At 50.0% G+C, this 57671-nt stretch carries 50 protein-coding genes (2 of these 50 running past the window's edge); 25 read left to right on the top strand and 25 right to left on the bottom strand.

Annotation, left to right across the window (positions count from 1 at the left end; genetic code table 11):
- Both N8M53_RS14660 and N8M53_RS14655 read right to left on the bottom strand, forming a co-directional pair.
- On the bottom strand, positions 1–322 hold the 5' end (the start) of the coding sequence (locus N8M53_RS14660) for a cysteine desulfurase-like protein (protein ID WP_269580102.1). The gene continues 926 nt to the left of window position 1, outside the view; only the first 322 of its 1248 coding nucleotides appear in the window; the start codon lies at positions 320–322; its stop codon lies off the left edge, out of view.
- A 2-nt stretch (positions 323–324) separates the two neighbouring features.
- A complete protein-coding gene (locus tag N8M53_RS14655) occupies positions 325–960 on the bottom strand; it encodes a 2OG-Fe dioxygenase family protein (protein ID WP_269580101.1) in 636 nt (211 codons plus the stop codon).
- 428 nt (positions 961–1388) lie between these two features.
- On the opposite strand from N8M53_RS14655, the gene N8M53_RS14650 reads away from it, so the two are divergent.
- A complete protein-coding gene (locus N8M53_RS14650; RefSeq protein ID WP_269580100.1) occupies positions 1389–1991 on the top strand; it encodes a DUF6151 family protein in 603 nt (200 codons plus the stop codon).
- A 176-nt stretch (positions 1992–2167) separates the two neighbouring features.
- Positions 2168–4906 carry an aconitate hydratase AcnA gene (gene acnA / locus N8M53_RS14645; RefSeq protein ID WP_269580099.1) on the top strand — a complete coding sequence of 913 codons (2739 nt, stop codon included), beginning with the start codon at positions 2168–2170 and terminating at the stop codon, positions 4904–4906.
- Between the two features lie 39 nt (positions 4907–4945).
- Here acnA and N8M53_RS14640 read toward each other — a convergent pair whose 3' ends face one another.
- Entirely contained in the window at positions 4946–5989 is a 1044-nt protein-coding gene (locus tag N8M53_RS14640; protein ID WP_269580098.1) for a glycosyltransferase family 9 protein, read from the bottom strand.
- 96 nt (positions 5990–6085) lie between these two features.
- On the opposite strand from N8M53_RS14640, the gene N8M53_RS14635 reads away from it, so the two are divergent.
- Together N8M53_RS14635 and N8M53_RS14630 are read left to right on the top strand one after the other, a co-directional pair.
- Positions 6086–6487, top strand: coding sequence for a diacylglycerol kinase (locus N8M53_RS14635; RefSeq protein ID WP_269580097.1), 402 nt, complete (start codon positions 6086–6088; stop codon positions 6485–6487).
- A 73-nt stretch (positions 6488–6560) separates the two neighbouring features.
- Positions 6561–8390, top strand: a complete 1830-nt coding sequence (locus N8M53_RS14630) for a DUF3413 domain-containing protein (protein WP_269580096.1) — start codon at positions 6561–6563, stop codon at positions 8388–8390.
- A gap of 78 nt (positions 8391–8468) precedes the next feature.
- Here the strand turns inward: N8M53_RS14630 and N8M53_RS14625 are convergent, their stop codons facing one another.
- The 3 genes from N8M53_RS14625 to N8M53_RS14615 are packed head-to-tail and all read right to left on the bottom strand — an operon-like array spanning position 8469 to position 10827.
- The gene (locus N8M53_RS14625) at positions 8469–9419 is read right to left on the bottom strand and encodes a biotin-dependent carboxyltransferase family protein (RefSeq protein ID WP_269580095.1); all 951 of its coding nucleotides are present in this window, start codon (positions 9417–9419) and stop codon (positions 8469–8471) included.
- Entirely contained in the window at positions 9404–10099 is a 696-nt protein-coding gene (gene pxpB / locus N8M53_RS14620) for a 5-oxoprolinase subunit PxpB (protein ID WP_077677173.1), read from the bottom strand. The genes N8M53_RS14625 and pxpB overlap by 16 nt, the downstream gene beginning before the upstream one ends.
- Complete coding sequence (locus N8M53_RS14615) at positions 10096–10827, bottom strand: 5-oxoprolinase subunit PxpA (protein ID WP_420066615.1); 732 nt, start codon at positions 10825–10827, stop codon at positions 10096–10098. Before N8M53_RS14615 ends, pxpB begins: the two co-directional genes overlap by 4 nt.
- Before the next feature lie 288 nt (positions 10828–11115).
- Here N8M53_RS14615 and trpS point away from each other — a divergent pair, with 288 nt between their 5' ends.
- Positions 11116–12153: a tryptophan--tRNA ligase gene (trpS, locus tag N8M53_RS14610; RefSeq protein ID WP_269580094.1), complete on the top strand. Its 1038-nt coding sequence runs from the start codon at positions 11116–11118 to the stop codon at positions 12151–12153.
- A 221-nt stretch (positions 12154–12374) separates the two neighbouring features.
- A complete protein-coding gene (locus N8M53_RS14605; protein ID WP_269580093.1) occupies positions 12375–14045 on the top strand; it encodes a methyl-accepting chemotaxis protein in 1671 nt (556 codons plus the stop codon).
- A 62-nt stretch (positions 14046–14107) separates the two neighbouring features.
- Here N8M53_RS14605 and N8M53_RS14600 read toward each other — a convergent pair whose 3' ends face one another.
- From N8M53_RS14600 to N8M53_RS14580, 5 genes are read right to left on the bottom strand one after another with little or no spacing between them, the layout of a single operon-like run.
- On the bottom strand, positions 14108–15412 hold the full coding sequence (locus tag N8M53_RS14600; RefSeq protein ID WP_269580092.1) for an MFS transporter: 1305 nt from the start codon (positions 15410–15412) through the stop codon (positions 14108–14110).
- A 35-nt stretch (positions 15413–15447) separates the two neighbouring features.
- On the bottom strand, positions 15448–16140 hold the full coding sequence (locus N8M53_RS14595) for a penicillin-insensitive murein endopeptidase (protein ID WP_269580091.1): 693 nt from the start codon (positions 16138–16140) through the stop codon (positions 15448–15450).
- The gene (locus tag N8M53_RS14590) at positions 16130–16684 is read right to left on the bottom strand and encodes a GNAT family N-acetyltransferase (RefSeq protein WP_269580536.1); all 555 of its coding nucleotides are present in this window, start codon (positions 16682–16684) and stop codon (positions 16130–16132) included. The genes N8M53_RS14595 and N8M53_RS14590 overlap by 11 nt, the downstream gene beginning before the upstream one ends.
- Positions 16685–16733: 49 nt before the next feature.
- The gene (locus N8M53_RS14585; protein WP_269580090.1) at positions 16734–17090 is read right to left on the bottom strand and encodes an NADH:ubiquinone oxidoreductase; all 357 of its coding nucleotides are present in this window, start codon (positions 17088–17090) and stop codon (positions 16734–16736) included.
- Between the two features lie 57 nt (positions 17091–17147).
- Entirely contained in the window at positions 17148–17534 is a 387-nt protein-coding gene (locus N8M53_RS14580; RefSeq protein ID WP_269580089.1) for a hypothetical protein, read from the bottom strand.
- A gap of 187 nt (positions 17535–17721) precedes the next feature.
- On the opposite strand from N8M53_RS14580, the gene N8M53_RS14575 reads away from it, so the two are divergent.
- From N8M53_RS14575 to N8M53_RS14565, 3 genes are all read left to right on the top strand, one after another.
- A complete protein-coding gene (locus N8M53_RS14575) occupies positions 17722–18807 on the top strand; it encodes an ABC transporter substrate-binding protein (protein WP_269580088.1) in 1086 nt (361 codons plus the stop codon).
- Complete coding sequence (locus N8M53_RS14570; RefSeq protein ID WP_269580087.1) at positions 18808–20643, top strand: diguanylate cyclase domain-containing protein; 1836 nt, start codon at positions 18808–18810, stop codon at positions 20641–20643.
- Between the two features lie 193 nt (positions 20644–20836).
- Positions 20837–21376 carry a histidine phosphatase family protein gene (locus N8M53_RS14565; RefSeq protein ID WP_269580086.1) on the top strand — a complete coding sequence of 180 codons (540 nt, stop codon included), beginning with the start codon at positions 20837–20839 and terminating at the stop codon, positions 21374–21376.
- 139 nt (positions 21377–21515) lie between these two features.
- Here N8M53_RS14565 and N8M53_RS14560 read toward each other — a convergent pair whose 3' ends face one another.
- A complete protein-coding gene (locus N8M53_RS14560) occupies positions 21516–22946 on the bottom strand; it encodes a 6-phospho-beta-glucosidase (protein ID WP_269580085.1) in 1431 nt (476 codons plus the stop codon).
- 223 nt (positions 22947–23169) lie between these two features.
- Here N8M53_RS14560 and N8M53_RS14555 point away from each other — a divergent pair, with 223 nt between their 5' ends.
- Together N8M53_RS14555 and N8M53_RS14550 are read left to right on the top strand one after the other, a co-directional pair.
- Positions 23170–24054: an aspartoacylase gene (locus tag N8M53_RS14555; protein ID WP_269580084.1), complete on the top strand. Its 885-nt coding sequence runs from the start codon at positions 23170–23172 to the stop codon at positions 24052–24054.
- A gap of 91 nt (positions 24055–24145) precedes the next feature.
- The gene (locus tag N8M53_RS14550; RefSeq protein ID WP_269580083.1) at positions 24146–25540 is read left to right on the top strand and encodes a diguanylate cyclase; all 1395 of its coding nucleotides are present in this window, start codon (positions 24146–24148) and stop codon (positions 25538–25540) included.
- A gap of 1 nt (position 25541) precedes the next feature.
- Here the strand turns inward: N8M53_RS14550 and N8M53_RS14545 are convergent, their stop codons facing one another.
- From N8M53_RS14545 to N8M53_RS14530, 4 genes are all read right to left on the bottom strand, one after another.
- Positions 25542–25889: a hypothetical protein gene (locus tag N8M53_RS14545; RefSeq protein ID WP_269580082.1), complete on the bottom strand. Its 348-nt coding sequence runs from the start codon at positions 25887–25889 to the stop codon at positions 25542–25544.
- 9 nt (positions 25890–25898) lie between these two features.
- Positions 25899–26156 (bottom strand): glutathione S-transferase N-terminal domain-containing protein, encoded by a 258-nt coding sequence (locus tag N8M53_RS14540; RefSeq protein WP_025744429.1) that lies wholly within the window; start codon positions 26154–26156, stop codon positions 25899–25901.
- 185 nt (positions 26157–26341) lie between these two features.
- Positions 26342–26860: a GNAT family N-acetyltransferase gene (locus tag N8M53_RS14535; protein ID WP_077606640.1), complete on the bottom strand. Its 519-nt coding sequence runs from the start codon at positions 26858–26860 to the stop codon at positions 26342–26344.
- A gap of 12 nt (positions 26861–26872) precedes the next feature.
- A complete protein-coding gene (locus N8M53_RS14530) occupies positions 26873–27274 on the bottom strand; it encodes a GFA family protein (RefSeq protein WP_269580081.1) in 402 nt (133 codons plus the stop codon).
- 365 nt (positions 27275–27639) lie between these two features.
- Between N8M53_RS14530 and N8M53_RS14525 the strand changes: the two genes are divergently transcribed.
- From N8M53_RS14525 to N8M53_RS14510, 4 genes are all read left to right on the top strand, one after another.
- Positions 27640–28317: a hypothetical protein gene (locus N8M53_RS14525; protein ID WP_269580080.1), complete on the top strand. Its 678-nt coding sequence runs from the start codon at positions 27640–27642 to the stop codon at positions 28315–28317.
- A 94-nt stretch (positions 28318–28411) separates the two neighbouring features.
- A complete protein-coding gene (locus N8M53_RS14520; RefSeq protein WP_269580079.1) occupies positions 28412–28744 on the top strand; it encodes a hypothetical protein in 333 nt (110 codons plus the stop codon).
- Between the two features lie 131 nt (positions 28745–28875).
- Entirely contained in the window at positions 28876–29343 is a 468-nt protein-coding gene (locus N8M53_RS14515; protein WP_269580078.1) for a CreA family protein, read from the top strand.
- 40 nt (positions 29344–29383) lie between these two features.
- The gene (locus tag N8M53_RS14510; RefSeq protein ID WP_269580077.1) at positions 29384–29938 is read left to right on the top strand and encodes a DUF1415 domain-containing protein; all 555 of its coding nucleotides are present in this window, start codon (positions 29384–29386) and stop codon (positions 29936–29938) included.
- On the opposite strand, the gene N8M53_RS14505 is transcribed toward N8M53_RS14510, so the two are convergent.
- The gene (locus N8M53_RS14505; RefSeq protein ID WP_269580076.1) at positions 29899–30594 is read right to left on the bottom strand and encodes a fumarylacetoacetate hydrolase family protein; all 696 of its coding nucleotides are present in this window, start codon (positions 30592–30594) and stop codon (positions 29899–29901) included. The genes N8M53_RS14510 and N8M53_RS14505 overlap by 40 nt on opposite strands.
- 154 nt (positions 30595–30748) lie before the next feature.
- On the opposite strand from N8M53_RS14505, the gene N8M53_RS14500 reads away from it, so the two are divergent.
- On the top strand, positions 30749–31441 hold the full coding sequence (locus N8M53_RS14500) for an HAD-IA family hydrolase (RefSeq protein ID WP_269580075.1): 693 nt from the start codon (positions 30749–30751) through the stop codon (positions 31439–31441).
- Here the strand turns inward: N8M53_RS14500 and N8M53_RS14495 are convergent.
- Entirely contained in the window at positions 31430–32116 is a 687-nt protein-coding gene (locus N8M53_RS14495; protein ID WP_269580074.1) for a GntR family transcriptional regulator, read from the bottom strand. The genes N8M53_RS14500 and N8M53_RS14495 overlap by 12 nt on opposite strands.
- Positions 32117–32259: 143 nt before the next feature.
- Here N8M53_RS14495 and N8M53_RS14490 point away from each other — a divergent pair, with 143 nt between their 5' ends.
- Positions 32260–35226, top strand: coding sequence for a ligand-binding sensor domain-containing diguanylate cyclase (locus tag N8M53_RS14490; protein WP_269580073.1), 2967 nt, complete (start codon positions 32260–32262; stop codon positions 35224–35226).
- Positions 35227–35312: 86 nt separating this feature from the next.
- Here the strand turns inward: N8M53_RS14490 and putP are convergent, their stop codons facing one another.
- The 4 genes from putP to N8M53_RS14470 form a co-directional block, all read right to left on the bottom strand.
- Positions 35313–36809, bottom strand: coding sequence for a sodium/proline symporter PutP (gene putP, locus N8M53_RS14485; protein ID WP_269580072.1), 1497 nt, complete (start codon positions 36807–36809; stop codon positions 35313–35315).
- Positions 36810–36856: 47 nt separating this feature from the next.
- Entirely contained in the window at positions 36857–37567 is a 711-nt protein-coding gene (locus N8M53_RS14480; protein ID WP_269580071.1) for an aldehyde dehydrogenase family protein, read from the bottom strand.
- 31 nt (positions 37568–37598) lie between these two features.
- Positions 37599–40712 (bottom strand): bifunctional proline dehydrogenase/L-glutamate gamma-semialdehyde dehydrogenase PutA, encoded by a 3114-nt coding sequence (putA, locus tag N8M53_RS14475; RefSeq protein WP_269580070.1) that lies wholly within the window; start codon positions 40710–40712, stop codon positions 37599–37601.
- 231 nt (positions 40713–40943) lie between these two features.
- On the bottom strand, positions 40944–41720 hold the full coding sequence (locus tag N8M53_RS14470; protein WP_269580069.1) for a helix-turn-helix transcriptional regulator: 777 nt from the start codon (positions 41718–41720) through the stop codon (positions 40944–40946).
- A 583-nt stretch (positions 41721–42303) separates the two neighbouring features.
- Between N8M53_RS14470 and N8M53_RS14465 the strand changes: the two genes are divergently transcribed.
- Both N8M53_RS14465 and N8M53_RS14460 read left to right on the top strand, forming a co-directional pair.
- Entirely contained in the window at positions 42304–44157 is a 1854-nt protein-coding gene (locus N8M53_RS14465) for an SUMF1/EgtB/PvdO family nonheme iron enzyme (protein WP_269580068.1), read from the top strand.
- 525 nt (positions 44158–44682) lie between these two features.
- Positions 44683–45381, top strand: a complete 699-nt coding sequence (locus N8M53_RS14460; RefSeq protein ID WP_269580067.1) for a helix-turn-helix transcriptional regulator — start codon at positions 44683–44685, stop codon at positions 45379–45381.
- A 98-nt stretch (positions 45382–45479) separates the two neighbouring features.
- On the opposite strand, the gene pdxH is transcribed toward N8M53_RS14460, so the two are convergent.
- Entirely contained in the window at positions 45480–46118 is a 639-nt protein-coding gene (gene pdxH / locus N8M53_RS14455) for a pyridoxamine 5'-phosphate oxidase (protein ID WP_269580066.1), read from the bottom strand.
- Positions 46119–46362: 244 nt separating this feature from the next.
- On the opposite strand from pdxH, the gene N8M53_RS14450 reads away from it, so the two are divergent.
- The 6 genes from N8M53_RS14450 to N8M53_RS14425 are packed head-to-tail and all read left to right on the top strand — an operon-like array spanning position 46363 to position 54443.
- A complete protein-coding gene (locus N8M53_RS14450) occupies positions 46363–47763 on the top strand; it encodes an HlyD family type I secretion periplasmic adaptor subunit (protein WP_269580065.1) in 1401 nt (466 codons plus the stop codon).
- A 16-nt stretch (positions 47764–47779) separates the two neighbouring features.
- Positions 47780–49108, top strand: a complete 1329-nt coding sequence (locus N8M53_RS14445; RefSeq protein WP_269580064.1) for a TolC family outer membrane protein — start codon at positions 47780–47782, stop codon at positions 49106–49108.
- Complete coding sequence (locus N8M53_RS14440) at positions 49105–49713, top strand: OmpA family protein (protein WP_269580063.1); 609 nt, start codon at positions 49105–49107, stop codon at positions 49711–49713. The genes N8M53_RS14445 and N8M53_RS14440 overlap by 4 nt, the downstream gene beginning before the upstream one ends.
- Positions 49714–49726: 13 nt before the next feature.
- A complete protein-coding gene (locus N8M53_RS14435) occupies positions 49727–50392 on the top strand; it encodes a transglutaminase-like cysteine peptidase (RefSeq protein WP_269580062.1) in 666 nt (221 codons plus the stop codon).
- A 6-nt stretch (positions 50393–50398) separates the two neighbouring features.
- Positions 50399–52333, top strand: coding sequence for an EAL domain-containing protein (locus tag N8M53_RS14430; RefSeq protein WP_269580061.1), 1935 nt, complete (start codon positions 50399–50401; stop codon positions 52331–52333).
- The gene (locus tag N8M53_RS14425) at positions 52326–54443 is read left to right on the top strand and encodes a type I secretion system permease/ATPase (RefSeq protein ID WP_269580060.1); all 2118 of its coding nucleotides are present in this window, start codon (positions 52326–52328) and stop codon (positions 54441–54443) included. Before N8M53_RS14430 ends, N8M53_RS14425 begins: the two co-directional genes overlap by 8 nt.
- A gap of 22 nt (positions 54444–54465) precedes the next feature.
- Here the strand turns inward: N8M53_RS14425 and N8M53_RS14420 are convergent, their stop codons facing one another.
- Positions 54466–56130 (bottom strand): DUF342 domain-containing protein, encoded by a 1665-nt coding sequence (locus N8M53_RS14420; RefSeq protein ID WP_269580059.1) that lies wholly within the window; start codon positions 56128–56130, stop codon positions 54466–54468.
- 363 nt (positions 56131–56493) lie between these two features.
- Positions 56494–57671, bottom strand: the 3' portion of a protein-coding gene (locus N8M53_RS14415; RefSeq protein WP_269580058.1) for a GNAT family N-acetyltransferase. 850 nt of this gene lie beyond the right edge of the window; 1178 of the gene's 2028 nt are visible here — the last part of the coding sequence; the start codon falls outside the window, past its right edge; it ends in the stop codon at positions 56494–56496.

The raw sequence follows: 57671 nt of genomic DNA, 5'->3' as shown, positions 1-57671 counted from the left end.
TGATTGCGCGGCTCAACGAGAAGGTCAAGGTGGTCATATTAGGTCCGAACACCATAGACTCTGGCGATGAGGCATTCACAAAGGTGGCCGCCACATCACGTGCTCTCTGCATAAGCTCGGTGGTATAACGACCAGAAAAAAACTGGCCACCTAGGTTAGCGTTGTAGTGGCCTAAATAATCCACCATGGCATCAAGCACTGCGCGGGGCACTTGCGCGCCGCCCGGACCATCGAAAAATGCGACGGGTTGACCGTTAATCAATTGAGCGAGCGCGGGAAAGTGTCCCCGAACAGCATGAGGTGAAAAGCCTGCCGGTGTCATCGTTACTTCCTTGTTGCTGTGAGTACAAATACATCCATGGTGCCCGATTTCTGGTTATCCACGGGCGTAATCGGCTCAGCGTAATGCCATAGTGTGCGGTCATCAAGTGCTGCCATTTGTCCCGGAGCCAGCGGCCAACTAAACAATGGTGCGCTGGTTTTGTGACGGAATACTTGGAAATCACCGCCATCAATATTATCGCGGCCAACGCTCACAATGGCGATATGATCGAACCCATCTTGGTGAACGCCCTCAGGGGCGACTTGCACCGACTGATTGTCCGCCTGAATACGAATTTGGTGGATCTCAATATCGTTATCGTCACTTAACTGATACATATCGCGGAAAGTACGACACATGGCATGAAAGCCGGGCTTTTGCACGGTTTCTGATTCAATATCTTCAAACGTCCTCGCCACGTCGCCTTGGAACTCGTTAATGTCCGAGGTTTGCATAAACGGTCGAGGGGGAAGTTTTTCTACGCCCCCATTGAAAACATGCACTACCGAGTAACGACGGAGCCGATAGCCGCCGTCAGCATGTGACGTCCCCGGCAGGTTATCAAACGAGGGTTGAAGTTGTTTAATATGATTATCGTCCAGTTGATTAAGCTGCATGAGTAGTGATGACGTGTTCATGGCTGTCTCCTTTTAACGCACCGAAGTACGAATTGATGCCAAGGCAATTGCTAGACATGAAATTAACAAATGCGTTACACACTATGTTTAACCAAATACCCTACTAATTCCAGCTTCAGCACTAGATTTATCGACTTAAAAACCAACCATCAGAATTTTTAACTAACAAAAATCCTTAAGCTATTGAAAGCCTCCACCCTTAAAGTTAACAATTATTAAACATAAGAATAAAACACCAAAATATGAATATTTAGTGATATTTTTACGCAGTCGTGATGCGTTTTTCTGTCACGAAAAGTTGCCATTTTTAATAAAACAGTGTGCGCCTATGACAATGGCACACATAGTCTATTGGTTTATCGCCAGCACCTATACGTGCAACTAACGCTATACTCATACCATTGACAGTCCACCTTGGGAGAAACAATATGGCACGCCTCGCCATTCAGTGTTCATGTGGAAAGATGACCGGAGAGATCATTGATGCACAGCAAAGCCAACGCTGTGTGTGCTTTTGCAGCGATTGTCAAGCCTACGCACAGACCCTGAATTATCATACTGAGCTTGAACCAGGCGGCGGCACAGAGCTGTTGCAGATTACCCCCGCGCAGTTGCGTATTTATCGCGGACGAGATCAACTGATGTGTTTACGATTGAGTGATCGTGGTTTATACCGCTGGTATACCAATTGTTGTCATACGCCTATCGCCAATACGATCCATCCCGATATTCCTTTTGTTGGCGTGGTGAGCGCTTGCTATCACATTGAAGGGGAAAATGAAGAAGAAATCGGCCCAGTTCGCTGGTATGTGCAAGGACAAGATGCACGCTCAACCCCAACAGCAAAACACGTTCACCCTCGTTTTCCTCTACGTTTGATGCTGCTCACCGCAGTAAAAGGGTTATGGGCACGGCTACTGGGTAAACATCGTCCGAATGTCTTTTTTGATCGTGAGGGGCGTCCGCGTGGCCTGATTCATCATGGGGGAAAGCCCAGTCCATCACCGAGAGGGAGACAGCCCCTTCCGTGACAAGATAAGGTTAGACCGATGGAAGTGATAGGTTATAGCGTCATAACAACGCTTTAACTTCATCACCAGCCCATTTACAATAGTGCTGTAAATTAAAGCAATCCCCCGAGCGAGGCGACAGCCTTCGAGGCAAGGTCGCCTCTCTTATTCACAATAACGGACAAGGGGAGGCATCCGTGAGCAACCCATCTCAACACCCAGATAGTTTCAACACCCGACGTACTCTACATGTCAATGGTGAAACCTACGACTACTACCGCCTAGACGCACTGTCCGACAGTTTCGAGATCAGTCGTTTACCCTACTGCTTAAAAGTGCTGCTGGAGAACTTGCTACGTAAAGAAGATGGCAAGAATGTCTCCGCGGACGACATTCGTACGCTTTGTCAATGGCAAGCCGATAAAGCTGGGCAAGATCAGGTCAATTTCACGCCTGCTCGTGTCGTGCTTCAAGACTTCACTGGCGTACCTGCGGTGGTTGATTTAGCAGCGATGCGTGCCGCCATGCGCGAGTTGAAAGGTGATCCAGCCAAAATCAATCCGCTTGGTGCGGTTGATCTTGTGATTGATCACTCGGTCATGGTGGATGACTACGGTAACCCTGACTCCTTGCAGAAAAACACTGAGATTGAGTTCGAGCGCAACAGCGAGCGTTACCAGTTTTTGCGCTGGGGCCAGCAAGCCTTTTCGAACTTCCGCGTCGTACCACCTGGCACGGGGATCGTCCACCAAGTGAACCTCGAGTATTTAGCACCCGGTGTATTGGTGGAAGAGCAAGGCGGTAACAAGTTAGCCATGCCGGATACGCTGGTAGGCACAGATTCACATACCACCATGATCAACGGCTTAGGTGTGCTTGGCTGGGGCGTGGGGGGTATCGAAGCGGAAGCGGCGATGCTCGGCCAACCTATCACCATGCTGATCCCAGAAGTGGTCGGCTTTGAGCTCAAAGGGGAGCTGCCTGCGTCCGCCACGGCAACGGATCTGGTACTCACCGTCACCCAAATGCTACGTGAGCGCGGTGTGGTGGGTAAATTTGTTGAGTTTTATGGCCCGGGTCTCGCCAAATTGCCGCTGGCTGACCGCGCGACCATTGCCAACATGGCTCCCGAATACGGTGCAACCTGTGGGATCTTCCCGATTGATAATGAAACACTCAACTATATGCGCCTAACAGGCCGCACTGATGAGCAGATCAATTTGGTTGAAACCTACGCCAAAGCACAAGGCTTGTGGCGTGATGACGACGCACCGGTTGCTGATTATAGTGACACGCTCCATCTCGACCTTGGCGACGTCGTACCAAGCCTTGCCGGCCCCAAACGCCCGCAGGATAGAATTGCATTAACCGACGCCAAAGCCCAGTTCGATCAGCTGCTGGAAAAAGAACAAGCGGCCTCCAATAATGTGATTGCAAGCTTTGCCAGCGAAGGGGGGCAAACCGCGGTCGATAACCCCAGTCTTCGTGAGCAAGGGAAAGTAGAAGTCGACTACAAGGGCGAGCGATTTACGCTTGAGCATGGTGCCGTTGTGATCGCCGCGATCACCTCTTGCACCAACACGTCGAACCCGGCTGTGCTTGTCGCCGCTGGGCTGGTGGCACAAAAAGCGCGCGAGCGAGGCTTAACAACTAAGCCTTGGGTGAAAACGTCTCTCGCACCTGGGTCACAGGTAGTGCCTGCGTACCTAGAAAATGTTGGCCTACTTGAGCCACTTGCCGAACTTGGCTTTAATATCGTCGGCTTTGGCTGTACCACCTGTATCGGTAACTCAGGGCCACTTCCTGAGCCTATTACTGAAGCCATTCGCTCTGCTGACCTGCTCGCGACCAGCGTACTCTCGGGTAACCGTAACTTTGAAGGCCGTATTCACCAAGATGTGAAAGCCAACTATTTGGCCTCGCCCCCACTTGTCGTCGCTTATGCACTGGCGGGTAATATGAATGTCGATGTCCTTAAAGAGCCATTAGGACAGGATGAAAACGGCAAGCCTGTTTATCTCAGAGACATTTGGCCAACACCACAAGAAGTCGCGCAAACTATTCAGTCAGCAATGACTGACGGGCTGTACCAAGACAAGTACGCCGATGTGTTTGCCGGTACGGACGCTTGGCGGAAACTGCCCGTGCCTGAAGATGAGATTTACTCATGGCCCGATTCCACCTACGTTAAAAAGCCAACATACTTTGACGGCATGACCATGGCACTGCCTGAGATGAAACCTATCAAGGGCGCACGCTGTGTGGTGAAAGTCGGTGATTCGATCACGACCGACCATATTTCACCTGCAGGGGCGATAAAACCAGATAGCCCTGCGGGCGAGTATTTGAAATCTAAAGGCGTTGAGCCAAAAGACTTCAACAGCTACGGCTCACGCCGAGGCAACCACGAGGTGATGGTACGCGGTACGTTTGCCAACGTGCGCTTAAAAAACCATATGGCACCAGGCACCGAAGGGGGTATGACTACCTACCTGCCCACTAATGAGCAAATGAGTATTTACGATGCTGCGCAACGTTACCAAGCGGACGGCACGCCATTAGTTGTGCTTGCGGGTAAAGAATACGGAACAGGGTCGAGCCGTGACTGGGCCGCCAAGGGTACCAACCTACTGGGTATCAAAGCCGTCATTGCTGAAAGCTTCGAGCGTATTCACCGCTCTAACTTAGTGGGCTTCGGCGTGTTGCCACTGCAATTTAAAGAGGGTGATTCCGTTGAATCACTTGGATTGGATGGCACAGAAGCGCTCGACTTTGAGGAGATCAGCGGCGAACCCTCTACTCTCAAGGTACGTGCGGTTCGGGATGATAAAACCATCGAGTTTGACGTCAACGTCCGCATCGATACTGCAGTTGAATGGGATTATTACCGCCATGGCGGCATTCTCCACTACGTCCTACGCCAACTGGCTAGCTAATAATGGCATCGATACTACAAAGGCCCCGCGGGGCCTTTTTTATTGCTTCGCCATCATGGTTTCAAACGCGTCGATCACCTGCTGTGTATCAATGGCAGCCATCACATGATCGCCTTTCACCCGCGTGCTCCATGCCAATTGCTCAACGGGCTTGCCATGTTGCTGTTCAGCAAAGGTTTCATAAACACTGACCACATCCGCGAGGTTGTTATAAGGGCCGGTCCGCTTCGGATTGCTATGCCCGTAAAGACCTAAGACGGGCGTGCCTTGCGTGGTTGCCATGTGCGCGGGGCCGGAATCGGGGGCCAGCACCGCATCGGCGCGTGCGAGTACCGCAGCTAATTGCTTAAGGCTGGTGTGTCCCACCAAGTTAACCAGTGGCGCGTTAGCAGCGGCAATAATGCGCGCGGCCAGCGTTTTTTCACGCGCCGCCGGTGAACCACAGAGTACCACCTGATAACCTTTACCGACCGCGTAGTCGGCAAATTCGGCATAACGCTCTGGTAGCCAATTACGCTCATCTTTACTCGCGGCAGGACTGATCACGACAGTGGGCTTGTCACCCAGTTGCGCTTTGGCAAAGGCATGATCGTCTTCAGAAAGTGGTAGTTGCCACTGCGGTGGCGTAACCGGCACGCCCAAATATTGAGTGAAGGCGAAAAAGCTATCTAACACATGGCAAGATTGAGTATCGGGGATCCGTTTATTGGTAAACAGCCACTGTCCCTCTTTCGCTCGGTGGCGGTGAAATCCCACGCGATAGCGCGCGCCGATCCCCACAGTCAAGAAGCTCGCGCGTAAAGCAAGCTGCATATGCACTAACGCATCAAACTGGCGTCCTTTCAGCTGCCGCCAAACTTGACGCATGCCTGCTAAGCCCGCTTTTTTGTCAAACACCACCAGCTCCACCCCATCAAGCCCGGCTAAAAGCTGTGCTTCGACTTTACCAACCACCCAAGTGATCTGCGTCTGCGGCCAATGGCGCTGCACGGCTTGAATCGCCGCAACCGCATGACAAACATCGCCAATCGCAGACAGGCGTAAAAAACACAGGGAGCGTGGGGCGTGAGTAAACAGAGGCATAACAAATTCCAATTAAGTTATCGCGCCGATTATGCAGTTGGCTCGGTTAAATGTAAAATGCCAGCCTATCGATCAAATTGTTACGAGAATGTATTTATGGGCGCTAATACATCCCCCTCAGAAAAGCCGCGAGGGCTGATACGTATCATTAAAGCTACTGGCTATTCTTGGGCTGGATTAAAAGCGGCATATCACCATGAAGCGGCGATCCGTCAAGAAGTTGTATTATTGGCAGCGGCGCTAGCCGTATTGCTCTGGCTACAATTGCCACTGACGGAATCCTTGATGATGTTCGGCGTTATTGTGTTGGTAATCATCGTCGAACTGCTTAACTCCGCCATTGAAGCTGTGGTCGACCGAGTGGGTGAAGAGCGCCATGAACTCAGCGGCAGAGCTAAAGACATCGGCTCTGCGGCGGTGTTTGTCAGTTTGCTTTTAGCGGGTGTGGTCTGGCTTACCATTTTATGGCATCACTTTGGTGTCCCACTTATTCGATAACACACGTCGTCATACAACCCGGCAACGCGTCCATTATGTTGCCGATTGATTAACTTAACTGTGATGAGAAACCATGTCTTTTAAATCGCGACTTCAAACACATAGCTGGTTTATTGCCATTAACGCCCTTGTGTTAATGGCAATAGCGAGCCGCTACTTTGCGTTTCTACCGAGTTTTCCCACTGAGCCACTTGGCATCACCTTTATCGTGGTCAGTATCTTTAGCCAGATGGCCTTACTTGCCGCTATTGTTGGCTTAGTAACACTTCCGCTGTTACTGCTGCCAACCAAGGTGCGCCAACCATTGCTCGCCTTGATAGCGTCGGTGGGTGTGATCACCCTTTTCATTGATACCATCGTGTTTGCCCAGTACCGATTCCATATCAATGCCATGGTGCTAGACCTGATCCTCGCCGGGCAGATTGTCAGCTTCCCGCTGATCACTTGGCTGATGGTGACAGGTGGCGTCATTGCCTGCCTCGCGGCGCAATGGGCACTTCTGGCTGCGTTGTCACGGACACGGTTTTCTTCCCAACACAAAGTCGGCAAAAAATTCGCGCTACTCACGTTTCTGACCTTGCTCGCCACCCACGGGATTCATATCTGGGCTGCGGCCTACGCGTACCAGCCCGTGACAACGGTGAAACGTTATTTGCCACTTTTCTATCCAGCCACCGCCAACAGCATGATGCGCAAAAACGGCTGGATTGATGAACAAGCTCTCGCGCGCCAAAAAGCCATGGATGTAGATCGCGAAGCCGACCTGAACTATCCCCTTTCGCCGCTGAGCACAACCGACGTTACACAGCCAGTGAACATCATGTTTTTGGTGGTTGACTCATGGCGCGCGGACACCTTCAATGCTGACAACACGCCCAATCTTTGGGCACTAGCTCAAAATGGTCGTACCTATTCACATCATCTTGCGACGGGGAACGCGACCCGCACCGGCATTTTTGGCCTGTTTTATGGCATGCCCGGCACCTATTGGCATAGCTTTCTTGCCAATCAGCAATCTCCGGTATTGATGGATCGTCTGCAGGCACTCGATTATCAACTGGGTATTTTTACCGCCGCGCAATTGGAAAAGCCGGAATTTAACCAAACCGTGTTTGCCAAGGTGTCCGATTTACGTAACGGTTCTGAGGGCGACTCTCCCGCCGAGCTAGACGCAGATCTGACCCAAGATTGGATCCGTTGGCACCAAAAGCGTGAGTCCAATCGTCCCACCTTCTCGTTTTTGTTTTACGATGCGCCACATGGCTATGATTTTCCTGCGGACTTTACCCCCAAGTATCAACCGATGTTGGACGAAATTAACTATCTCAAGCTAAATAACGAGACCGATCCGACACCGTTTTTCAATCGCTATAAGACCAGCGTACGCTACGTTGATAGCTTGGTGGCCAAGGTCATTGAGGAGCTAAAACAAAGCGGAGAGTTCGATAATACCTTGATTGTCGTTACCGGCGATCACGGCCAAGAAATGAATGACAACCAGCTAAATTTTTGGGGACACAACAGTAACTTTACTGACCCACAAATTCACGTGCCTTTCGCGATGATAGGCCCCGGCATCGATGTAAAACAGGTGGATACCGGCAAGCAGCTAACCAGCCACCAAGATGTTGCGCCCACCCTGATGAAGCATTATTTGGGCGTAACGTCCGATCCGGCCAGCTACGCGATTGGTCATGACTTGCTTGCACCCAAGCCCGGGCAAGATTGGGTGTTATCGTCAAACTACAGCGGCTATGCGTTGGTCACCGACGACACCATTTTAGAAGTGGGTGCGGGGGGGCAATATCAATACATGGATAACACTAACCGACCGATAGAAAACGCGTCACCTGACTTTGCGCAAATGGAAAAAGCCCTCGAGCAAATTAGCCGTTTCCGCTAGTCCGTCGCTTGCACGTTAAAGCCTATCCATTTATGAGCCTCTGTCTTCCAGAGGCTCATCTATCCATTTTTCTGCAAGTTAGATCCAGTCAAAAAACTGCACAAACGCCTGCCATTGCACTGATGCATCCGCCAGCCGCGCTGGATAAAAATGCACGGTCTGACCGGGTCGCGTTTGCGCCAACATGCTTAAGCTGGCACGGGTTAAGCAGCCAAGCTTAGGATAGCCACCGAGTGTTTGCCGATCGTTAAGTAGTACAATCGGCTGACCGTCAGGGGGCACTTGCACGGCCCCGAGCGCAATGCCTTCGGAAACAATACCCGGTTGCTTGCTCACGACGCTCGGTCCATTGAGCCGCACGCCCATACGATCACTGTGCTGATCGACCGTGTATTCGCCATCAAAAAATGCCGTTAGCGCCTCGGCGCTGAAGCTATCAAACTGATACCCCAGCACAAGCGCCAGTGGAGTCAGGGCATTGTAGTCAGGAATAAAACGTGTCGGCACACCGCGCACCTTTGGCAACCGCGCATGCGGTCGACAAGGCAACACATCTCCTTTGGTGAGCGCCATGCCTCCCGCCTGTTCACCTAATCCGGAATGAAGGCCGCCGAGTTGATTGCGCATTACCGTCGCGGCACTGCCAAATGCGCCATCTACTACCCACCCACCACGCACCGCGAGATAAGCTCGCAAACCACGGCGCGCGTAGCGTAAACGCAATTCATCACCCGCATTTAGCGTCAAGGTCTGCCACATACCCACGCGCTGACCATTAATACAAGGTTGCATGTCTGCGCCGGTGATGGCAATCGACATCGCATGGTCAGCACGAAAACGTGCTTGGCCCATGGTTATCTCGACCAGCGGCGTCTTTGCGGGGTTATCGAGTAAATAATTCGCCCAAGCAAATGCGTGGCAATCGACCGGCCCGCCTTGGCTTAAACCAAGCTGGCCCACCCCATAACGCCCTGTGTCTTGCACCAAGCTCAATACGCCGGGGGCGAGCACCGTTAATCCTGCCACCATTGACCTCCTGCCGCACGGTAATCAGACTCTGACATCGGCTCAAAACGGACGGTATCACCTACATCAAACGGCATCATGGGCGATTGACGGGGATTAAATAGCACCTTGGGACAATTGCCAATAATTTGCCAGCCTGCGGGCGAAGCCGCCGGATACACCGCAGTTTGCTGTTGTGCAATGCCCACACTACCAGCGGGGATCTGATGACGAGGCGTGGTATGACGTGGCATGGCTATGGTCTCATCCACCGACGCCAGAAAGGCAAAGCCGGGTGCAAAACCAATCGCACAAACGGTGTAAGTTTGTTGGCTGTGTCGCGCAATCACCTCTTGTTCACTCACGCCGGCAAACTCGGCGACCGCAGCCAGATCGGGTCCGACCGAGGGGTGATAATACACCGGCAACGACACGTGTTTTCCGCCCACGGCGTCGTCGGTGACTCGCAATGAGTCGCCTTGATTCATCACCCAGGTTTTCAACGTTTCTGGCGAGAGTAAGCGAACCTTCACTTCCACCAGAACGCTGTTGTAGGCGGGAATTAACTCAACCACACCACGGCCAAAGTGTTGCTGGATTCGCTCACACAGCGCGGATAACTGTGGGACAAAGGCAAGATCGATCTTATTGCCCAACCGGATCATTACCGTCGTTTCACTGACCTGCTCAACCTTGAGTGTCATGGTGTTAAGGCCTTTCTGAGTTGTTTTATCGCCTCGACCGATTGTGGGTTATCTCCATGCACACACACCGTATCCGGCGAAAGCGAGAGCGTTTGTCCCTCGAGGGTTGTCACCGTGCCATGTTGAGATAACTGCAATACCTGTGCAATCATCGCGTTGGCGTCATCTAACACCGCGCCCGGTTGATCGCGCGGCGCCAATTGCCCTGACGCCAGATAGGCTCTATCAGCAAAGGCCTCAAAAATCAGCGGCACACCGGCTCGTTGGGCAAGCTGGCGATGCTGACGGTTATCAGGCAATGCCAACACCATTAATGGCGTATTTGGCAGCGTATCAGCCACCGCAGCCAACACCGCTTCAAAGCAATCATTGTCCACCATCATGGTGTTATACAGCGCACCATGAGGCTTCACATAATCAAGGCTCGCATTAAAGCGTGCACAGATCCCTTGTAACGCGCCGATTTGATAGCGAACGAGGTGACTAATTTGTGCCGGGGTATGATCAATATGACGACGGCCAAAGCCCTGCTTATCGGCGTAACTGGGATGAGCACCAATACTCACATTGTGCTTTACTGCGAGTGCTACCGTGGCCGCCATTACATCAGGATCAGAGGCATGAAAGCCACACGCAATATTGGCCATATCAATCCACGGCATCAGCGCGCTATCCATTCCCATCGTCCACGCACCAAAGCTCTCACCCATGTCTGCGTTTAGTTTCATCACTCCCTCGATTTCACTGACTTTGCTTTACCTTACGGCTTTTTAAGCCGCGGATAAACCAACAAAATAGTCAGTATGTGAGTCTTGTGTCGTACTCATAAGACTGATAGTTTAAACCACTATGAAAACGGTATTTGATACACACACTCTATTGATTTTTCGCACCCAGTGGTGGCGCGCGCTTTAGCGTGCCATTGAGTCTGGGTATTCATTGGCCGCCGGTAGGCAGTCAATGAATCGTTTTCAACTTCCCTGTCTCCGTCGGCCTTTATCCTCAAGGAGACAACAATGCACACCCCCTACGCTATCGATAAAAACGCTATCGACAAAAACGACGTTATTCTGACCGGCGATCGCGCCACTGGCCGCTTACATCTTGGTCATTACAGTGGCTCACTTAGCCAACGACTTGCATTACAAGGACAATGTGCTCAAACCATTCTGGTCGCAGATATGCAGGGATTAACCGACAATGGCCATCAACCGAGTCACGTCGCCACACATATTTTAGGCTTAGTCGCGGACTATCTCGCGGTTGGGCTTGACCCTGATAAGGTCACAATTTGTCAGCAATCCCAACTTCCTGCGCTCGCAGAACTCACCATGTTTTACAGTAATTTAGTGAGTTACGCACGACTGGTCCGCAACCCTACAGTAAAACACGAAATCAACGACAAACAGTTTGGACAGCAAGTTCCCGTCGGTTTTTTAACCTACCCAATCAGTCAAGCTGCCGACATCACCGCATTTGGCGCTAACCTCGTGCCAGTAGGCGATGATCAACTTCCTATGATCGAGCAAACCAACGACATTGTGCGCAAATTTAATCACGTTGTCGGCGAGCCTGTATTACGCGAATGTCGTGCACTCACCAGCAAAGCATCGCGCTTACCGGGTGTTGATGGTAAAAGCAAAATGTCAAAATCTTTGGGTAATGCCATCTATCTTAGCGATGACAATGACACCATACGTGACGCGGTACGATCCATGTACACAGACCCTCAACACTTGCGCGTCTCAGATCCCGGCCGAGTCGAAGGCAATGTCGTTTTTACCTATTTGGACGCTTTCCATCCTGACGCTCAACACGTCGCCGAACTCAAAGCCCATTATCAGCGCGGCGGTCTAGGGGATATGACAGTGAAAAACGTGCTAACCGATATCTTAACCTCCCTGATATCGCCCATTCGAGAACGGCGAAAAGCACTCATGAACGCCCCTGATTACTTGTCTGACGTCCTAAAAGATGGGCAAAAAAAGGCGCGTATACAGACAGACCAAACATGCCAGAATGTTAAGCGTGCGTTGGGCTTGCTTGTGGGATAAAGAGGTAAGAGGAGTGAGTGAAAAATGGCTTATATTTACTTACCAGTGATGAATCAGATAGTTATCGCAATCTCTTGTGCATAACGAGTTAGACAGATGTAAAAGATTGCAAGATGTTTCCCAATCCACATCAAATAAAAGGGCTTTTTGCGCGGCAAACGGAAAAAATGTCTTCCATACTTTAGCGAAATCGAAACCATCATTAACACAAGGTATCCGGTATGTTGAAGTTAATGCTGCGCGGAAAGCTCTTAGTGCTTGCCATCGTACCCTTGGTATTATCCATTCTCGTTACGTTGTTTATCACTACCTACTACGAGCGTGAGCTGGTCGAAGAGAACATTGCCACTTTTCGAACCAAATTAATTGATGAGCGAAAAATGCAGCTTCGCGAAGCCACAGAAATTGCCGCGACTGTAGTAAAAAACGCACAACAAGCGGGCGGCGATGCCACGCAAAATGTCAAAGACGCACTTCGCGAAGTGACCTTTGGTAAGGCGGGCTACTTTTACATCTACGATAAACAAGGCAACAACGTATTCCATGCCTTAAAGCCAGAGCTAGAAGGCCGGTCCTTGATCAACCTTACCGATCCCAAGGGCAATAAAATTATCGTGGGTCTGCTCGAAGCGGCGCAAAGCGGTGATGGCACCTTCACCTACCTCTACCAAAAACCGGGTACCAATGAACTGATCGAAAAGATTGGCTATGCCGATATGGTCAACAACGGACAGTGGATGTTGGGAACGGGGGCGTACATTGACGATATTGAGGCGCGCGTTGCCGATTTTCGGGAAAATGCAGAGGAAGCATTAGCGGCACAAACTGCACGAATGATCATTGCCGGGATTATTATTCTGATTGTTACCTTTGTTGCGGTTGCGTTTGTTGCCCAACGGATGTCAACGCCAGTGAAAGACATGCTGGACAACCTCAATGACATTGCCGACGGTGATGGCGACCTGACTCAGCGCCTGAAAATTAAAGGCAGTGACGAGATTGCGCTGCTTGGGGATGCGTTTAACCGCTTTATCGATAAGCTACAAACCACCATACGTAGCGTGGTGGATGTCACGGAAAAAGTGAGCCACACCGCACGCACGATTGACGAGCAAACCCAGATGGTTGCCACGCAATTACAGACTCACGATAACGAGACTGAACAAGTGGTCACCGCTGTTACCCAGATGAGCTCGGCTGCGCAAGAGGTGTCACAGAACGCCACCCAAGTAGCTGATGCCACCAGTGCTGCTACTGATGATGCGCGTCACGCCCAAGAAAAAGTCCAGTTCTCGATCACCTCGATGCAAGCGCTGGTTGAGCAAATGAATACCTCGAGTACGCATGTGGATTCGCTAAATGAGCAGTCTCATAAAATTACTGGCGTGCTTTCTGTGATTGGCGATATTGCTGAACAAACCAACTTGCTGGCGCTAAACGCTGCCATTGAGGCCGCACGTGCAGGCGAACAGGGTCGCGGCTTTGCGGTGGTCGCTGACGAAGTGAGAACCCTCGCAAGCCGTACGCAAAAGAGCACTCACGAGATTCGCGAAATGCTGGATGAGCTACAGTCGTACGTCAATCAGGCTGTAGAGGGAATGAAGCAAAGTAACGATACCTGCCAGCAAACCTCGGAGGCATCCGATGAAATTGGCAGCGGCATTGACTCGGTGAGTAACGCCATTACCCAAATCAATGACATGACCAGCTATATCGCCTCGGCTGCCTCGGAGCAAACCACAGTGACCGAAGACATTCACCGTAATCTGGTATCGATTCGCGACATTGTGAGCCAGCTACTCAACGCCAGTAATGACTCGGCACAAGCGGCGACTGACTTGAACCAGACAGGCGAAGAGCTCAAACGTCTGGTCAGCCAGTTTAAAGTCTAACCGGCAACACCAAACCAAAAAGGCGCTGATCACCAGCGCCTTTTTCTACTCCGCCCGCCGGCTTATCTTTCTACTTCGGGCAGCGCGCGCGCCATCAATGCACCCAGCAGGCCCAACGCCGATAGCACCGCAATCACCACCATTAATCCCCACTGGCTCAACCATGCCGTGACGCCGCCCATGAATAAGAGCACAAAACCAATCAACGTATTGCTGACCGAGACATAATCGGTGCGCTGATTGCCCTCAGCCATATTCACGATGTAGGTTTTACGCCCAAGGCGCACACCCTCGTGAGCAATGGTCAGGACAAAGTAGACGGCAGGTAGTACCCATGGCGAAGAAAATAACGCGGGATACCAGTGACTGATACTCACCACCACCAGCCCCAATAACGCCGTCACCACGGCAGCCATTATCATCACTTGGCGGCTGGATCGATCGGCAAACAGCCCCCAAAAAGGGGCCGACAACAAACTTGCAATACCGCTAATCGCGACAAAGCTTGCGGTGGTGATCGCCAACGCTTGGCTATGCTGACTGGCTAATAGTACATAATAAGGCGCGGATAGGGCCGAACAGAGTAACAGTGAACGGGTGATCACAAAGTGGCGTAGGCGTCTATCATCTACCAATAAGCGCAGTTTAGACAGTGCATGCGTCAGCGCATTAGCACCACCTTCAGTGGCCCCTTCGTATTCATCCACTTGGCTGTAAACCGCCGCGGCAATCCACCAAAGCACTGCGCCGAACGCCAATAGTGCGCAATAGACCCATACATGCTGCTGATCCGAGACGCTAAACAATCCGACACCGGCGGCAATCGTCACCGCCCCCGCCAAGCTTGACGACCACCCGTTCAAGCGCCCTCGTTGCGGCTTAGGGATGGTTTTCCCTAACACATCTTTCGAGGCGACCGAGCACAAGCCTCGCGCCAGACTAAATACCACCAGCAAGCCAACAATGCTCCAGCCGGCTACTTGACCGGTTAAAAGCAACGCTGAGATCGCCATTGCTAGGATACACGCCCCTTGAATGACAGAGCCGGCTACCCATGCCCACTTACGTACCGCAAATTGGCGGACATAACCGGCGATACCTAACTGAGGCACTAACGACCCCGCCTCTCGTATTGGCACCAATAAGCCAATTAACGCCAAGGGAGCGCCAACCGCGGTGAGAAGCGCTGGCAAGACAATTTTCGGGTTAGATACCGCGTCGCCAATTTTGGTGAGTCCTTGGCTAACGATGATGCGGAAAAAGTTGCCCGGAACCTCACGACACGCACTGCCATCAATGTCTTTACAGGCACGCGCATCTTCTTCATTAAATAGTTTTTGGTGTAAGTCATCCGCTAGTTTGTGCACGCTTTCTCCCAGTCTTTTTTGTTTTTATTCTGCCCTTATTGGCAAGGCACAGCAAAATCAACGTGATAATGCTCATCATGGCGAACCCAAGACCGCCGCGTTGAAAACTGAATATGTTGCTTTAAATACTGCCCATACGGGGTATCGTACAATGCAGGTTGAAGTGTTGGATCAAAGATAACACGCCAAAGATCATAGCCACGACGCCTCGCTTCTTGATGTAGGGCCACAATGTGTGCAGCCATAGCGGTGTAATCAATGCGTTTGTCTTGGTATTGACCATTCCCATCAAACTCAATGTTGTAGCCCAATTTATTGAGTAGATGTGTCGGCAAATGAACCGATCGCCCCTCGGCATCGACGACCGGTGCCATAAAATCAACCGATAAGCCATTTCTATGGGTTTTATGCGGTTTGAACTGACCACCTGACTCAAAGCCCGTTTCAGCATATTGATATACTTTGTCTGGCTGCTCCGCCTCCAAAGACTGATACGATGCCACGATGATGTCACGCACTGCGGAGTGAACATAGGTTCGCCCCGCCCAACGCGCAATCAAGCTGTAGCCTATGAAATTCGCCCCGTCACTGGGCAACTGTACCCCATTGGCTAAATGACCATTCGACGTAGTGCCATAACAGGTACTTTGCTGCGCAGTGCCCGCCAATGGAAACATCAGACAAAAAACGAAAAGAATGAACGATAGGTACTGGCGATTAATCAGCATGGTCTGCCTGCCAAGTGGGTTTCGATATCGCGTATAAAACATGCGTGGCGAGCGGATGATCTGCCGCCAAATGAGGATGCGAAAAGGTAAAGGGAGCAGCCGGTGTCATCCCGAGTTTTTTCATCACCGCTTGTGAGGGCAGGTTACTCTCGGTGGTAAACGCATAAATTGCCGGAAGCTCAACGTCCTCAAAGCCAATGGCAAGTGCTTTTTGTGCCGCTTCAGTGGCATAGCCTCGGCCCCAATGTGCCGACGCTAAACGCCAACCAATTTCAACAAACGGCTGATGGCCGAGGTCGAAGGTGGGCCGGTTTAACCCCACAAAGCCAATGAATTCCCGAGTCTCCGTCAACTCTACCGCCCAAAATCCAAACCCGTTATCCGCCAGTTTGGATTGAATATGTGCCGCCATCGCATCACTTTGGGCGCGTGAGAGCACACTGGGAAAATAGCGCATGACGTCTGAGTCTTGATTGAGTGCGGCAAAGGGGGTCAAATCGGACGCTTGCCATGCGCGTAGCGTCAGTCGCTCCGTCGAGTACATTGCCAATACCACTCCTCTCTTGATACAAGGCTACACACCATCGAGCCTGCTACTGTAAATCTTTGTGGCGCAAGCGCGTAAGCCAATATTCACGATAGCGAAAATAGCAATAGGTCGAGGCAAACAAGAAAAACAAATACGAAAGCGAAAATACCAAAGGTGAGGTGATCAACGCATGTTTTAACCCGAGCAATACACCCGCCGCCGTCACCGCAATCTTAGCGACCACCCCGAGCAACAACAAAAACAACGCAAACTGGGGATAATGGCTGCTACGAAACGTGATCCAATAGCAAGCCCCCACCGCTGTACTAGCGACGCCCAGCCCAAGAAGATAAGAATGGAAGTGCTCACCCGCCAACACACCGCCTAGAATGCTAAACACGATAATCACAATAAACGTCATGAGTTCCCACCTTTTTTCTCAGTATGGCACTGACGCAAACCGCCGAGGAGACGCCTATTAAGAGAGTGCGATCTTGCTTGCAGGCTCTATGCACACGGTTGAAACTGACAGCTGGCCGCTTGTTATCAAAGCACCATAGCGGTGATTAAGCGCGTCGACAGTGACGATTTGCCCTTGCCGGCGGATACTCACTTTCGTGCCCAAATCCATGCCCGTGAAACGCATCTGCTCATCGCCGCCACTCAAAAAGTGGAAGCGGTCAATCGCCAAATCAACGAGCCGAAAGTCTCGGCGACGACAGCTCAATCGCGCTACCCAGCTTTTCGCCGATATAACTTGCACGGGAGACAAGGCGCGCACTGCAAACTGCCAGCCTTCACTCTCGCCATAAAAATCCATCGGAAAATGCCGCTTAAATTTCTTCTTATCGTAGTAAGATTTCATTTCATTGTTGTCATTTTATTCGCCATTGACTGGCACGCTAGTCTACATAACTATGATGCCGTATCAGCATGCTCTTGCCCAATAAAATTTACGTGTCAAACAGCGGTTACCTGAACAAATTGCAGACAATGATAAACCTACCGCAATCAAGCGTATACATATGCGCTATCCTTAAAAGAGGTGGCGAATGGAGAGGACCCTTCCCTACATGTTGAGAAGACTGATTTTGTGGTGTGTTGTTTCTATATACATGATGTTCGGTATTCACGCTCACGCTGAACAGGCTCAGCCCCGTGTACTATTTATTAACCCCGGTTATGCAACGGAAAGCTTCTGGCATGACGTGGATGAATATGCCAATGCCGCTGCCTCCGCATTAAATATTGACCTAACGATTCGCCACGCCGACCGCAATCACTTCGCCGTGCGTCAAATCCTAGCCGCTACCTTGAGTAAACCCACCCACCCTGATTACATTATCATTGTGAATGAAAAGCTGGCGGCCAAAAAACTACTCCCCATACTGAGAAAATATCCCATTTATGTACAACTTATCTTGAATGATGTCGATCAGCAGACCAAAACCAAACTCTTCCAAGACTCACATTGGCAACAATACTTATTGCCAAGCATTATTCCCAACAACCACTCGATAGGCTATGCAATTGCCAAAGCCATGGTGCAATCAGGCGACAATGCGCCCGGCGAAGCCGTCATGATTTCAGGTGATCTTACTACCCCTGCATCAGTACAACGCGAAGCGGGGGGGAAGCGCTTTTTCGTTGAGCGCTCAGAGATTATCTTACATCAAGTTGTTCATGGTCAGTGGGATGAGTCCATCAGCCAAGAGCAAATGCATACCTTGTTGCAACGCTATCCGAATGTGCGCTATGTGTGGACGGCAAACGATCACATGGCGTTTGGCGCGATGGAAGCCGCACGGCAAGCGGGCAAAACGCCCGGCGATGACATCTATTTTGCCACGGTCAATACCTCCGAGCGCGTGCTCTCTTTGCGAGAAAAAGGAGACATTTCAGCCCTTGGTGGCGGGCACTTTAAAGCCGCTGGACTTGCATTGAGCCGTATTTACGCTCACGGTAAAGGTTGGCCTTTACCACAGCAATGCGCTGGACAGTTGTTTCACTTAATTGAACCTGGTTCCGCTTTTTTCGTACAGTTGCGCGAGCAGGCGTGGGATCAAATCTCGTTTTTGAACATGGCGAAAGGGATTGAAAGCCATTGTCATTCAACCACAAATCAAATGGATAACTAAGTGATAAAACGCGATCTAAACTTACGCGGTCTTCAAGCGCGCGTCGCCTTCGTTGTGCTCGCGATTAGCTTACTTTTTGCGGTAGGGAGTACATTGACGCAGATGTATATCAACTACCAACGCACACTGGCTACGACTACACAACTGGTGGAGAGCCGGAGCCATAACTCGGCTCGCGTGATTAGCCATGCATTGTGGGTCGTTGATTTAGAGCTTGTACGCCGCAGTGTAAAAGGTTTGTCGATGATCCCCACCATTTGTCGCGTTGAGGTAAAAGGTTTTGATGGCACCCACATCACTGAAGTCAATAATACCAGTGGGGACTGTGACGCCAATCATCAGTCATTATTGAGCGTTCAAGGTAACAATATTGGCACCCTAAACATTGTGCTCGACCGCAGTGCGATTAAGCGCAATGCGCTAGAGGGCGCGGTGCCTGTCGCTATCGTCCATTTTACGGAAACATTGATCATTACTCTGCTGATTTTGTGGGTTATCCATCGACTGTGCTCGCGACCGCTCCAACAACTGTCGAATACGCTGGATTACTACCAAACCGACAAAGCCAACCAAACGAGTGTGCCACTCTCGTTGATTCAACGTAATGATGAAATAGGCAAAGTATCTCGCTCAATCAATGCGATGCAGTTGCGTATCAGAGACGACTTTCTACAAAAACGCGTGACAGAGCGCGAACTTCGCCAACATCAAACCTTATTGAAAGAGCAAGTCGAGCAGCGCACCAAAGCACTCAATTGGCAATCAAACGCCAGCTCTCTACTGGCCGATATTTCAATTCAATTTTTACGCGCAGACTCGCAATATATTACTGAAGACGTAGAGAAAATTTTTCCCGATATGGCGTCATTACTCGGCGCGGAAGCCATTGGCTGGTATGCCTTTGACGAATTCCGTGCTGAGCGTCGTTGTTACTGGCCACAAGAGATTGACTTTGCACCCCAAACCGTCGATTTAAGCGATATGCACATGATAAAACGGTGGCTGGCCGATACCGACGCACTAGTCGTTCCTCATGTCGGCCAACTCGGCGATGAGGCGATTAACGAGCGCTCTTGGTTGCGCCAACGGCATATTTTATCGTTTGCCGCTTTCCCGCTAACCGACGGTAGAAAAAGCTTTGGCATGATAACAGTGGCAAATCGCCGTTTACCCTTCATCTGGGATAACAATAAGACGTTGCTTTTAAAACGTTTCGCCACCGCCATCAGTGAAGTCATGATCCGCGAGCGAAACCATTACGCCATGGAAGAGCTGCAAGAAGAGCTAATTGTCGCCAATGAAAAGTTAAAAGTTCAAGCAGAAACCGATGACCTAACCCGATTAAGTAATCGACGGCCGTTTAAGCGAGAGCTAAAAAATCATATCCAACATGGCATCGCCAGCCGATTACCTGTCGCCGTTATGATGATCGATGTCGATCATTTTAAAGCGTATAACGATGAATACGGCCACCTCAAAGGTGACGACGTTCTCACCCAAATCGCGCGCGTTCTGCTCACACAAACGGAACGTTTTCATGGTTCAGTGGCACGCTTTGGGGGCGAGGAGTTTGCGATCACGCTCTCTACCCGCTACGCATCAAAACTGACTGAGCTGGCAGAGATCATTCGCGCTGAGATTGCCAAGCTTGATATCGAGCACAAGAAAAACCCAGATGGTGACAACATCACTGTCAGTATAGGTGGCATTATTACCCTACCAACTCGCGAAACCACCGACTCTTACTTACTCGAAATGGCTGATCAGCGGCTATATCAAGCCAAAGAAGAAGGCCGTGATCGCACCAAAATATTAGATCAAACCATCGAAAAATAGCGAGCTTGCTCACGCCCTACTCTCAATGCCATGAGTGAGTCATGACAGTCCGATGACGGTATGCTACAACCCTCGTAAGCGATATGTTAGCCACCCGCCAAGCGGGTGTCTTACCTCATTATCCAGATAATAAAAATGTCACTGACCCAAGCAGCAGCGCTTCAGACGCTGTCGACGCAGAAAAGGAAGCCCTATGAAAGTCGTCTTTGTCCGTCACGGAAAAACCGATTACTCTTTGGCCGACGCTCGCCAAATGAGCCAACTGGAAAAAGACTATGCGCCACTCCAACGTGCGTGTATTCCCGCCATTCAATCGCTAGCCCATCACCCGAGCTTACAACACGCAGACATCATCCTCTCTTCGCCCTACACACGCGCCTTACAAACAGCAGAAATCCTCAACCGCCAATTGCAAAAAGAACTGTTTGTCGAGCATGATCTCCGCGAATGGCAAGCGGATGTCAAAGGGAGCTATATCCCTCTTTCTGAGCGCGATCGACGCTGGGTTGAGTATCGCGAGCTTTTTGCCAGCGGCAACGAAGTCACAAACGCAGGCTACGAGTCTGCCACCGCGTTATATCGCCGCGTGACCTCGGTTCTCGACTCCTACCAAGCGTATAGCACGATTGTGGTTGTCGCCCACTTTAATGTGATAGAAGCGATTGTGGGTTATCGCGAACAAGGCATTGAGTACGGTGAAGTGATTGAGGTCGACTACCAACCCAATCTCTAATTTCTCCCCCTTAATTAGGCGAGGTTTTACCCGCTAAAAAAGGTAAAAGCGTCTATCCCGAGCAATGACGTTGCCGAGCATTATCAAAAGGGACGCAATAGGCGTCCCTTCTCGTCTTACCGCGTCGCTCCCAGAGCCATTACTCTGTCAGTCCATTGTTCTTAATCACGTTTTGATACCAGTAAAAGCTCTTTTTACGATGACGAGAGAAGTCACCACTGCCATCATCATGACGGTCAACGTAGATGAAACCATAGCGCTTACGGTACTCCCCTGTGGTAAACGAAACACAGTCGATACAGCCCCACGGGGTGTAACCAATCACATCCACTCCATCTTGTGAAATTGCCTCTCCCAACGCCTCGATATGTTGTGACAAATAGCTAATGCGATAATCATCATTGATTTCCCCCGATGCCTCACGTTTATCTGTCGCGCCAAGCCCATTCTCTACCACAAAAATCGGTTTTTCATAACGCTCATACAGTTCCGAAAGCGCATAGCGTAGGCCTTTGGGATCAATTTGCCAGCCCCAATCCGAAGCGGGTAGATGCGGATTCAATCGGCTTGCACTGAATAGAGCATTTTCATCTTCTTCTGGCGGGTTAGCATCGACAATGTTGGTCATGTAGTAACTGATCGCTAGAAAGTCTGCTCGGCCGTTTTCCAAGATGTACTCGTCCTCGTCATGCATCTTGACCTCAATCCCTTTCTCAGCCCATTGTGGCCAAATATAGTGAGGATAGTGGCCTCTGACCTGTACGTCGCTGCATAAATATTTATCCCGCATGGCCCGCTGTGACGCCAGCATGTCATCAGGGTGACAACTCGCCGGATAAAGCGGCATCATGTGGATCATGCTACCTATTTTAAAATCAGGGTTAATGATATGGCCCAGAGCCACCACTTTGGCACTCGCCACAAATTGATGATGTAGCACCTGGTAGAGCGTCTGCTCGGGATGCTCGTGCTCGGTAAAAACCACACCTGAATTACAATAGCCAAATAGCGGATAGTCCCAGTTTAGCTGGTTGTTGATCTCGTTAAAGGTAATCCAATAAGTGACTTTGTCGCGATAGCGAGTCATCACTGTCTCGCAAAAACGCACGAAAAACTCAACCACATCTCGATGGGCCCAGCCTCCGTATTGGGTGACAAGGTGCTGGGGCATCTCAAAATGAGAAAGCGTAATGACAGGTTCAATTCCTTTCTCTAATAGGTAGTCAATGAGATCATCATAAAAGGCAAGGCCCGCTTCATTCGGCGTGAGCTCATCACCAAGAGGAAAGATCCTCGACCACGCGATAGACGTGCGAAAACACTTAAAACCCATCTCCGCAAAGAGATCGATGTCCTCACGGTAATAGTGATAAAAATCCACAGCATCATGGTTCGGGTAGGCTTCATGTTCTTCAACACGCTGAGTAATTTTGCGCGGCGTGCCATGGGCGCCTTTAGTCAACACATCCACAATGCTGACGCCTTTACCGTCGCAATCCCATCCTCCCTCAACTTGGTGAGCCGCCACCGCGCCACCCCATAAAAAGTGCTTAGGAAATACCGTTTTCATTGTTCACCTCTTTGTATCGTCTTCCGCTAGGCTAACGATTTCCACGCAGCTGAAGTGTGAACTGACTCGAAAAAGAATAGAGTCTCCACTGTCACATTAGCGGAAGAATGAATAAAAACACAAATATAACGAAAATTTATGCTATTAACCTATCGAGTGGTTAGTGCTAAGCTGTCTGAATAGACAAATCCTTGCGATTATTCTTCACTTATCAGGAGCTTTCATGAGTCGGTTTAGTAACGTTGCCATTGTTGGTGGCACCCACGGTAACGAATTTAGCGGTATTTACGCACTAAAACAGTGGCTATCTAACCCTGCGATCACAGCCCGCGATAGTTTTTCCACCGAACATATATTCGCGAATCCTTCTGCTTATAGCGCCAACAAACGCTATGTAGACTGCGACCTTAACCGCCAATTCGATCCTAAACTGCTGGCTGATTACAGCTTGGCAAACTACGAGGAAAGCCGCGCGAAAGCCCTAAATCAACAATTAGGACCCAAAGGGGATCCACGCGTCGATTTTATTATCGACCTGCATAACACCACCAGCAACATGGGGCCCACTCTGATCCTATTGACATTAGACACCTTCAATAAACAGCTGGCCGCTTACGTTAGTGAGCGTATGCCCGATGCGGTTATTCTAGTCGAAGATCATATTGAACCTATTCAGCATGCCTTTTTATGCTCGGTTGGCAAGCAAGGTGTTATTGTTGAAGTCGGCCCACAGCCCCAATCTGTGCTGCGTCATGATGTGATGGAATCGATGCAAGAAATGACGACACACATTTTAGACTTCGTGCATCTGTTTAATATTGATAAGGTGCCAGCGCTGCCTAAAAGCGTCACCGCGTACCGTTACAAAGAGACACTACATTTACCGCAAAATGAGCGTGGGGAGCGTATTGGTATGGTGCACCAACACGTTCAAGACAAGGACTTTCAGCCGATAAAGCCCGGTGACCCACTGTTTATGTGTTTTGATGGCAGTGAGTTAACATGGCAAGGCGACTACACAGCCTATCCGCACTTCATTAATGAAGCAGCGTATTACGACAACAATATTGCAATGTCGATGGCCAACGTATTTACCTTCACGGTATAACCTGTCTCACACCTGACACGCTCAGTAAGCGCGAGCTGCTGGGATTTGTACTACGCTTAGGCTAAGCCAAATAGACGTACAGAGCCCAGCAGTGAATCAGCCCATTGACCAGTCCAAACATATTGTCACATTACTGCCCTCGCTTTTTCGCCATCTCGATACGGCGGTTGTTATTGCTGACACAAATCGCTGTATACAACTATTAAACCCCGTAGCAGAAGCCCTATTTGGTTGCAGTCTGGCTGATGTAAAAGGCGCTAGCACGCGCATCCTTTATGCCGAACACGAAGACTTTACCGCAACGGGCAAAGATCGTTTTAACCCACACTCAGTTCACGCGTACTACGATGCTTATGTGGTGAGATATAAGACCGCCGATGGCCATGTATTTTTGGGGGAAACACATGGTGGGCCAGTGTGCGATGAGCAACAAGTTGTCACCATGTATGTGGCTTTTATTCAAGACATTAGCACCCGAGTGGAAGTAGAATCCGCGCTCAACCAGCTCCATTCAATCACATCAGCACGCAACTTAGATTTTTGCCGGCGCGTAGAGCGCATTCTCTCACTCGGTTGTAAACACTTTAATTTGCCTATTGGTATACTCAGCCAAATCCATGGTCAGCGTTATACCGTTCAATACGCGCAGCATCCCGATGACGCCCTACAGCCTGGGCAAGTATTTGACTTGAATGAAACTTACTGTTGTCACGTCTATGAAGCCAACGAGGCACAAGGTTTCCACCATGTTTCGCAAAGCGATATCAAAGCCCACCCCTGCTACGAGCATTTCGGCCTCGAGGCGTATATCGGTGCCCCCATTTTTATTGATGGCGAACGCTATGGCACGTTAAATTTTTCAAGCCCAGAACCCACTCGCCCCTTTATTTCGCAAGACTATGAACTGGTACGACTCTTTGCCGAATGGGTCGGCCACGAGCTGGCGCGTCTACGAGATTGGGAAGCACTCGAACAAGCGCAACAATTGCTCGAAATACAAGCGAATACTGACTCATTAACGCAGCTTTATAATCGCCATTACCTCAGCAACGCTCTCGCTCAAGAGCTGGCACGCTGCGAACGGTACAACAACCCCTTGACGCTGGCGATTGTCGATTTCGATAATTTCAAGCTTCTAAATGACACTTATGGTCATCGGGCAGGCGATATCGCGCTACAGCGCTTTGGGAATATTGTGCGGGAAGAATCACGGACCAATGACATATACGGTCGCTGGGGCGGAGAGGAATTTCTCTGTCTGCTTCCTGAAACGGATTTGAGTGGTGCGGAGGTTGTACTAAAGCGCTTAGTCGAGCGCGTACATAGCGAAGAAATCCACGTCGACGGACAAACCATACGCTGTACCATCAGCATCGGTTATACGGGCTTCTCGGCAGCTGATACACAAGACAGTATCATTCAACGCGCCGATACCGCGCTCTATCTCGCCAAAGAAAACGGCCGCAATCGAATCGAGAAGCAATGATTCACCCCCGCTGTTTGCGTGCCCAGTGGATGTAGTCTTGGATCACAGGCTCAGCGAGTAAAAGGTCGAGGCTGTGTAGTGTGCGACCCAGGTGTTTTTCACTGAATTGGCGATGAATAAAAGCATGGCAAGGCCGACATACCCAAATACCGTGTTCGCGCATGTAAGGTCGAGAAAAGCGCTTGGTGAACCATTTGTTGTTATGACAAGTTTTGGGGATCAAGTGATGGAAGGTCAGCGGCCTTGGGTGCTGACACAGTGCACAGGGCGTTGAAGAAGGCGGAGAGGCAGGCATACAAATACTTAAAAAGAAGGTCGCATCGATAACTGCGACCCTCGTAACCAGCATCTGGCTCAATTACGCGAAGTTGTCACGCAAGTATTCAATAATATCGTCCGACTCGTACATCCACTGAGTTTCACCGCCTTGGTCAATGCGCAGACAAGGCACCATGCCTTTGCCGCCTTCAGTCTGTAGGCGTTGCCATTCTTCGGCGTTAGCGTTCATATCCACCAGCGGAATATCTAACTTGAGCTCTGTCATGACTGCACGCACTTTATGGCAAAATGGGCAGTGCTCTTTGTGATACAAGCTTAGTCCGTTCAAATCAGCCATTATGTTTCCTTCTAGGTCATCAGGGCGGATTTTCAAATGCCGCCAACTGTGTGAATTCATTCCACGTAATGATGACATTGAACTTGGTCCCAACGCTAGTCGTTAGCCTGTTTTATTGGCACCAAATGAGCAACCGAGTGCATAATGGAGATTAACCCATCACCTCAAGGTCGCTTGCTCATAACTCAAACACTGGATAATGTGTTGCGGTAACAAAGACAGTCAATCACTTCGCCTGCCACGTGTGCCACGTTGAATTTTTTATCGCATAGGTTAAACCCATTCCGCTCTAACACCGTTTGTGATGCAATGTTGGTCGTAGATGCCATGGCGTTGAGTGTCACAAGTCCGTGCTCGCGCGCGATCTCTAACGCATACTTTACCGCTCGAGAGGCAACCCCCTTCCCGGTATGTTGCTCTGCAATGCGATACCCTAACGAACCTGATGCAGATACCGCATCAATTTGGCTGATATTAACCCGTCCCAAAAGCTGGCCCTCGGCATCCGTAATCAACATCGATACGTGTTGTCCTTTCTGATGTAAGGCAAGTAATTCGCAGATGTGGTCATAAACGCCTGCTCGGCGATAAAACGCCTCACCGCGCGATTCAATATAGGTTTCAAAATAAGCACGGTTTTGTTGCTCAAAATGGAACAACAAGTCCGTATCAGCCAGGATAAGGGGGCGGATCAGTAACTGCATAACACGACCGAATTAATCCGGTCCATGTTCAAACTGTTTTAATGATTCATTGGGTGTATGCCATGGTGCCTTCGACGCCGTGTGAATGTGAAAATTTGGCGCGCATTGTGGGGCGGTATCCAAAATTCCCAGACGAATATTGAACACATCCTTATTGATTTTATGAGAGAAAAGACTCGACCCACAGTGCCCACAAAACGCGAGAACCGTTTCGGCACTCTTTTCATAATAGCAAAGATGATCTTGGCCCGCGGTAACGGCCACTTTTTCAGCCTCAATACCACCGACTGACGAATAATCTGCCCCGGTGAATTTACGACATTCAGAGCAATGGCAATTACCCATATAAAGGAAGGTATCTGGCAATGTAAGACGGACACCACCACATAGGCAGCTAGCAGAGAGTGTGGACATAAGCATATCCCTATCTAAAGTATCAGACTTTATTGTCTACTCTTGTCTAGTAAAAAACAATTAAAATGTTGCATTTCATAGGCATAGCTATCTATTAATCTTCACCCTCGATGCTTGCCACTTTCGTCCTCTTCCTATTTACAGTGTAAATTCATTGGCAGCGCGTCGACCTAACTAGACGCTTGATGAATAAACGCTCACAATCCTGACGTCTCCCTGAACATATAGTGACATTGGTCACATAAATTATTGCAGTTTATGAAAGCGCCCCGTAATATCATCGCCATTAAATTTGGGATGAAAGTCACATATAAAGTGACAGTATCTACGGACGGGCTGATCGTTTTTATCAAGTTGAGGGTGATATGACACTACCACGATCTTCATGTACTGCTCGTGCCGTGCTCAAAGGGGCAGGTCGTTTTTTTGCTATCGCGTGCTATCTTGCCGGTATTGCTGGCATTATCCATTACAGTGTGGCGGCACATAACGTGGCGTCAGAGTCTTCACTTATTGAACTCTCACAGTTACTCCTGCTCGTCCTCACCGTATTCACCTTTCGCCGCGTAGCTAAGCGGAATCACGCTCTTTCGCAAGCAGCCAAGCTGATGAGCGGTTTTTTCTTAGTACTGATGATCCGCGAGCTCGACGCCACCCTCGATCTCGTCATGCATGGTTTTTGGAAAGTCCCCGCATTGTTGGTCACCGGATTAACCATTTGGCCAGCGCTCAAAAACGGCCGTGACACATTCACTAGCCTTGCCCACGCACTTAGCGCCAAAAGCAGTACCCTGTTGATTGTGGCATTAGGGTTATTGCTGGTTTACTCGCGCTTGTTTGGAATGGGTGAGTTATGGGAACAAGCCATGGGGGCGATGTATGTAAGAGATGTGAAAAACATCGCGGAAGAAAGCACCGAGCTGGTCGCGTACTCTCTGATTTGGCTTTCAGCACTGAGTTACTGGCTAGAGGCGGAAAAACAACGCCACCCCCATCCACCTAGTGTTATGCATACAGTGGAGCAGGATGTGCCTGCTCAGTAGCTCTTACCCATGCACGTTATCGTTGGACGCCGCCAGTAGGCGGTGTCTCTACTTGATGCTATCATTGGCAAAAAGAGTATCAGGAGCCACGATTATGGCAAGGGCGTTTTTTTTCTTTATCATTGTTTTTTCTGCGCTTTCTTATGCAGATACGGGTGACTCGCCTCAATCCGACAAAGTAATAACCCATAAAAACGAGAACATTTGCAAATCAACCTTTAGCCAAGAGATGATCAGCCAGCAAATGACGTTTAGTAACCAAACTAACGCGCAAGACGTTAGGCGCATTGCCGAGCGTAAAATTGCCGCAGCCCGAAAAAAATTCGCCGACACAGGCAGCTATTGCGATGCAGCCCAAGTACTGATGAACTTTGAGCCTAAGTCCCTCTCTGGCCAGGATGGCGATGCGCAATTTAAAGAGCAATAGAACACAGCCCGCCATGGGCTTACACCTTTTTGTCGGAGTCCAACAATCATAAGTCTTGTTGGTCAACGCACACTTTTCCTCCTCCCGCCTAGGCTGTGATACACTCCCGCCACGGATAAACAAGGGCTTTGATGATGAAAAAAATGCTATTTGTAGTCGCGCTCGCCGCGGCGCTGGCTGGTTGTGACAACGATGAGGTTGGGGACGTAAGCTTGGGGATGTTTACCATGAAAGACATCAAGCTTAACCATCTTGTCGATCCTGTGGTCAGCGGTGTCACTTGCCATGTCGCCTCTGTTGAAGCCGATTTAAGCTTTTCTGACCCAAGCGATAGCGCCATTTCTTGTCGTCAAACCGGCGAAATTACGCCAGAGATGATTGCCAATATCGATAAAAGCGCATCGGGCGAAGTGGTATTTAGAAAGTCGAAAAGTATTTTCTTCAAATCGATGAAGATTCGTCGGATTTTCGATGTGAAAAATCAGACCTTGATGTACCTTTCTTACTCAACAAAAGAAACATCCGGTAGCTTCAAGCATAGCTTGTCCACGGTTCCTCTATGGGGCACTAAGGCATACCAGTCACAACCACAACAATAATCACCGCCACGCCCGCCGGTGACATTTAAACGAGAGCTCGATGAACGAAGTCGAAACACAGATGAATACATGGCTGGATGAGGTGGTGATTGGGCTGAACCTTTGCCCCTTCGCGGCGAAGCCTCGTCGCAAGCAACAGATTCAGCTCACTATTTGCGACGCTCAGGATGATACCGAGATTTTAACCGCGATTTATCAGGCTTTAACCCATCTTGATCATACCGACCCTGAGATCACCGACACCACGGTAGTCGTGGCGCCCAACGCGCTCGCTGACTTTGACCATTACCTCGATCTCATCGATGCCACCGAGGCGATGATTGACCATTACCATTGGCGAGGGGTTTTCCAAGTGGCCAGCTTTCATCCCGATTACTGTTTTGAGGGGTGCGCCCCAGAAGATAGTGAGAACTTAACCAATCGCTCACCCTATCCTTGTTTTCACTTAATCCGTGAGGCCAGTATGTCACGTGCGCTTGCGCATTATGGCCAAGATCCAGAACACATCCCCGCTCGTAACATTGCGCGTGTTTCAGCACTGACCCATGAAGAGCGTCAAACACTCTTTCCTTGGATAAAAGCGTCATCAGACTGAACCACTACCTGGGTTTGGGCGAGGTGTTGTCCCTCAAGCGTTAGCGATAAATGGTCACCGTTTTGCAGCACACCAACCCCTTCGGGGGTGCCCGTTAACACAATGTCGCCTGGGTTCAACCAAAATGTTTGGCTGATATGCCGAATAAGCGCGATCACTGGCATCAACATGGTCGCACTATTGCCTTGCTGCCGCATCTCACCATTGATGGACAATGAAAAGGCGACCGCATGCCAATCATTCGGGACAGGCACAAACCGCCCAATAGCAGCACTCCCCGCAAATGCTTTCGCCCGCTCCCAAGGCAGCCCTTTTTGTTTTAAGCGACTTTGCTCTTCGCGACGGGTTAAATCCAGCGCGAGCGTCACCCCACCCAATGCGTCCTCGACCGCTTGCTCACTGGCCTGAAATAACGGCTTTGTGATCAGCACGGCCAGCTCGGTTTCATAATGTACAGGCACAAACTGCTCGGCGATGGCTAATGGCGTTTCCAAGGGCTGAATCGCACTCGGTGGCTTCATAAATAGAACGGGTTCATCCGGAATAGGGTTGTTGAGTTCGCGTGCGTGAGCCGCGTAATTACGTCCCACACAAACGACTTGTCCCACGGGAAATTCAATTGTCTTGCCTTCTAACCATTGGTGTTGATAACGCATTTACTTCTTCCTTGCTAATGAAAAGTCGATCCCTGACTAATTTTGATAACGAAAAAGGCAAGAATGCAAGACACAGTTGGCATTTCCCGTGTCGTTGACTTGTTGATTTTTTTATCTCGACCAAGGATACAAAGAGAGATTGAAGGGAGCACTTATGCCGCAACATCCATTTGATTCCCCCATCCATTGTGTCATCTTTGACTGCGAAGGGACCTTGGTTGACTCAGAGAAGCTATCTCACCAAGCCTTGGTGGAAACCTTCTCCACGTTTGGCGTGCGTGTTGATCTGCAAGACTCGCTTGATCATTTTGAGGGTGGAAAACTCACCGATGTCCTCCAACAAACCTGTGAGCGCAGCGGGGCGCACATTCCTATCGATCAACTCGAGCCACGCTTTCGCCAGCTGTGTCGCCAATACTTTGAAGCCGGACTAGAGCCAGTTAAAGGAATAGAAGCCCTATTACAGGCGCTTGAGCGACAAGGGGTAGATATGTGTGTCGCATCGAATAGCCCCGTGGAGAAGATGGAACATGCGTTAGCATTAACCGAGCTCTTGCCCTACTTTGCGCATCGCTTGTTTAGTGCGTTCGACACCAATAGCTGGAAACCCGCACCAGATCTGCTCCACTACGCTGCGATGAATATGGCATGCCCAACATCACAATGTGTGTTTGTCGACGACACGAATAAAGGCATACAAGCTGGGATCAATGCGAAAATGCGTACTATCCACTTTAACCCCAACCCCAATGTACCCACAACAGATCACCCTTTAGTCACTCGCTTGTTTAGCAGTGACGCGTTATTGCATTATTTTCACAGCGCTAGCATGACCTTAGCGCGCTGAGTGGCCGCATAACGCGACCGCATGTTGCCGCCACCACTCCTGATCAAGCCGAACGGTGCGTGACGCACCGCTATGCTGCACGTTCCACTCGCGCACCACCTTTAATACAGGTGTACCAGCGGGTACCTCCAACACAGCCGCACGATCACTGTCTAACGCTTCCCATGAGCTCAACCAATCCAAATTCGCGTCTGCTGGCGTGTTTAACAAAGTAGCCTGTTCGCCTGATTGCCATACGCAGGGGAAATAGTCTGGATGGAGAAACGTGCGCACAAAACCAACAGGGAGTTGACCAATCTGAATCCGCCCCTCTCCTTCAAAGACCTGCGCAAATGGAGGCAGTTGCATCTGATCACTCACCGCTGCTGACGCCATGGGCGTCTTTTGCGATAGCCAAGAAAATTGGCCACCATGTTGAGAGAAATCATGCTGCCAATCAACGAGTTGGCTAGGATCATAAGCACAAGGAGTGGGCGCCACAAACCAGCCACGTCGCTCTCGCCGATATATGCGTCCCTCAGCCTCAAGCACCGCAAGTGCTTCTCGCAACGTGACCCGCGTGGTTGAAAAGGTCTCTGCAAGCTGGCGCTCGCCAGGGAGCTTTTTTCCCGGCGGTAATAAACCGCGATCGATTTGCGCTAATAATTGCTGGCGTATCGCCATAAACTGCATCATGGGCTGTCAGGCCTGCGTCAGGTTTGTGCCACTAGTGTGATCTTTCTCAATTTGCTGTCAAAACCTGACCATAATGTCCAAGAAATAAACAGTGATTAAGATAGAATCGCCAGTCTACTCGTAATCGGAGCAAAGAACAAAAGATGCCATTAAGCCACATGCGCAGACATACTCAATCCAAACTCGACCGACGTCTCGTGTGCGCCGCGCTTTTGTTCTGGTTCAGTTGGCTGCCCTTTATCGCCTTTTCCAGTTACGCAGATGATAATCAACTGTCTGATTATTTTATTGAAACCTGGACATCGGCTAACGGGTTGCCGCATAACAGCATTAATGCCATCGCCCAAACCTCTGATGGCTATTTGTGGTTTGCCACCTGGGAAGGCGTGGCACGTTATAACGGTTTAGAATTTGTTCGCTTCGACCGCGGCCCTGATACACACATGCAAGACTCTGGCACCCGCGCCCTCGCAACAGGGCCAGACAATCAACTTTATGCCGGCGGTGCGCGAGGCAGCTTAGTAATGCGCCAAGGCTTTTCATGGCATGGCCTTCCCACAGCACCCAGCCTCATTAATGATGCGCTTCATGACCAAACAGGTGGCTTGTGGTTAGCCGTAGAGGGTATGGGGATTGCCTACTACGCTCCTGAACAGCTCTCGCAACCCGACCCCACCCCACAGACATTTATCGATACCATCAGTAGCTATCACCTGACCCAGACCGCCGATGGTCAAGTCTATGCGGCCACCGAAAAAGGGGTCTATCAACTATCGTTGCAACATGGCGCGACGCCTCTCTCTTTTCACAACCTGTTTCGCAAAGCCTTTTATGTCGCAAGTGGTCAAGATGGCAGCCTGTTAGTGGGATCAGAAAATGGTGCTTGGCGCTATAAAAATAAGCGCTGGGCACCACTGGCGAGTGAGCTGCTCCACCAAGCGATTACCATGGTTGAACAAGACAGCCGTGGTGCCTATTGGTTCGGGACCCTTAGCCACGGTATTGCTCACATGAAAGACCAACATATCGATTTTCTCGATGATCACCGCGGACTGCCCAACAACCGGATATTATCCTGGTTTGAAGATAATGAAGGCAGCATTTGGATAGGAACCAATGGCGGGGCGATGCGGCTTCGATACGCACCGTTTGTGACCCTGACAAAAGACAATGGGCTGGCCGGTGACTATGTGCGCACCGTACTCGCTGGCAACAGAAATACGGTGTGGGCAGGAGCCAGTGAGGGGTTAAGCCAAATTGATATCGTACACGGAAAAGCCAATGTATTGGCCGACAATATATCGGTGCTAAGTCTCGCGCCTCGAGCACAAGGTGGAGTGTGGGTGGGTACCTACCAACAAGGTCTCTATTACTGGGATCAAGGCGCCCTTGTTCCGGCCAAACCACTTAATGCGCAACTGCCCGATAATGAAATTAGGGCGATCGTCGAGCGTGATGGTGTATTATGGATAGGCACACCACGTGGTTTGGTCAAGTTTTCGTCTCCCCCAAGCAGCCAATCCGCGCGCTCGCCCTCCGTTTATCAAAAGCGTGCACTCTACACTAGTCATAATAGTGCCCTACCCGGCAACTATATTATGTCGTTAACCTTCGATGATACGGGCAAGCTATGGATAGGCACAGGCAGCGGAGCCGGGTATCTGCTCAAAGAGACCATCACTCCACTCGATTTCACCGAGCAAGAGCAGGCACAATATGTGTTTGGCTTTTTCCACGAGCCAGGTTACGTATGGATGGCCACTGATCGAGGTATTGTCCGTTATCGCCAGGCTGATAGCCAACTCGCGTTAGTTGGCCGGCCACATGACCTACCGATTGATAAATTCTTTCAAATTATCAAAGGCGATGACCAAAGCTTTTGGTTGTCCAGTAATCGTGGGATCTGGCGCATTAACTACGAGCATGCGCATCAAGTAGCGGACAACACCCGCGCGCGTATTGATTTTGAGCATTATGACCAAAGCGATGGCATGATGAACAGCCAAGCTAATGGCGGCTCTAACCCAGCCGCGACCAAAACCACACAGGGTGATATTGTCTTCGCTACCGCCAAAGGGGTAACGAGCGTGAAGCCGGCCCGGCTATCGCAATTACTTAGTCAGCCATTACCGATTGTGATGCAACAAGTGCGATTTGATGGTCAAGCGATTAACCCTGAGGCAAGTAACACCGCACCTGCAGGTACCAATCGCGTATCATTCTCTTACGCTGCCCTCGGTTATACCATGCCAGAGCAAATTCAATACCGCACCCAACTAGAGGGCTTTGAGTCTGAATGGGCCTATCGCCACGAAAACCATATTGCCGAATATACCAACTTACCACCCGGTGATTACACCTTTAAAGTGAGTGCTCGCTACCCTTACAGCGACTGGAGCAATGATATTCTCACCTATCGTTTTACAGTGACACCCTCACTATGGCAACGATCAGACATACGCGCGCTAGGGTTCTTGGCCTTAGTCACCCTCGCCTACTGCGCCTTTATGTGGCGGATTCGCCGTATGCAACAAAAAGAGATGCAGCTAAAAGCCTTGGTGGAAGAAAAGACGCACGCTTTGCAAACACAAGCTGACGACTTTGAGCGTATGTCGAAAGAGGATGCGTTAACGGGTCTGGCTAACCGTCGCGCCTTTGATGAGTACTGGCACCTAGCCTTTGATGAAGCCAATCAGTCAGGCCAGCCCTTGCAAGTAGCCATTTTAGATATTGATCATTTTAAGCGCATTAACGATCAGTATTCCCACCTGGTGGGCGATCAGATTATCCAACGTATCGGAAGCTTTTTAGATAACGAGCGCGAGCAGTTAAGTCATATCGCCCGCTGGGGCGGCGAGGAGTTTACGTTGCTGTTTGCGGGGACACCGGCCGATGGGTATAGCTACTTTGATGGATTACGCCGTCGTATCGCCGCGTTAACGCTTGACGATATCGCGCCTTCGTTACGAGTCACCGTCAGTATCGGTATCGCTGGCAACCACCAGGCTACCGACTATGTTGATGGGCTAAAACAAGCTGACCAAGCCTTGTATCGCGCCAAACGCGACGGCCGGAACTGTGTGCGCCAACGTGGCGGACACGAATCTTAGTCATCCTAAGTGGCGCGCCAAAGAAAAAAGGAGCGCGAATGCGCTCCTTTATACGATGCTATGAATAGCGGCTTGATGACCAAGGCTTAGGCCATGGTTTCTAAGCTCTTTTCATAAGACTCATATTGCTTTGATACCGACTCGCTTGGGCCACCCGTTGCTTTACTCACCAAAATGGCACCCAATCCTGCGAAGATAAAGCCAGGGACGATTTCATACAAATCGAAAATGCCACCTGAAAGCTGTTTCCATACCACAACCGTCACACCGCCGACCAAAATCGCCGTCAGTGCACCATTGCGGTTCATGTCACGCCAGAACAGGCTTAACAGCAGTGCTGGGCCAAAGGCAGCCCCAAAGCCCGCCCATGCATAAGACACGAGGCCGAGGACTGAGCTTTCTGGATCCATCGCTAAGCCAAGCGCAATCGCCGAGAGTAAGATAACAGCGCCACGACCAACCATCACCACTTCTTGCGTAGAGGCATCTGGACGGAACACCTGCTTATAGAAATCTTCCGCTAACGCAGACGACGAAACCAGTAGCTGTGAATCCGCGGTACTCATGATCGCAGCCAAAATGGCGGCGAGCAGGATACCCGCGATAACAGGGTGGAATGCCGCATTAACGAGAAGCATGAAGATTTTCTCGCCATCCTTCAGATCGGCTGTCATGTCGTTTTGTACGTACAAAATGCCCACCAGCCCGATAAGCACCGCACCAAACATTGACAGCGCAGACCAACCAACGGCAATACGGCGCGCGGTAGTGATGTCTTTGTTTGAACGGGTGGCTTGGAAACGTGCCAGGATATGTGGCTGTCCAAAGTAACCCAGTCCCCACGCTGCAAGCGATACAATGCCGATCCAAGATAGCGGCTCGCCCTCAACATCACGCCAGAGCGTCATCAACTCAGGGTTAACAGCCGCCACATCGCTGCCAAGCTTAAAGGTGCTCCCGTCCATGATCACGAAAGGCACAATAAGCAGGGCTGCCGCCATCAACAAACCTTGTACCAAGTCAGTCCAAGATACCGCCAAGAAGCCACCGAACAAGGTATAAGACACGACACAGATGGTGCCAATGACCACCGCGGTGGTGTAATCAAACCCAAACACCGTGGTGAAGAGTTTGCCGCCTGCAACCAAGCCCGAGCTGGTGTAGAAAAGGAAGAAAAGCAAAATGAAAAAAGCAGAGATGGTTTGCAGCAGTTTTGATTTGTCTTCAAAACGACGGGCAAAAAACTCCGGTAACGTCAATGCGTTATCTGCTTCAATACTGTATGTACGCAGGCGTTTGGCACAAATTAACCAATTCAGGTAAGTGCCTAACAGCAAACCGCCTGCTAACCAAAGTGATTCCATTCCCGCAGCGTAGGCATAGCCAGGAAGACCAAGCAGCAACCAACCACTCATATCTGATGCACCCGCTGACAAGGCAGCAGGCCATGGGCCTAACGAACGCCCCCCGAGGAAGTAGTCTTCGGAGTTGGATGTGCGTTTGTAGGCATATACACCAATGGCAAGCATCATGATGAGATATGCCAGAAAGGTTGCACTGATGGCATAGCTATTGTCTATCATATCTGTCCCTCAATTACATGGCCCCAATCGGGGCCATTTCTGGAAAGTTAATGTTCACCACTGCCGAGTTCCAGAAGCGTGGCATTACCACCTACAGCAGTGATATTTATGGTTCGGGTGCATTCGGTCACAAAACGCAACACATAGTCGGGCGAACCAATCACGGGATAATGAGCCGTGTCAGTTTCTGCAACCAGTGTGGCAATCACACCCTTACGTTGCGCGAGCTGGCGGTTGACGTGTCGCACGTGTGCGTCTTCCCCTGTCGTTGCCAACCCGACGATATGCGGATGAGCCAAGAGATCGTTGAGCGCATCAATACTCACGCGCACGGCCACACGATCTGGACATCCGGCTTTAATGAGGTCGGCCAGTACAGCGTCGACCATATCAGCGTGAGTGCCCTCAACACTCACTACCACACAATTACCAGCGACCAACGCAGCGGCTAACTGACCACATAAGGCAACGGGCGTGAGCAATGCGTCTCCCGTCACTGCGACGGTGCCACGTCCTGCCGTATAGAGCTCGTTAGTCTCCCCTGTTGGCCCTGGTAATTCATGTACTTTGTTGAGCAGTCGATCTGCGCTATCGCACTGAAAACGGATCATGCTCGCCGCTTTGGCAAAGTCATCTCCCCGTGCCGCAACGGTCTCAGACCACCGCTGTAATAGAGTGATGCGTCCTGCAACGGTTTGATCGTTCCAGTCTTCCCATACCGCGTCACACTGCTCCAAAACGTTATTTAATTGCTCCATCACGCTTCTCCTGATCTTGATACCAACCGGCTTATTGAACGTTTACTGACGCTTGTGTAAAGCGGTAGAGATAATGTGGTCCGCCCGCTTTCGGGCCGGTGCCTGACAGGCCACGGCCACCAAAAGGCTGAACCCCCACCACCGCACCCACTTGGTCGCGGTTTACATAGCAGTTACCCACGCGCGCTCGGTGCTCAATGTGTGCACACGTGGTTTCATTACGGCTATGCACACCCATTGTCAGGCCGAAACCAGTACGGTTGATATCATCAATCACTTTGTCGAGCTCGTTGGCGCGATAGCGAACAATGTGCAAAATCGGACCAAAGTGTTCTTCGCTCAGCTGGTCAATGCTGCGAATTTCAAAGGCTGTCGGTGGGACAAAGGTGCCTTTATCACACTCAGATGAAAGCGGGACTTGGGTGACCAACTTGCCACTGCGCTTCATTTGTTCAATGTGAGCGAGCAATTTGTCTTTCGCGGTTTGATCAATCACCGGTCCCACATCGGTAGAAAGCCGCTCCGGACGTCCGACAGACAGCTCCGCCATCGCCCCTTTAATCAAGTTAATCACACGATCAGCGATATCTTCTTGAATGTATAGAACACGCAAGGCTGAACAACGCTGCCCCGCCGAGGCAAACGCGGAACGCAACACATCACGCACTACCTGCTCGGGTAAGGCGGTACTGTCTACTAGCATGGCGTTTTGTCCGCCGGTTTCTGCCACCACAGGCACAGGATCAGCGTCACGCTCGGCCAACGTACGTGTGATGCGTTGTGCAGTAGGTGTTGACCCTGTAAATGCCACGCCGGCAATACGGCTGTCTTCGGTTAATGGTGCCCCCACCACAGGGCCGCTGCCCGGAAGCAGTTGGATAACGCCTGTTGGGATCCCGGTTTCAAGTAGCAACTCAATCGCGCGATAAGCGATAATGGAGGTTTGCTCTGCCGGTTTTGCCACCACGGTATTACCGGCCACCAGCGCCGCGCTGACTTGCCCCAAGAAGATAGCTAATGGGAAGTTCCACGGGCTAATACAGGTAAATACACCACGACCTTGGTAGCTCACGGACTGCATCTGGCCATCAAAGCCTGTGTATGAAAGCGGCTCGCCCTGCAACGTTTTGGCCTGCTCGGGGTAGTAGCGCAAGAAATCGACCGCTTCACGCACTTCATCAATGCTGTCGTGAATCGTTTTACCGGCTTCGCGATGACAAATAGCCACCAACTCACCTAAATTCGCTTCAAGTTTATCAGCCAGGTCAAGTAAGTACTTACCACGTTCACTGACCGCTGTTTTCGACCACTCTGGGTAAGCATTCGCGGCAATATCTAGCGCATTGTTGACTTGGTCAGACGTTGCCCAGTCAACTTGGCCGACTGACTCTTCGCGATCATAAGGCGCAGCGATAGGATGCGTGTCACCGGCTAGGCGCTGACCATTGACAATGGGGCCAGCCTGCCACTGATAGGCGCCCATAAAGGGAGCGATGCTTGCGGTGAATGGCTGCCATTCAGAGTCGATATCAGTGGCCACACCTTGAGAGTTCTTACGCGACGCGCCAAAGATATCTAACGGCAGGGGGATACGATCGTTATGCAGTGTTGGGTGAGCGCGCAGTGTATCGACAGGATCGGCGATAAGATCATCAATCGGGCAACGAGCGTCGACCAAGCGGTGAACAAAAGAGCTGTTTGCGCCATTTTCCAATAAGCGACGCACCAAATAAGGGAGCAAGTCTTTGTGGCTGCCCACTGGGGCATAAATGCGCACCTCGGTGTTAAACAACGCTTTTGCATGGTTGTACAGCGCGTCACCCATGCCATGAAGGCGCTGGAACTCAAAGTCTTGATGCGTTGCCATCGAGGCTATCGCGGCGATGGTATGGGCGTTATGACTGGCAAATTGCGGATAAATGAGGCCGCGGACATGCTCGCTCAACAGAAAGCGGGCACAGGCGAGGTATGAGACATCAGTGGCTTCCTTGCGCGTGAATACCGGATAACCATGGTGCCCACCTTGCTGACACAGTTTAATCTCGCTATCCCAGTACGCCCCTTTTACCAAGCGCATGGGGATCACATCACCTTGCTCTTTTGCTAACGCTGCTAACCAGGTAATCACAGGGAGCGCGCGTTTTGAATAGGCTTGCACCACCAGACCAAATTTCCCCCAGCCCTGAACCACAGGGTCGCGATAGAGCTTTTCAAATAAGGCTAGCGAGAGTTCTAGACGATCCGCTTCTTCAGCATCGATGGTGATAGCGACATCTTTTTCACGGGCGCGCTTGAGCAGTACCAGCACAGTATCGAACATTTCGTCCATCATGCGCTCGTAGTTAGCCGCTTCATAGCGCGGATGCAAAGCCGACAACTTAATTGATACTGATGGCGATGGGCCTTGGTAGCTCGATTTAGCATCTCCTACAGACTCAATCGCTTGTAAGTAGTCCGCTAAGTAGGCTTTAGCATCTTCTTGAGTGAGTGCCGCTTCCCCTAACATATCGAATGAGTAGGTAAAGCCGTTATTGCGTGGGCCCTCACCGTTTTTTTGCGCCTCATCAATATCACGGCCAAGCACAAACTGGTGGCCCATGATTTTCATCGCCTGATGCATGGCTTGGCGAATCACCGGCTCGGACATTTTGTTAACAAGACGGTTTATAACAGAGGCCGGTTTCCCTTCGGTACTTTCATCCAAGGTCACCACTTTTCCGGTGAGCATCAGCCCCCACGTTGAGGCATTAACAAACAGGGAATCGGAATGGCGCAAATGGGCTTTCCAGTCTGCAACACTCAGTTTATCGCGGATAAGCGCATCGGCCGTATGCGAATCAGGGATCCGCATCAGCGCTTCAGCCAGGCACATCAACAAAATCCCTTCACGGGTATCTAGGCTGTACTCCAGCAAGAGCGCATCAATCATTTGGACCGCTTTTTTATCCGCCCGCACCTGCTCAATTAACTGCGTGGCTTGACGACGTGTTTGCTCACGCTCACTGTCAGAAGCTTCCGCCAAGGGAATTAACTGTTGAAGCCATAGGCTTTCGTCAACGCAATACAGCGGCGAGATTTCAGACCAGATCTGCGCTAGTGGGCGCTCGATAAACGAGGGCTGCATAGCATCGATGGCTTTAAACATAGTGGTATCCTCACTCACGTCCTCCCAAACTCGGGCAGGAAAAATGTTACGTCATTGTTACTTTGCGATCGATTCTATGCGTGGTCTATCAGTAGGGTCTTACAAAATACACCGGCATTATTGCAAAATCCTCCGATGATTAACAAATAAAGCTGTCGATCGCCATAATGGCATAACAAATGAAGTGCATATTATTGATGCCGGAGACGGCGAAAACACATCCGAGCAAGCTTAACTCGCGCCTTTAAACTTGGCAGGAGAGAGACCAAAATAACGGGAAAACGCATTCGTGAAACCGCTCTGGCTAGAGAAACCGCAACTATCGGCAATTTGTGCCATGGTCAATTCACTTTCTTTAATCAGCTGTTTCGCTAAAGCAAAGCGTTTTTCAAGCACATATTGATGCGGCGTGGTGCCTACCTGCTCTTTAAATAACTGGTGGAATTGGCTTTCAGCCAGAAATACGCTGCCTGCTAGCTGCGCCACCGAGATCTTGCGGCTTATGTGCTGGTGAATATAACGGTCAATGATGTCCATGTTTAAACGATGACCATCACGTCGCGGAGAAACATGATCGCGGAAATGGCGATGTAACACACACATCAGGGTATCCGCACACGCACGGCTAAGCAGTAAATCAGAGGGGTTGGCGATCATCTCTGCTGTCAGCGCCTTGATCAGCGTTTGCGCATGGGTATCGAGTTGAAAATAAGGCTCGCGACTAAACAAACGTGCAATGTTGTCATGCATGGACGCATGCCCCACCCATTCTTGGTATGGAAGGTTAATCACCAGAATTTCATTACGGCCTACGCCGGTAAAGGCATGCTCTTGTGATTCTCCCACCAAACAACCTTGGCCTGGGCCCACCAAGCTACCTCGCCCATCAACATCAAATTCAGTTTGTCCTTGCAGACCAATCACGACCTGCTTGTACTCATGGCTATGGTGAAGCTGTTGCCGAGGTAAGGCGATCACTTCAGAGACTCTGGGTGTTTTCGTCACCATGCTCTCCCTCTCAGTGTGAATTACGGGGTTACCGCCAAACATTCAACTCCCTTTTTCAATATTCTGGCACGCTTATCACCCGTGTGCGACCGGATTCTTGGTTCTTATTCTCAACTTTCCGGAACAATGATCAAGTAGTGTATTTTTTACGGCTTCTGTCATTTTGATGCTAAAAATGCGAAGGATCCCTCATGTATTTCGTACTGATCCGGTTAACAACGGCAGTAACGCGATAAAAAAACCACCTCTTAAATGTTAAAAAAACCTAAAAATCAACATTTTATATTTCATTCGATGAAGATATCACTTACTTGATCATCGTTTCGAGACGATCAAACCGGATCAACACCTTGATCATTCTTCCGTTTTATTGTGCCGTCACGCAATCTTATTTGAAGCAAGCCACCGCTTAAGGTAATCTCGCATAAACATAAAAACCATGAGCACAGTTGCACCGATCACGTCGCAGAATGCTGACTGCCGTCAAATAATTAGCACGGTTTGCGTGGCAACGCGGGTTTCCGTGATAGTCTACTTTTTGGACATAGGTATTATTATTGCGACATGCGTAAGCAAGGGAACTATGACAACGAAATATATAAAAGCGTTATGCTTAGCGCTCCCTCCCCTACTGCTAACCGAGTTGGCGTTCGCTGAAAACGCGTCTTCCGCTGATAATCTCGATCCGGTCAGTGAGTTGGTTGAGAAACTCCGCGATAAAGAAGAAACGTTGGAGACTCGAAACGATGAACTGGCTCTGCAGCAGGCGAAATTGGATGACCTTTTGGTCAAGCGCGCGACGTTAGAAGATGAGCTCAGCAACCTGAAGCGCAAGCGCAGTAATGCTAAAGCAGAGCTGGATGCGAAATTTCAGGATTTAATTGCCGATCCGAGCACAGATATCAGCCCGTATCAGCAGGCCTATCAACAAGCATGGCAGCAGGTGAACAACCACCAGCAAAAACAAGCTGCCAACGAGTCCGCCATTATTGAGCAGAAGAAACGACTGGCGAAACTAGAACGAGAACAAGCGTTATTGGCAACAACCCTTGAGAATTTACATGAAGCCATGCGCGAAGCGCGCGCGGAGCGTCTACGTAAAGAACTCACCCAAAAAGACACTATTGAAGTTGTCCATAGCTTGACCTGTTCGCCCAACATGACATTGTCGGCGTGCGCGAATCAAGGCAAGACGTTGACGATGCAAAAAGCCATTCGTGAATTCCGTGGTCAGGTCACCGACTTTGTCACTGAATCCAGTGCGGTGAAACAAAATATCGATAAAGTCGCATTCAACATTCACGTAACTAATAGTGAAGTGGTGGATGCCGGCTTTACCGGTGGCATGGATTACACCACACGGATCACTGCCGAAATGGTTAGCCGCCCTGATAAAACGGCAGCATGTCGACTGCTTGATCTGGAAGACAGATATTGTGTTGAAACCACCCAAGCGCAGCAGCAAGCCAATCGTAAACAGCAAGCAAAACGCTGGGTGAACGTGACAATACGGTCTAACCGTTACGATGACAGTGTGACCATTAATGATGTGTCATACGGCAGCACGCCTGTAGAGCTCATGCTACCCGTGGGTAACCATGACTTAACAGTCACTAAACCTGGTTTTGTGCCTTATGACCGCGACGTTTACCTCGGTAAAGATCAAGTGGTGTGGGCCAAACTTAAAGAGCAGCCTAATCAGCCGCCAAGCCCAGGTAAAAAGTTCACTGATCCTGTTGCCAATAATCTCGAAGCACCGCAAATGGTGGTGATCGGCGCTGGCGAATACAAAGTAGGGCCAGATGCACGTGAAAATGTCGCCATTCAGCAATCATTTGCGATGGGTGCCACGCCCGTCACGGTGGAGCAGTTTGACGCCTTTGTGACCGCCTCCGGTTATGTTACCGCGGCCGAACAAGGTAACGGCTGCAACATGCTGGTGAATGGCGAGATCAACCAAAGCTTAGAGACAGATTGGCGTCAACCCGGCTTTGATCAAGCCGCTGACTCTCCGGTCGTTTGTGTGAATAAAGATGATGCCGAGGCTTACACCAAGTGGTTAAGCCAGCAAACGGGACAGCACTACGCGCTTCCTAATGACGTTGAATGGGAAGTGGCGGCACGCGGTGGCACTGAAAGCGATTACTGGTGGGGCAATGAAATCGGTGTCGGCAATGCCAATACAGGCTGGAGCGGCACGGTATGGTCAAACGACCGCACCTCGCCAGTTAAAAGCTTTCCGCCTAACCCATTCGGTGTTTATGACACCGCAGGGAATGTTTGGGAGTGGGTGAGCAATGATACCCCTGTCGCGCGTGGCGGTGCGTGGAACTTTTCACCTCAACGATCTCGCGTTTCCGAGCGTTTGGAGTTAGGAGAGAATACCAGCGCTAACTACCTTGGGTTCCGCGTGGTGCGAGATATCAAAACACCTTAATCTCGCCACACTGAGTCTCGTCACCATGGTAGAAAACAAACGCCGCTATTCTTAGCGGCGTTTTTGTGTTGGGTAGTTGGGTACAAGCCATTTTACCTTGATACTTTTGGCCCTAGACACCGACGCAACCAAGACAAGATCAAGCCCGCTCGAGCGAGCGACAATCAACAATCTTTATATTAAGTTGCTTGATTCCATGTCAATAGGTCAAATCCCCCCTACCCAACGTCTAATCTTCTGGATATAGTAGGCCTCGTAAACGTGATTTGTCCCGATGAATACGTTTATAGCAGTTCCTAACACTGTTAGGTGCAGTCAGATACCAGCGTCGTCACTTACCCTCAGGCAGTCGCTTGGTATCTCGACAACCTCTTCTACACGTCGTACAGGATATGTCCTGAAAGGGAAATCTTGTCTTTGCCGGCTTTATGCCGGCTTTTTTTTATGCTCCAATAGCTTGTCCCTTTTTCTATATCTTGATGGGCGCTTGCGTCCAATAATAATAACAATGAATGGGTAAGCAATATGAGTCTCGTTCCCCCTGCTCTGTCTATGCTAGAGCAATTACCTGGCTGCTGGGGCTGCAAAGATACACAGTCGGTGTTTGTCTATGCCAATAGTGAATACTGCCGTCTCATGGGCCTCACACAACCGCAAGACTGCATAGGCAAGACCGACCATGATATGCCCTGCCCAACCACGCGTTGCGCTGATCAATTTCAAGCGCAAGACCAGTATGTGATGAAAACGGGAAAACGACTGCGTGTGCTCGATATTCATCCCTATGCCAATGGCCGTTGGCATGCGCACCTGTTTACCAAAACGCCTTGGTTCAATGAGCAAGGGCATATTTGTGGGGTCATGTTCTGTGGTCAGGAGCTCAGTGATACCGCCATTTTAGAGGTGGGGCATTGGGTGTGCCGTGCAGTCACACACCCTGAACAGGCGTTATCCGATCATCATCATGGTGAAGCTCAGGTGCACCTGACGTCACGAGAGCGGGAGGTACTTTTTCTTCATCTGCATGGCAAGAAACCGCAATTGATCGCGCAGACATTGTCAGTCTCCGTCAAAACCATCGAGAACCACTTTGCGCATTTACGCGAAAAGTTCGATGTCGACTCCAAAGCTGGTTTGTTAGAGCATGCGCTCGCACAAGGATTTGGCTCCGCGATTCCAGAAAGCTTATTAACTCAACAATTATCTGTCGTGCTGCGAGATTAACCAGACAGCTATCAACCCAACGGTTAGCCACCTCGCCGTCAATTCTACTTGATGAGGGCCAGAGACGGCCCTCGTCGTTATCATCAAGGTGGCGTCGACTATGGCGCTAAACGCTCAATCGCCCAATTGTCATCGTCTTGGCGCTGATATAAGAAACGATCGTGTAGGCGGTGCTCGCCGCCTTGCCAAAACTCAATGCTTTGGGGCTTGATTCGATAACCGCCCCAGAATGTAGGGACAGGCACTTCTCCTTTCTCGAACTGCTTTTTCAGCTCCAAAAACTTGCCCTCTAACGCTGAGCGGGCTGATAAACGTTCACTTTGTTTGCTCGCCCATGCCGCGATCTGGCTTTCTTTAGGGCGAGAAGTGAAATACTTAAACACCTCTTTTTTACTCAGAGGCTCCGCCTCACCCATGATATGAACTTGCCGCTCGATAAAGTGCCAAGGAAAGTGCAAACTAATCTTGCTGTTTTTTTTCAAATGTAGCGCTTTGCGACTCCCCAAGTTGGTGTAAAAAACAAACCCCTCTTGATTAAAGTCTTTAAGCAAAACGATGCGCTGAAAAGGTTGCCCATCTTCATCGACCGTGGCGACAGTCATTGCGGTTGGATCAGGCACTTGGGTATCAATGGCTTGTTGTAACCACTGGCCAAATAAATCCATGGGTGCATCGGGTAAATCGTCACGACGTAATCCCCCTTGGGTATATTCTCTTCGAATATCTGACAACTCCATTGCTTTCTCCAATTCGTTTATTTTCAGCTATTTTGCGCAGGTACCTATCGATACACAAGTGCAATTTATTACCGTGGCAACAGAAACTGGGATCAATGACCTCGACGCTTTTCATTTCTCAGGCCTGTCAACGTGAGCCGCCTGCTTGGTCATCGCGCAGCCTCACTCGGAGAATGAGAAAGTCTGCAAAAAATCAGCACCATAGGCTAAGCTTGAAAGACGTGAAACACCCGATGGGGGTCAGATGGCGATACGTGATAAATCTCGCGCGAGCTTGCCCCGAGATGAGCACCTCGACTACATCGATGACAAGACGGCCGCACTTTTACTCAACACGCCGAAAAGTGCGCGAGTTTTGCTATGGACTATCGTGCTATTTTTGGTTGTCGCCACGGCTTGGGCATCACAAGCACAGCTCGATAAAGTGACCGTCGGGCAAGGAAAAGTGATCCCCTCTTCACAGCTTCAAGTTGTGCAAAACCTTGAGGGGGGCTTGGTCAAAGCACTCTTAGTCCAAGAAGGCGACAAGGTGAAGAAAGGGCAACGGCTTATCCTCATTGACGATACCCTCTTTCGGGCCAACTTCCGAGAAAGAGAACAAGAGTTGCTTGGTCTACGCGCAGATAAGTTGCGCCTGCAAGCCTTGCTCGCCGCTATTCGTGTCGATGAAACCGTGCCTTTTGATCAATGGCGAGAAAGCATCGTACTTGAGCGCCAACCGCTCTCGTTTCCGGACGTCTTTAGCACGACACGCCCAGGCTTGATCAAACAGACACAAGCACGATATCAAGAGCAGCTTTCTAATATTCAAAATCAGCTTTACGTAACCGCGCAAAAGATCCGGCAAAAGGAGCAAGAGCTTGTCGAATTGGAGTCTCGAATCGCGAATCTCGAACAAAGCCAAGCCTTCGCGCAAGAGGAGCTCGACATCACACGCCCACTTGCCGATGAAGGCGTTGTCCCCAAAATCGACTTGCTCAAGCTCCAGCGCCAATTAAATGATACTCAGCGTGAATTATCCTCTGCGCAGCTTTCTCTTCCTTCTGTGGTCTCCTCATTGCGTGAGGCCGTTTTCCAACGTATCGATGTTGCATTGACGTTTCGCACCGACCAACAAGAACGACTTAACCAAGTAGAGAAACAAATTGCCGCGATGTCTGAGGGGCGTGTTGGATTACAGGATAAGGTCTCACGCACCGTGGTGACCTCGCCTGTCAATGGAACGGTTAAAAAGCTGCACGTCAACACAGTAGGCGGGGTCATTCAACCTGGAATGGACATTGTAGAGATCGTACCGTCCGAGGATAACCTCTTGATTAAAGCGAAAATTGCCCCACAAGATATTGCTTTTTTACGTCCAGGGCTTAGTGCAGTGGTCAAATTCAGCGCCTACGATTTTACTGTCTATGGCGGGCTGGATGGCAGGCTTGAAACCATCAGTGCAGATACCATCGAAGACGAAGAGGGGAACAGTTTTTATCTCGCCAAAATACGTGCCGAAAAGGACAGCTTGGGCACAGAAAAAAGCTTACCCATTATTCCAGGCATGACAGCCTCCGTCGACATTATCACGGGTAAACGCACGGTTTTGGATTATTTACTCAATCCCATTACGCGCGCGCAAAAGACCGCATTGCGCGAATAAAGAGGCAACAGGCTTTATGGCTTACCACTTTCCTTGGCAACCATCTTGGTTCGTCGCCCTAACAATTGGCGTGATCGCGCCAGCTCATAGCCAGTCACTAGAGCAAGCCGTTGTGACAACGCTTGCCACGGATCCTGAGTTGCGTGGCGCATTTCATCAGCTGCAAAGCCTCCATGAGAGAACAAAGGCGAGTGAGGGAGACTATCTACCTGACATTGATTTGAATGCGGGGATCGGTTACGAACGCATCGATAATGATACAACACAAGCGCAAGATGACCTCGATTTTGCCAGAAAAGATGCCACCCTTAACCTTCGGCAATTAGTGTGGGATGGACAAACACACAACAACATTGATCGTAATCGGTATGAGACTGAAAGCCAACGCTTTCAACTGCGTTCAGATGCCTCCGATAAAGCGCTACAAGTCGCAGAGGTGTATCTTGAGATACTTCAAGCCCAGCAGGTGCTGGATCTCTCTAGCGCGAACATGACAGTACATGAAGACATTCTGTCGGATATTCGTCGCCGAGCAGATACGGGGATAGGCTCAACGGCGGATCTTTCCCAAGTCCAAGCGCGCGTTGCTCGGGCCCGAGCCAACCTCTTGTCAGCTGAAACTAACCTAGAAGATGCCTTTACCGCATTTTTTCGCGTAGTTGGCGAGCCTGCGAACAACCCTGTCCAACCCGTTATTGATGATGCTCGCCTCCCAAGCTCACTGGATAGCGCCCTTGAACAAGCCGTCAAACGCAACCCGCTACTCAAACTGGCGCGCTACGATATTGAAGCGGCAAAATCGCAGTATCAACAATTTAAAGGAGCTCACCACCCAAACATCAGTGTAGAAGTCAGCCAAACTTGGGCGGATGAAGTCAGCGGCGTGGATGATTTTAGTGATGAATTTAGCGCCATGCTACGCGTGCGTTATCAGCTATTTAATGGCGGTAGCGATCAAGCCGATATCCGACGAGGCGCCTATGAGTTGAATCGAGCCAAAGATATTTTTGATAACGCCTATCGACAATTAGAAGAAAGCACCCGGTTAGCTTGGAGTGCGTTCCAGCTCACCGAGCAACAAAAAGACCTTTTGCAGCAGCAAGTTGATGCCGCCTCGGATACAGTGCAAGCGTATGAAAAACAATTTAGAATTGGGCGACGAACGCTGCTCGACCTGCTTAATACTGAAAACGAACTACTTGAGGCGAGACGCGCTTACCTAGACGCAAACTATGATCATTTACTTGCACAGTATCGTTTACTCAACAATACCGGTCACTTATTGGAAGCCTTGAGAGTCTCCTTACCTAAACAGTGGCAAGGAACAGAAGGAGAAACGGAATGAGAGCATTAGGATTGAGCCTGATTCTTGTACTCGTCACCGGATGTACGGTGGCAATCTCTCCACCCCCTACGGCCAAGCAAAATCATGACGTGACCGACAGCGATCAAGATGGCGTGATCAACGCCCGTGATAGATGCACCAAGACACCACGTGGCGCCGTCGTTGATAATCAAGGCTGTCCCAATTACATTCAACCTACCACCGAACGCCAGTCACCCACCGCATCAGCACGACAAATCGATGTGTACTTTGCCCTCGATACCGCAAAAGTGACAACGAGCGCTATAACCGATATCGACGCTATGGCAGACTTTCTGATGGATTACCCTGACACCAAGCTCCGTTTAACCGGTCACGCCAGTGCGGACGGTTCGATATCCTACAATCACGCGCTCTCTTATCGTCGAGCAATGACCGTCAAGCGTGCGCTTATCGATCGTGGCATTACACCGCAACGTATCGACGTGGTTGCCAAAGGAGAGATGGATGCGAGGCATGGTAGTGACCCGGCCGATAAGTATCGGCGAGTCAGTGGTGAAGTATTAAATTTTAAAGGGGATGTCGAGAAAGCATGGACCATCTTCACGCGTCGACCTCAGACTTAAAGCGAAAACATTTATGAAGCAATGGCATATTGCCGGGTTATGTTTGTTGCTCTCTCTCAGCGCGATGAGCCTGACCACCAAGGAGTCACGCTGGGTGGGACAAGTGTCGAGTTTTTATGGTGAACGCGCGGGAAAGCGTGTCACGGCATGGCGCAACATGGTGGAAAATACACAAGGCGTATCAGAGCAAGAGAAGCTGCGCAAGGTGAACGATTTTTTTAATCAGCTGTACTTTGTCGATGATATTGACCTATGGGGCAAAAAAGACTATTGGGCAACGCCCTTAGAGTTTCTTGGCGCAGCGGGCGGTGACTGTGAAGACTTTAGTATCGCAAAATACTTTTCGCTTCGGGAGTTAGGCATTGATGATAAAAAGCTGCGACTGGTGTACGTAAAAGCAATCCGTCTCGACCAATTTCATATGGTCGTTGCGTATTACCCAACGCCATCATCCGAGCCGGTGCTACTCGATAACTTAGACCCAGCAATTAAACGTGCGTCGTTACGACGCGATCTGCTTCCTATATATAGCTTTAATGGTAGCCGACTATGGTTAATGAAAGAGCGCGGCCAAGGCGAGCTTGCAGGCAACGCTTCCCGGCTTGGCCTTTGGAACGATTTACGTAGTCGTATCGACACCTTAAAGATGCAAAAACCGATTAGACAATTTGATAGGTAAACACCGATGACGTTATTCAATCAAATATTCTCGTGGATGCTAGTGATTTTCTTCTGCATAGTGCTGGCCGTCTTCGGTATCGAGCTGAATACCACACGCAACTTTTTACTCAATCAGCAAACCTCTGATGTCAACAACACGGTCAATTCGATGGGGCTCGCCTTGGCACCCTATTTAGAGTCGGATGATAAAGTCGCCGCCGAGTCAGTGATCAATGCGTTTTTTGATGGCGGCTTTTACCGAGAGGTTAATTTGACGTTGCTGTCAGATAACAGTGAGATTATTCGCGAGTACCCTGTACAAATTCAGGGTGTTCCTCAGTGGTTTATCGATCTCGATATTTTTCCTGTGATCACAGAAAAACAAACCATCACCAGTGGTTGGATGCAACTTGCCGAAGTCGAAGTGGTCGCTCATCCAGGTTATGCGTATAAGCAATTATGGAAGTCATTTGTTCAGTTAGGAACAATTATGGCGATCATCTTTTTGGTTGCGTCCGTGATCATTGGCTGGCAATTACAGCGCTCCCTGAGACCGCTTGCACGAATTACTGCTAAAGCGGGCGAAATCGCCAAAAACAAATTTGGTGATCCCATTCCGCTTCCTCCCACGACAGAGCTTAAGACCGTGGTCAATGCCATTAATGTCATGACCGATCAGCTCAAAAACTACTTTGAACAGCAAGCTAAAGAAGCCGATCGGCTACGTAAAACCGCCTATCGAGATGCGGTATCTGGCTTGGGCAACCGCAGCTTCTATGTCGGCCAGCTTAAATCTTGGTTAACCGAATCTGGTGTTGGCGGTATGGCCTTAATCAAAGTGGATCTCATCGGGGAGGCCTATAAAAACCAAGGCTTTGAAACTGGGGATCGCATTGTTGAGCAATTTGCTAATAATCTTACTACCACGATTATTAGCGACGACAGCATGACCGCTGCGCGTTTGAGCAAAGATGAATTTGTGATCCTCGCCCCTAACTCAGACCCTAATGACTTACGCTTGCTCGGCGAGAGTGTGCTAGCCATGGTCGTGGACATGCAAGCGGATCCGACCGGTCTCACCCCGCCTAAGGTAGCGGTTGGGTTAGCCATCAATGGTGGTGGGAACCAGGATGCCAGCGTGCTGCTGTCACAAGCAGATAATGCCTTATCACAAGCACGCAATACGCCGGAGCACCCTGTCGTACTGATTGATCAATCTATCGGTGACGCTGCAATGGGTAAACAGCAATGGAAAGCACTGCTGCATGAAGCCGTGGCCAAAGACCTATTTGTGTTCAAATACCAACCCGCCACAGACAGCGAATCAAACCGACTGCATCAAGAGGTCTTTTCCGCGATAGAAAAAGACGAGCACTATTATGGCGCTGGGCACTTTTTAGGGGCTGTAGAGCAGCTCCAACTGGGTGAAACCCTCGATAAATATGTCATTAGTCACGTGCTCAAAACCTTGTCTCAAGACGCTAGTGTCGGGCCATTGGCGGTTAATCTCACCTTAAGTAGTGTGACTGATGCGTCATTTATTCGTTGGTTGGGTACAACCCTATACCAGCATCGCAAACTGGCCGGCCAACTGTTATTTGAGATCCCAGAAGTCGCGTTTGTCCGTCACGCTGACCACACTGGCTTGTTGACCGATCAAATCCGTCAAGCAGGCTTCCAGTTTGGGGTCGATAATTATGGTCGTAACTTCCAGTCTTTGGATTACTTACAACGCTTTAAGCCCGATTACGTAAAAATAGACTTTGCCTATACCAGTCATATAGAAGACGAGGCCCAAGGGCATGTTTTGGCATCGATTTGTCGCACTGCGCATAACTTAAACATCACCACTATCGCGACGCGTGTGGAAACAGACGCACAGCTTGCCCGCCTTTCCGAGCTGTTCGTCAATGGTTTCCAAGGCTATATCTTCAATAATACTCAGGACAGCCATGGTTAAAGATCCGCTCCTGCAATCATTGATTTATGTATCGCGTTACTTCGGTAACGCGAACTCCCCCGATGCTCTTGTGTCTGGGCTCCCCGTCTCCGACGGCTACCTCTCACCTTTTTTGCTTCCCCGCGCGGCTGAGCGAGCGGGGATTGTTGCGAAAGAAGAAACGATGCCGCTCGAACGCCTCTCTTCGCTGCTCTGCCCAGCCATTTTGCTCATGAAAGATAGCGATGCGTGCGTGGTATTAGAAGTAGACTCACAACAGGGTCGTGCGGAAATTGTTCTGCCTCATGCAGACATGACACCTCGATGGGTGATGCTTGATGATCTTGACGACGCGTATCTGGGGCGACTTTTTTTGTTGAAAAAGCAATATCGCTTTGATGAACGCGCGCCAAAAGCACAAGTGAAGGATGAGAGCCACTGGTTTTGGGGCACACTTTGGCAATCACGTCATATTTACCGGGATGTCTTAATCGCCTCACTTTTTATCAATGTCTTTGCGATTAGTGTGCCACTATTTTCTCGCCTCGTTTACGACAAAATCGTGCCTAATTTAGCCTTCGACTCACTGTGGGTGCTAGCAAGTGGGATTTTGGTCATTTTTATCTTCGACTTACTCCTGAAACTGCTGCGCAGTTACTTTATTGATATTGCAGGTAAGAAAACGGATTTGCTTATTTCGTCGCGCATCTATGCCAAAGTCATAGGGATAAGAATGGACGCCAAACCGCCTTCAGTGGGGGCATTTGCTCGGCATATGCAAGAATTTGAATCCATCCGCGAATTTTTTACCTCTGCGTCGATATCCACTCTCATTGACCTCCCTTTTGCCATTATCTTCTTGCTTGTCATTTGGTTTGTTGCCGGTCCTTTGGTGATCGTGCCTATCCTTGCGGTCACTTTGTTGATCATCCATGCATGGCTCATTCAAAAGCCCCTGAGGCGCACGATTGAGGAAGGGACACGTCTTTCTTCACAAAAGAACGCCAACCTCATAGAAAGCCTGTCAGGGCTTGAGACGATTAAAATATTCGGGGCAGAGAGTCAGTTTCAGTATCGCTGGGAAGAAGCGGTTGCCCATATGGCAAACTGGAGCATCAAAACACGTCGTCTCACAGACTCTGTCCATAACTCGGCCAGTTTTATTCAACAGTTTGTCATCGTCAGTATGATTGTATTTGGTGTCTACCAAATAGCCGCGGGCGAACTGACCATGGGGGGATTGATTGCGGCAAGTATGCTGAGCTCAAGAGCAGTCGCGCCCTTGGTTCAGCTGTCTTTGTTATCGACGCGCTATCACCAAGCAAAATCAGCACTCGATATCATTGACCAACTGATGGCACTGCCCACGGAACAAACCGAAGGTCAGCGTTATATCCACCGCCCGATGCTGCGTGGCAAAATCGAGTTCGATAAAGTTGATTTTCATTACCCCGACACCACTGCCCTCGCCTTGCGCCAAGTGTCCTTTCGGATTTATCCCGGAGAAAAAGTTGGTATTATTGGCCGAATTGGTTCAGGAAAAACAACGCTTGCCCGACTAATCGTCGGCCTTTATTCTCCAGTTCAAGGCTCGGTTGCCATCGATGATACCGAGATATCACAGCTTCATTATATCGACGTGCGTCGCAATATTGGGTTTGTCCCTCAAGAACCGACACTATTCTTTGGCTCAATCAGAGACAATATGACCCTAGGCCAGCCACTTGCCGATGATATCGATATTATGGACGCAGCTGCCCGATCCGGCGTATTAAGTTTCACCCAGTACCATGCCTCTGGACTCGAAAGACAGGTTGGAGAAGGCGGTGCCTTATTATCAGGGGGACAGCGGCAAGCCGTTGCAATTGCTCGCGCCTTTTTAGGCCGCCCACCTGTGATTTTACTCGACGAACCAACCAGTCAGATGGATAACCGTACAGAGCAGTTCATTAAGACCCAGCTAAAAGATTTACGCAAAGAGGAGACACTCATTCTCAGTACCCACAAAACCAGCATGCTGGATGTGGTTGACCGTCTTATCGTGATGGAAGAAGGATGTGTCGTCGCAGATGGACCGAAAAAGGCGGTGCTTCAAGCGCTAAAAGAAGGGAAAATCCGTAAGGTTAGCTAACAGTTTACACTGTAAACCAGCATTAGCCATTAGCTTGATACGGCTTTAATTCAATCGCGGCATTATCATAAAACAAATGTGATGGGCCGTGCTCTGAGTGAACCAGGTGCTTTTCTTCGCCAATAGTGCAATGGACTCGACTCAGTAGCGACTTAGTCGCAATGATGCTGGCCGTCTGGTATCCGCTTTCTATTGCTGCATCTGTTTCTTCCACCAAGGCTTCTATTTCACTTAACGCGGTAGAAAGGTGCTCGCGTGTCGAGCTTATTCTCTCCACCATGGCCGCATCGCGCTTCTCTTCTGGAACCGCTTCAAGTTTTTTCTCTGCCGCCTGGATCTTATCCAATTGGGCACTTTTCTCTTCCCAGCTCTTGTTTAAATTGACGAGTTCCCGTTTAAGTATCGGCAGACGCGGAAAGCAATGTATATACGTATGCGCTCCTGCGCTAGCACCGATAATCACCGCCTGTACTTTTTCGCCAACTTCATGTTTACCGCCCGCCAATGTGCCTTTGCGCTTGGTGGCATCACTGATGACGATTGACTGTCCCACATGGGTTTTGCAATGCATAGCATGCAAGGTGAGTTCTAGGTTTTGATTGGCACAGAGCGTGGCATATTGCGCAAACTTAGCAACGATATTGCCCTCCGCAACCAAGGTGCAATTGATGTCAGAGTCTGCTGCGACTTGTCGACCAATGATCCCATTTTGGACAATAATGTCTGCGCCGGCGGTGATGGTCGCCGATTCCACCACACCGCCGACCGTGACCGTTCCCGATGCTGTGACCTTCATACCCACTTCAACATCACCTTTAATCACCACACTGCCTTCAAAGTTGACATGCCCCGTGCCGACATCAACCGCATCTAAGCTCAATGCATCATCGACAGCCACGCCGTCTTTTTGTAGCCGTGGGATCCCCGCCATGGTCGCCACCAAAATATTAGGGTCTTTATTACTCAACTCACTGCCTGGGTGAGCGGTCAGTGTCATTGGCTTACCGGCAGATGTCGATAAAACCGACCCAGTCACAGTGAAGCCCTCATAACCCGATGTCTCAGGGATCAGTTTAGCTAAAGGCTGTCCTTGCTTAACCATCACCATTTCACCCAAATCGCGCATGTCAACGGTTCCATCTTCACGCTGTTTGGGACGCCTAACACGCTCAGCGGGATCTTCAATAAGATAGACAAGGTGGGCATCTTCGCCCGCAATAGGCTGTCGACCGAATGCGACGGGGACATCAAGGTATTCACCAGGTTTGAGCTTTCCTGATGCGGAGAGAAGTTTTTGTAGGGTCGGCTTTTTTATCCCTCGAACAATATTGGCCTCACGCAACGTAGAGAGAATGTCATCGGCTTTCAACCCACGTCCACCACACGCGCCGTTAACGACCAAATAGGCAGTCATTTTATCATCAGCGATACGCGATTCGATGGTTGCATCGCGGCGTTCAGCAATAATGAAGTCTTCCGGCTCAGCGTCATCCGGTGAGGAATTTAACTTGGTTAATGCTGACTCTATCGTATCATCAAAACAAAAAAAGCCTTCGACTTGGTTGCTCACCAACCAGTCCTTAATTTGTTTTTTCTCTATCGGTTGGCCATTTGTATGCTCGACTTTCCCTGCCGATAAATATACACGCTGACCATCCTGAGAGACGCGGAGGATATCGTCTAGCATCTCGCTTCCTGCCTATCTGTTCCTTGTGGCGGCTTTATTAGCCAGGTAAACCACTTGGCAATGCGCTTGTTCCATCATCTTGTGGAACCTTGCACTCGACTGTCGTCACTGCTTAGATTAGCCCAGATCCTATGCAAGTGCGCGCAATTGTCTCATTTATAATAAATTATACAGGTTTATCTCGCATGGGAGCAGGATCACTGATAAAAACGTGACCAGGATAGGATTAAATCATTGGCCCTCTGCACGACCACCATAGTGAGGCTAGTAGAACAATTTACAGTGTAAATAAGCGTAACAAGCGACAGGGTTTACACTGTAAACCAAGTCACTGGCACGTGTTCAGTTTACAGTGTAAATAGATCATGTCGTCATGTGCGTTTGAACATAATCTCTTATCCGAGATTCCGCGTCTCTCTTTCCTGCCAGTCGATACCTAGTGCAAACAATAGACCAAGGTAATCCTAATAAAATGCGGCTAACCAAAATGGGTAATGTGGCATTTTCACCCTGTTCCCCATAATGACCGATATGATGATATAACCAAGCCTGTAGACTCGAGAGTGCGGCATCAACCCCCACTCCACCGGCGACAAAACCATCGAGTTGTTGTCTTACTTCTTCCGATAGCGGTGCAGTTGGTAACCCTGAAATGATAGACGCAGCAATATCAGTTTCCATCCGTTGGTGGCTAGTGAGCATCTGAATGGGAAGGTTTTGCCTAAATAAGCACAACGCCTGATCACACCATCTCAAGGGCTGTATAGGTTTAAGCATTTGCAGCGAATAACAACCACTGGCTTGATCACGTTTTAATCCCAGCTTAACCGGCTTAAATCCTTGCTTAAACCAAAACGGAGTCAGCGATGCGGTTGCACCAAAGCTAACACCTATCCCAACCACTGAGGATTCAGCGGCGTGCTTATTCACGGCAGCTAGCAACCGTTGACCGACACCTTGCTGTCGATAAGGTTCGGCCACAGCAATGCGTTGCACTCGCCAAAGACGATCATGCAAGACCTCAACGCTCCCCAAATGCGCAGCGACAGATTGGCTAAAAAGATGACCTTTTACCCGGCGTTGTCCTGCGACCACCGCGTGGCAAGTTTGCCAATCAAGTCCTCCCTCTTGACTCACCACACACGCAGCAACCAATTTATTATTGAGCCAGCCGGCAAAGATTAAAACCGCATCATCATCCAGAAGACGGGCTAAGTCATTAGGGGATGTCTGATAGTGGGCCGCGATCAGTAAGGTGAATAGCTGCCGTAAACACGCCTCGTCTCGATGCAACTGATGACGGCTAAGCGGTGCAATCACTATATCGTTAACCCACTCTGTCTCAAGCATATCGGCCTGATCGATCGCTAAGCCGTCATCACAATTAAGTAAAAAGATAGCGTTCAAGGTTCGCTCAACCGGATCATCGTCAGCCCATCGCATGGGCGCCGTGAGCTTTAATGTGCGCCATTGCGGCTGCTCAACATCCAACATTTGCTTGAGTCGGAGAGTAAAAGCACGTCCTGTCCCTTCATAACCAT

Source organism: Salinivibrio kushneri (genome assembly GCF_027286325.1).
Classification (GTDB): domain Bacteria; phylum Pseudomonadota; class Gammaproteobacteria; order Enterobacterales; family Vibrionaceae; genus Salinivibrio; species Salinivibrio kushneri_A.
Note: the sequence above shows the minus strand (reverse complement) of the source record. Positions and strands in the feature narration are given on the sequence as shown.

Bases quoted from the DNA above. Each gene is read 5' to 3' on its own strand.
- N8M53_RS14655 (WP_269580101.1), bottom strand. From the start codon at position 960: ATGAACACGTCATCACTACTCATGCAGCTTAATCAACTGGACGATAAT.
- N8M53_RS14650 (WP_269580100.1), top strand. From the start codon at position 1,389: ATGGCACGCCTCGCCATTCAGTGTTCATGTGGAAAGATGACCGGAGAG.
- N8M53_RS14640 (WP_269580098.1), bottom strand. From the start codon at position 5,989: ATGCCTCTGTTTACTCACGCCCCACGCTCCCTGTGTTTTTTACGCCTG.
- N8M53_RS14635 (WP_269580097.1), top strand. From the start codon at position 6,086: ATGGGCGCTAATACATCCCCCTCAGAAAAGCCGCGAGGGCTGATACGT.
- N8M53_RS14630 (WP_269580096.1), top strand. From the start codon at position 6,561: ATGTCTTTTAAATCGCGACTTCAAACACATAGCTGGTTTATTGCCATT.
- N8M53_RS14625 (WP_269580095.1), bottom strand. From the start codon at position 9,419: ATGGTGGCAGGATTAACGGTGCTCGCCCCCGGCGTATTGAGCTTGGTG.
- pxpB (WP_077677173.1), bottom strand. From the start codon at position 10,099: ATGACACTCAAGGTTGAGCAGGTCAGTGAAACGACGGTAATGATCCGG.
- N8M53_RS14615 (WP_420066615.1), bottom strand. From the start codon at position 10,827: ATGAAACTAAACGCAGACATGGGTGAGAGCTTTGGTGCGTGGACGATG.
- trpS (WP_269580094.1), top strand. From the start codon at position 11,116: ATGCACACCCCCTACGCTATCGATAAAAACGCTATCGACAAAAACGAC.
- N8M53_RS14605 (WP_269580093.1), top strand. From the start codon at position 12,375: ATGTTGAAGTTAATGCTGCGCGGAAAGCTCTTAGTGCTTGCCATCGTA.
- N8M53_RS14595 (WP_269580091.1), bottom strand. From the start codon at position 16,140: ATGCTGATTAATCGCCAGTACCTATCGTTCATTCTTTTCGTTTTTTGT.
- N8M53_RS14590 (WP_269580536.1), bottom strand. From the start codon at position 16,684: ATGTACTCGACGGAGCGACTGACGCTACGCGCATGGCAAGCGTCCGAT.
- N8M53_RS14585 (WP_269580090.1), bottom strand. From the start codon at position 17,090: ATGACGTTTATTGTGATTATCGTGTTTAGCATTCTAGGCGGTGTGTTG.
- N8M53_RS14580 (WP_269580089.1), bottom strand. From the start codon at position 17,534: ATGAAATCTTACTACGATAAGAAGAAATTTAAGCGGCATTTTCCGATG.
- N8M53_RS14575 (WP_269580088.1), top strand. From the start codon at position 17,722: ATGGAGAGGACCCTTCCCTACATGTTGAGAAGACTGATTTTGTGGTGT.
- N8M53_RS14565 (WP_269580086.1), top strand. From the start codon at position 20,837: ATGAAAGTCGTCTTTGTCCGTCACGGAAAAACCGATTACTCTTTGGCC.
- N8M53_RS14560 (WP_269580085.1), bottom strand. From the start codon at position 22,946: ATGAAAACGGTATTTCCTAAGCACTTTTTATGGGGTGGCGCGGTGGCG.
- N8M53_RS14555 (WP_269580084.1), top strand. From the start codon at position 23,170: ATGAGTCGGTTTAGTAACGTTGCCATTGTTGGTGGCACCCACGGTAAC.
- N8M53_RS14545 (WP_269580082.1), bottom strand. From the start codon at position 25,889: ATGCTGGTTACGAGGGTCGCAGTTATCGATGCGACCTTCTTTTTAAGT.
- N8M53_RS14540 (WP_025744429.1), bottom strand. From the start codon at position 26,156: ATGGCTGATTTGAACGGACTAAGCTTGTATCACAAAGAGCACTGCCCA.
- N8M53_RS14535 (WP_077606640.1), bottom strand. From the start codon at position 26,860: ATGCAGTTACTGATCCGCCCCCTTATCCTGGCTGATACGGACTTGTTG.
- N8M53_RS14530 (WP_269580081.1), bottom strand. From the start codon at position 27,274: ATGTCCACACTCTCTGCTAGCTGCCTATGTGGTGGTGTCCGTCTTACA.
- N8M53_RS14525 (WP_269580080.1), top strand. From the start codon at position 27,640: ATGACACTACCACGATCTTCATGTACTGCTCGTGCCGTGCTCAAAGGG.
- N8M53_RS14520 (WP_269580079.1), top strand. From the start codon at position 28,412: ATGGCAAGGGCGTTTTTTTTCTTTATCATTGTTTTTTCTGCGCTTTCT.
- N8M53_RS14515 (WP_269580078.1), top strand. From the start codon at position 28,876: ATGATGAAAAAAATGCTATTTGTAGTCGCGCTCGCCGCGGCGCTGGCT.
- N8M53_RS14510 (WP_269580077.1), top strand. From the start codon at position 29,384: ATGAACGAAGTCGAAACACAGATGAATACATGGCTGGATGAGGTGGTG.
- N8M53_RS14505 (WP_269580076.1), bottom strand. From the start codon at position 30,594: ATGCGTTATCAACACCAATGGTTAGAAGGCAAGACAATTGAATTTCCC.
- N8M53_RS14500 (WP_269580075.1), top strand. From the start codon at position 30,749: ATGCCGCAACATCCATTTGATTCCCCCATCCATTGTGTCATCTTTGAC.
- N8M53_RS14495 (WP_269580074.1), bottom strand. From the start codon at position 32,116: ATGATGCAGTTTATGGCGATACGCCAGCAATTATTAGCGCAAATCGAT.
- N8M53_RS14490 (WP_269580073.1), top strand. From the start codon at position 32,260: ATGCCATTAAGCCACATGCGCAGACATACTCAATCCAAACTCGACCGA.
- putP (WP_269580072.1), bottom strand. From the start codon at position 36,809: ATGATAGACAATAGCTATGCCATCAGTGCAACCTTTCTGGCATATCTC.
- N8M53_RS14480 (WP_269580071.1), bottom strand. From the start codon at position 37,567: ATGGAGCAATTAAATAACGTTTTGGAGCAGTGTGACGCGGTATGGGAA.
- putA (WP_269580070.1), bottom strand. From the start codon at position 40,712: ATGTTTAAAGCCATCGATGCTATGCAGCCCTCGTTTATCGAGCGCCCA.
- N8M53_RS14470 (WP_269580069.1), bottom strand. From the start codon at position 41,720: ATGGTGACGAAAACACCCAGAGTCTCTGAAGTGATCGCCTTACCTCGG.
- N8M53_RS14465 (WP_269580068.1), top strand. From the start codon at position 42,304: ATGACAACGAAATATATAAAAGCGTTATGCTTAGCGCTCCCTCCCCTA.
- N8M53_RS14460 (WP_269580067.1), top strand. From the start codon at position 44,683: ATGAGTCTCGTTCCCCCTGCTCTGTCTATGCTAGAGCAATTACCTGGC.
- pdxH (WP_269580066.1), bottom strand. From the start codon at position 46,118: ATGGAGTTGTCAGATATTCGAAGAGAATATACCCAAGGGGGATTACGT.
- N8M53_RS14450 (WP_269580065.1), top strand. From the start codon at position 46,363: ATGGCGATACGTGATAAATCTCGCGCGAGCTTGCCCCGAGATGAGCAC.
- N8M53_RS14445 (WP_269580064.1), top strand. From the start codon at position 47,780: ATGGCTTACCACTTTCCTTGGCAACCATCTTGGTTCGTCGCCCTAACA.
- N8M53_RS14440 (WP_269580063.1), top strand. From the start codon at position 49,105: ATGAGAGCATTAGGATTGAGCCTGATTCTTGTACTCGTCACCGGATGT.
- N8M53_RS14435 (WP_269580062.1), top strand. From the start codon at position 49,727: ATGAAGCAATGGCATATTGCCGGGTTATGTTTGTTGCTCTCTCTCAGC.
- N8M53_RS14430 (WP_269580061.1), top strand. From the start codon at position 50,399: ATGACGTTATTCAATCAAATATTCTCGTGGATGCTAGTGATTTTCTTC.
- N8M53_RS14425 (WP_269580060.1), top strand. From the start codon at position 52,326: ATGGTTAAAGATCCGCTCCTGCAATCATTGATTTATGTATCGCGTTAC.
- N8M53_RS14420 (WP_269580059.1), bottom strand. From the start codon at position 56,130: ATGCTAGACGATATCCTCCGCGTCTCTCAGGATGGTCAGCGTGTATAT.